Annotated in this window: 51 protein-coding genes and 1 tRNA gene (2 of these 52 cut by a window edge); 21 read left to right on the top strand and 31 right to left on the bottom strand. The window is 71.6% G+C overall.

All coding sequences use genetic code 11. The annotated features are described in order from the left end of the window. Positions 1-282, top strand: the 3' portion of a protein-coding gene (locus QQX10_RS06680) for an iron chaperone (protein ID WP_301119251.1). 84 nt of this gene lie to the left of the window's left edge; the window shows 282 of its 366 coding nt (coding positions 85-366); its start codon lies beyond the left edge, outside the window; its stop codon occupies positions 280-282. 9 nt (positions 283-291) lie between these two features. Beyond that, positions 292-759 (top strand): nucleoside deaminase, encoded by a 468-nt coding sequence (locus QQX10_RS06675; protein ID WP_301119249.1) that lies wholly within the window; start codon positions 292-294, stop codon positions 757-759. 15 nt (positions 760-774) lie between these two features. Here the strand turns inward: QQX10_RS06675 and QQX10_RS06670 are convergent, their stop codons facing one another. Beyond that, complete coding sequence (locus tag QQX10_RS06670; protein ID WP_301119247.1) at positions 775-1,758, bottom strand: NAD-dependent epimerase/dehydratase family protein; 984 nt, start codon at positions 1,756-1,758, stop codon at positions 775-777. 40 nt (positions 1,759-1,798) lie between these two features. Beyond that, entirely contained in the window at positions 1,799-3,415 is a 1,617-nt protein-coding gene (locus QQX10_RS06665; protein WP_301119246.1) for an ATP-binding cassette domain-containing protein, read from the bottom strand. Positions 3,416-3,629: 214 nt separating this feature from the next. Here QQX10_RS06665 and QQX10_RS06660 point away from each other — a divergent pair, with 214 nt between their 5' ends. Beyond that, positions 3,630-4,970, top strand: coding sequence for an MFS transporter (locus QQX10_RS06660; RefSeq protein ID WP_301119244.1), 1,341 nt, complete (start codon positions 3,630-3,632; stop codon positions 4,968-4,970). Positions 4,971-5,050: 80 nt separating this feature from the next. Here QQX10_RS06660 and QQX10_RS06655 read toward each other — a convergent pair whose 3' ends face one another. The 3 genes from QQX10_RS06655 to QQX10_RS06645 are packed head-to-tail and all read right to left on the bottom strand — an operon-like array spanning position 5,051 to position 7,535. Beyond that, positions 5,051-6,202 carry an acetyl-CoA C-acyltransferase gene (locus tag QQX10_RS06655; protein WP_301119242.1) on the bottom strand — a complete coding sequence of 384 codons (1,152 nt, stop codon included), beginning with the start codon at positions 6,200-6,202 and terminating at the stop codon, positions 5,051-5,053. After that, positions 6,199-6,840 (bottom strand): CoA transferase subunit B, encoded by a 642-nt coding sequence (locus QQX10_RS06650; protein ID WP_301119240.1) that lies wholly within the window; start codon positions 6,838-6,840, stop codon positions 6,199-6,201. Before QQX10_RS06650 ends, QQX10_RS06655 begins: the two co-directional genes overlap by 4 nt. Before the next feature lie 2 nt (positions 6,841-6,842). Next, a complete protein-coding gene (locus tag QQX10_RS06645) occupies positions 6,843-7,535 on the bottom strand; it encodes a CoA transferase subunit A (protein ID WP_301119238.1) in 693 nt (230 codons plus the stop codon). Between the two features lie 135 nt (positions 7,536-7,670). Between QQX10_RS06645 and QQX10_RS06640 the strand changes: the two genes are divergently transcribed. The 3 genes from QQX10_RS06640 to QQX10_RS06630 all read left to right on the top strand — a co-directional run bounded on the left by QQX10_RS06640 (position 7,671) and on the right by QQX10_RS06630 (position 11,408). Then, positions 7,671-8,432 (top strand): IclR family transcriptional regulator, encoded by a 762-nt coding sequence (locus QQX10_RS06640; protein ID WP_301119236.1) that lies wholly within the window; start codon positions 7,671-7,673, stop codon positions 8,430-8,432. Positions 8,433-8,558: 126 nt separating this feature from the next. Further along, a complete protein-coding gene (locus QQX10_RS06635) occupies positions 8,559-10,256 on the top strand; it encodes a GMC oxidoreductase (protein WP_301119234.1) in 1,698 nt (565 codons plus the stop codon). A 48-nt stretch (positions 10,257-10,304) separates the two neighbouring features. Then, positions 10,305-11,408: a Gfo/Idh/MocA family protein gene (locus QQX10_RS06630; protein ID WP_301144533.1), complete on the top strand. Its 1,104-nt coding sequence runs from the start codon at positions 10,305-10,307 to the stop codon at positions 11,406-11,408. Between the two features lie 88 nt (positions 11,409-11,496). On the opposite strand, the gene QQX10_RS06625 is transcribed toward QQX10_RS06630, so the two are convergent. The 4 genes from QQX10_RS06625 to QQX10_RS06610 form a co-directional block, all read right to left on the bottom strand. After that, a complete protein-coding gene (locus tag QQX10_RS06625) occupies positions 11,497-12,792 on the bottom strand; it encodes a C-glycoside deglycosidase beta subunit domain-containing protein (protein ID WP_367281260.1) in 1,296 nt (431 codons plus the stop codon). 155 nt (positions 12,793-12,947) lie between these two features. Continuing rightward, complete coding sequence (locus tag QQX10_RS06620; protein ID WP_301119230.1) at positions 12,948-14,081, bottom strand: ROK family protein; 1,134 nt, start codon at positions 14,079-14,081, stop codon at positions 12,948-12,950. Positions 14,082-14,211: 130 nt separating this feature from the next. Next, complete coding sequence (locus QQX10_RS06615; RefSeq protein WP_301119228.1) at positions 14,212-15,294, bottom strand: Gfo/Idh/MocA family oxidoreductase; 1,083 nt, start codon at positions 15,292-15,294, stop codon at positions 14,212-14,214. A gap of 139 nt (positions 15,295-15,433) precedes the next feature. Further along, positions 15,434-16,534 (bottom strand): Gfo/Idh/MocA family protein, encoded by a 1,101-nt coding sequence (locus QQX10_RS06610; RefSeq protein WP_301119226.1) that lies wholly within the window; start codon positions 16,532-16,534, stop codon positions 15,434-15,436. 243 nt (positions 16,535-16,777) lie between these two features. On the opposite strand from QQX10_RS06610, the gene QQX10_RS06605 reads away from it, so the two are divergent. The 3 genes from QQX10_RS06605 to QQX10_RS06595 are packed head-to-tail and all read left to right on the top strand — an operon-like array spanning position 16,778 to position 20,478. Further along, entirely contained in the window at positions 16,778-17,959 is a 1,182-nt protein-coding gene (locus QQX10_RS06605) for an ROK family transcriptional regulator (RefSeq protein ID WP_301119224.1), read from the top strand. Position 17,960: 1 nt separating this feature from the next. Further along, positions 17,961-18,938 carry an ROK family protein gene (locus QQX10_RS06600; RefSeq protein WP_301119222.1) on the top strand — a complete coding sequence of 326 codons (978 nt, stop codon included), beginning with the start codon at positions 17,961-17,963 and terminating at the stop codon, positions 18,936-18,938. Positions 18,939-18,987: 49 nt separating this feature from the next. Then, positions 18,988-20,478 (top strand): MFS transporter, encoded by a 1,491-nt coding sequence (locus QQX10_RS06595; RefSeq protein WP_301119220.1) that lies wholly within the window; start codon positions 18,988-18,990, stop codon positions 20,476-20,478. Positions 20,479-20,558: 80 nt separating this feature from the next. Here the strand turns inward: QQX10_RS06595 and QQX10_RS06590 are convergent, their stop codons facing one another. From QQX10_RS06590 to QQX10_RS06535, 12 genes are all read right to left on the bottom strand, one after another. Then, positions 20,559-21,578: a sugar phosphate isomerase/epimerase family protein gene (locus tag QQX10_RS06590; protein WP_301119218.1), complete on the bottom strand. Its 1,020-nt coding sequence runs from the start codon at positions 21,576-21,578 to the stop codon at positions 20,559-20,561. Beyond that, positions 21,575-23,038: a C-glycoside deglycosidase beta subunit domain-containing protein gene (locus tag QQX10_RS06585; RefSeq protein ID WP_301119216.1), complete on the bottom strand. Its 1,464-nt coding sequence runs from the start codon at positions 23,036-23,038 to the stop codon at positions 21,575-21,577. Before QQX10_RS06585 ends, QQX10_RS06590 begins: the two co-directional genes overlap by 4 nt. Before the next feature lie 125 nt (positions 23,039-23,163). Beyond that, a complete protein-coding gene (locus QQX10_RS06580; RefSeq protein WP_301119214.1) occupies positions 23,164-23,658 on the bottom strand; it encodes a nuclear transport factor 2 family protein in 495 nt (164 codons plus the stop codon). A 38-nt stretch (positions 23,659-23,696) separates the two neighbouring features. After that, a complete protein-coding gene (locus QQX10_RS06575) occupies positions 23,697-24,533 on the bottom strand; it encodes a carbohydrate ABC transporter permease (protein ID WP_301119212.1) in 837 nt (278 codons plus the stop codon). A gap of 20 nt (positions 24,534-24,553) precedes the next feature. Beyond that, entirely contained in the window at positions 24,554-25,501 is a 948-nt protein-coding gene (locus tag QQX10_RS06570; RefSeq protein WP_301119210.1) for a carbohydrate ABC transporter permease, read from the bottom strand. A gap of 39 nt (positions 25,502-25,540) precedes the next feature. After that, on the bottom strand, positions 25,541-26,830 hold the full coding sequence (locus tag QQX10_RS06565; protein WP_301119208.1) for an extracellular solute-binding protein: 1,290 nt from the start codon (positions 26,828-26,830) through the stop codon (positions 25,541-25,543). A gap of 231 nt (positions 26,831-27,061) precedes the next feature. Next, positions 27,062-28,378 carry an ABC transporter substrate-binding protein gene (locus QQX10_RS06560; RefSeq protein WP_301119206.1) on the bottom strand — a complete coding sequence of 439 codons (1,317 nt, stop codon included), beginning with the start codon at positions 28,376-28,378 and terminating at the stop codon, positions 27,062-27,064. A gap of 150 nt (positions 28,379-28,528) precedes the next feature. Next, the gene (locus QQX10_RS06555) at positions 28,529-28,981 is read right to left on the bottom strand and encodes a VOC family protein (RefSeq protein ID WP_301119204.1); all 453 of its coding nucleotides are present in this window, start codon (positions 28,979-28,981) and stop codon (positions 28,529-28,531) included. A 116-nt stretch (positions 28,982-29,097) separates the two neighbouring features. Further along, positions 29,098-29,340 carry a DUF4287 domain-containing protein gene (locus QQX10_RS06550; protein WP_301119202.1) on the bottom strand — a complete coding sequence of 81 codons (243 nt, stop codon included), beginning with the start codon at positions 29,338-29,340 and terminating at the stop codon, positions 29,098-29,100. 116 nt (positions 29,341-29,456) lie between these two features. Then, a complete protein-coding gene (locus QQX10_RS06545; RefSeq protein WP_301119200.1) occupies positions 29,457-29,696 on the bottom strand; it encodes a DUF6458 family protein in 240 nt (79 codons plus the stop codon). A 203-nt stretch (positions 29,697-29,899) separates the two neighbouring features. Beyond that, positions 29,900-30,775: a hypothetical protein gene (locus tag QQX10_RS06540; protein ID WP_301119198.1), complete on the bottom strand. Its 876-nt coding sequence runs from the start codon at positions 30,773-30,775 to the stop codon at positions 29,900-29,902. Next, positions 30,751-31,569: a hypothetical protein gene (locus QQX10_RS06535; protein ID WP_301119191.1), complete on the bottom strand. Its 819-nt coding sequence runs from the start codon at positions 31,567-31,569 to the stop codon at positions 30,751-30,753. Before QQX10_RS06535 ends, QQX10_RS06540 begins: the two co-directional genes overlap by 25 nt. Positions 31,570-31,611: 42 nt before the next feature. Between QQX10_RS06535 and QQX10_RS06530 the strand changes: the two genes are divergently transcribed. The 4 genes from QQX10_RS06530 (at position 31,612) to QQX10_RS06515 (ending at position 35,970) form a co-directional block, all read left to right on the top strand. Then, complete coding sequence (locus tag QQX10_RS06530) at positions 31,612-32,169, top strand: LURP-one-related/scramblase family protein (protein WP_301119189.1); 558 nt, start codon at positions 31,612-31,614, stop codon at positions 32,167-32,169. A gap of 1 nt (position 32,170) precedes the next feature. Beyond that, on the top strand, positions 32,171-34,723 hold the full coding sequence (locus QQX10_RS06525) for a phage holin family protein (RefSeq protein ID WP_301119187.1): 2,553 nt from the start codon (positions 32,171-32,173) through the stop codon (positions 34,721-34,723). Positions 34,724-34,756: 33 nt separating this feature from the next. After that, positions 34,757-34,830 (top strand) — tRNA-Gly (locus tag QQX10_RS06520). 207 nt (positions 34,831-35,037) lie between these two features. Further along, positions 35,038-35,970 (top strand): DUF4349 domain-containing protein, encoded by a 933-nt coding sequence (locus tag QQX10_RS06515; RefSeq protein ID WP_301119185.1) that lies wholly within the window; start codon positions 35,038-35,040, stop codon positions 35,968-35,970. On the opposite strand, the gene QQX10_RS06510 is transcribed toward QQX10_RS06515, so the two are convergent. The 4 genes from QQX10_RS06510 to QQX10_RS06495 form a co-directional block, all read right to left on the bottom strand. Then, the gene (locus QQX10_RS06510) at positions 35,967-36,515 is read right to left on the bottom strand and encodes a DUF5317 family protein (RefSeq protein ID WP_301119183.1); all 549 of its coding nucleotides are present in this window, start codon (positions 36,513-36,515) and stop codon (positions 35,967-35,969) included. The genes QQX10_RS06515 and QQX10_RS06510 overlap by 4 nt on opposite strands. Positions 36,516-36,517: 2 nt before the next feature. Next, the gene (locus QQX10_RS06505) at positions 36,518-38,569 is read right to left on the bottom strand and encodes a putative bifunctional diguanylate cyclase/phosphodiesterase (RefSeq protein WP_301119181.1); all 2,052 of its coding nucleotides are present in this window, start codon (positions 38,567-38,569) and stop codon (positions 36,518-36,520) included. A 291-nt stretch (positions 38,570-38,860) separates the two neighbouring features. Then, positions 38,861-40,036 (bottom strand): MFS transporter, encoded by a 1,176-nt coding sequence (locus QQX10_RS06500; protein WP_301119179.1) that lies wholly within the window; start codon positions 40,034-40,036, stop codon positions 38,861-38,863. Positions 40,037-40,040: 4 nt separating this feature from the next. Further along, the gene (locus tag QQX10_RS06495; RefSeq protein ID WP_301119177.1) at positions 40,041-40,604 is read right to left on the bottom strand and encodes a hypothetical protein; all 564 of its coding nucleotides are present in this window, start codon (positions 40,602-40,604) and stop codon (positions 40,041-40,043) included. 598 nt (positions 40,605-41,202) lie between these two features. Between QQX10_RS06495 and QQX10_RS06490 the strand changes: the two genes are divergently transcribed. Together QQX10_RS06490 and QQX10_RS06485 are read left to right on the top strand one after the other, a co-directional pair. After that, a complete protein-coding gene (locus QQX10_RS06490; protein ID WP_301119175.1) occupies positions 41,203-42,585 on the top strand; it encodes a UTP--glucose-1-phosphate uridylyltransferase in 1,383 nt (460 codons plus the stop codon). A gap of 54 nt (positions 42,586-42,639) precedes the next feature. Beyond that, a complete protein-coding gene (locus QQX10_RS06485) occupies positions 42,640-43,485 on the top strand; it encodes a hypothetical protein (protein WP_301119173.1) in 846 nt (281 codons plus the stop codon). Between the two features lie 12 nt (positions 43,486-43,497). Here the strand turns inward: QQX10_RS06485 and QQX10_RS06480 are convergent, their stop codons facing one another. Then, positions 43,498-45,348, bottom strand: coding sequence for a bifunctional copper resistance protein CopD/cytochrome c oxidase assembly protein (locus tag QQX10_RS06480; RefSeq protein ID WP_301119171.1), 1,851 nt, complete (start codon positions 45,346-45,348; stop codon positions 43,498-43,500). A gap of 70 nt (positions 45,349-45,418) precedes the next feature. Between QQX10_RS06480 and QQX10_RS06475 the strand changes: the two genes are divergently transcribed. Then, positions 45,419-47,140 carry an MDR family MFS transporter gene (locus QQX10_RS06475; RefSeq protein ID WP_301119169.1) on the top strand — a complete coding sequence of 574 codons (1,722 nt, stop codon included), beginning with the start codon at positions 45,419-45,421 and terminating at the stop codon, positions 47,138-47,140. 210 nt (positions 47,141-47,350) lie between these two features. On the opposite strand, the gene QQX10_RS06470 is transcribed toward QQX10_RS06475, so the two are convergent. Further along, positions 47,351-48,376, bottom strand: coding sequence for a DUF2332 domain-containing protein (locus QQX10_RS06470; protein WP_301119166.1), 1,026 nt, complete (start codon positions 48,374-48,376; stop codon positions 47,351-47,353). Further along, positions 48,373-48,840 (bottom strand): hypothetical protein, encoded by a 468-nt coding sequence (locus QQX10_RS06465; RefSeq protein ID WP_301119164.1) that lies wholly within the window; start codon positions 48,838-48,840, stop codon positions 48,373-48,375. The genes QQX10_RS06470 and QQX10_RS06465 overlap by 4 nt, the downstream gene beginning before the upstream one ends. A 182-nt stretch (positions 48,841-49,022) precedes the next feature. On the opposite strand from QQX10_RS06465, the gene QQX10_RS06460 reads away from it, so the two are divergent. Genes QQX10_RS06460 through cysC form a run of 5 tightly spaced genes read left to right on the top strand, consistent with a single transcriptional unit; the run spans position 49,023 to position 53,992 of the window. Next, complete coding sequence (locus QQX10_RS06460) at positions 49,023-49,778, top strand: inositol monophosphatase family protein (protein ID WP_301119162.1); 756 nt, start codon at positions 49,023-49,025, stop codon at positions 49,776-49,778. Further along, positions 49,775-50,680, top strand: a complete 906-nt coding sequence (gene cysD, locus QQX10_RS06455; protein ID WP_301119160.1) for a sulfate adenylyltransferase subunit CysD — start codon at positions 49,775-49,777, stop codon at positions 50,678-50,680. Before QQX10_RS06460 ends, cysD begins: the two co-directional genes overlap by 4 nt. Beyond that, positions 50,680-51,927 (top strand): sulfate adenylyltransferase subunit CysN, encoded by a 1,248-nt coding sequence (gene cysN, locus QQX10_RS06450; protein ID WP_301119158.1) that lies wholly within the window; start codon positions 50,680-50,682, stop codon positions 51,925-51,927. Before cysD ends, cysN begins: the two co-directional genes overlap by 1 nt. 12 nt (positions 51,928-51,939) lie before the next feature. Then, positions 51,940-52,881, top strand: coding sequence for a sulfite exporter TauE/SafE family protein (locus tag QQX10_RS06445; RefSeq protein WP_301119156.1), 942 nt, complete (start codon positions 51,940-51,942; stop codon positions 52,879-52,881). Position 52,882: 1 nt separating this feature from the next. Then, a complete protein-coding gene (cysC, locus tag QQX10_RS06440; protein WP_301119154.1) occupies positions 52,883-53,992 on the top strand; it encodes an adenylyl-sulfate kinase in 1,110 nt (369 codons plus the stop codon). A 4-nt stretch (positions 53,993-53,996) separates the two neighbouring features. Here cysC and QQX10_RS06435 read toward each other — a convergent pair whose 3' ends face one another. The 3 genes in view from QQX10_RS06435 to pdhA are tightly spaced (at most 11 nt apart) and all read right to left on the bottom strand, a layout consistent with a single transcriptional unit that may run on beyond the window. Then, positions 53,997-55,379 carry a dihydrolipoamide acetyltransferase family protein gene (locus tag QQX10_RS06435; protein ID WP_301119152.1) on the bottom strand — a complete coding sequence of 461 codons (1,383 nt, stop codon included), beginning with the start codon at positions 55,377-55,379 and terminating at the stop codon, positions 53,997-53,999. Positions 55,380-55,390: 11 nt separating this feature from the next. After that, positions 55,391-56,404, bottom strand: coding sequence for an alpha-ketoacid dehydrogenase subunit beta (locus tag QQX10_RS06430; protein ID WP_301119150.1), 1,014 nt, complete (start codon positions 56,402-56,404; stop codon positions 55,391-55,393). Then, a protein-coding gene (gene pdhA, locus QQX10_RS06425; protein WP_301119148.1) for a pyruvate dehydrogenase (acetyl-transferring) E1 component subunit alpha crosses the window boundary here: on the bottom strand, positions 56,401-57,122 show its 3' portion. The gene runs 406 nt beyond the window's last position; only the last 722 of its 1,128 coding nucleotides appear in the window; its start codon lies off the right edge, out of view — the gene reads right to left on this strand; the stop codon is at positions 56,401-56,403. The genes QQX10_RS06430 and pdhA overlap by 4 nt, the downstream gene beginning before the upstream one ends.

Below are 57,122 nucleotides of genomic sequence, written 5' to 3'. Positions count from 1 at the left end.
GCCGAGCTCCTCCCCGACGCCGAGCAGGGGCTCAGCTACGCGGCGCCCGCGTTCCGGATGGGAGGGACACCGGTCGCGGGCTTCTCCGCCGCGGCCCGTCACGTCTCCTACCTCCCGCACTCGGGCACCGTGCTGACGGATCTTGCGGCCTCCGATCCGACCGCGCTCGAGGGCGTCGGCTGGTCGAAGGGCGCGGTTCGCCTGCCCGCCGACCGGCCGCCTCCGCGCGCGCTCATCACCACGCTGGTGGAGGCGCGCCTGGCGGAGCTCGGCCGGACCTAGGCTGACCGCATGGATCACCTCACCGCCCTGCGCCGCGCGATCGACGTCGCGCACGCGGCCCGCGCCCACGGCAACCACCCCTTCGGCGCGGTGCTGCTCGACGGCGACGGCCGCATCGTCCTCGAGGCGGAGAACACCGTGGTGACGCACCGCGACGCCACCGGCCACGCGGAGACCAACCTGGTGCGGCTCGCCTCCAACCAGCTCGACGCGGACGAGCTGGCGGCCGCGACGCTGGTGACCAGCACCGAGCCGTGCGCCATGTGCACGGGCGCGATCTACTGGGCGGGCATCGGCGCGGTCGTCTACGGCCTGCCGGAGTCGGAGCTCTACGCGATGACGGGGGCGCACCCGGAGAACCCGACGCTGCTGCTGCCCTGCCGCGACGTGCTCGCGGCGGGATCCCGCGCCGTCGACGTCACCGGGCCGCTGCTCGCGGACGAGGCCCGCGCGCCGCACGAAGGCTTCTGGGGCTGACCCCCGGCCCGACCGTCAGGCGAGCTCCTCGAGGAGCGCGAGCTCCTCGTCACGGGTAAGGCCGCCGGCGACCTCGCGGTCGACCCCGAGCGCGATCTCCTCCTCCATCACGTCCGCGACCGTCGCAGCGAGAGGGCGCCGGCGGGCACCGGTCGCGAGGAACCGCGCGTCCGAGTGGTAGCCGGTCCGTGCGGGTCCCCCGTGGTCGGCGACCCACAGCGGCAGGGAACGCGGCCCCTTCCAGGACCTCACGTCCAGGTCGCCGAGCCGGTCGTGCTCGACCCGGATGCGGGCCCCGGTCGAGACCGCCGCGTCGCGCGCGGCGGAGACCAGGTCCTCGAACGGCACCTGCGGACCCACCGCGTTGACCGCGCCCGTCACACCGGCCTCGATCGCGCCGATCAGCCAGGCGACCAGGTCGCGCACGTCGACCACCTGGAGCGGGTGCGAGGGTCCGGCGGGCTCGATCATCGCGTGGTCCCCGGCCTGCACGGCCCGGCGCGGCCAGTAGGCGAGGCGCTCGGTCGGATCTCCCGGTCCGGCGATCACCCCCGCACGCACCAGGAGCGCATCCGGATGCGTCGCGACGGTGTCGAGCTCGCAGCGCACCTTCGCCGCGTCGTACAGGGATCCGTCGACCTCGGCATCGCGCGGGACGGGCGGCCGGAGCAACGAGTCCTCCGCGACCACCACGCGCGTGGGGGCGTAGGCGGCGACGGACGAGATGTACGTCCAGTGGCCGGCGCTGATCGCTTCGGCCGCCTCGCGCACGTGCCGCGGCTGCCAGCTGACCTCGACCACGGCGTCCCAGCGGGTGCCGGCGACCTCGGCGTAGGCGTCCGGGGCGTCCCGATCGGCGCGCACCAGCGTCGCGCCCGGCGCGACGTCGCCGGATTCGCCCCGGGCGAGGCAGGTCACCTCCCACCCGCGCGCGAGCGCCTCGCGGGCGGTCTCGCGGCCGAGCCACGCGGTGCCGCCGAGGATCAGGAGCCGAGGCATATGCCCAGGCTAGCCCTAGCGCCGCGCCGCGGTGAGGGGTTCACCGCAACGGCTCGTCGACCACGTCTCCCGGCCCCGCCGTGATCGACCACCGGCGCGTGGGGGCGAGCGAGGAGACGAACGCCGCGTCGTGGCTCACCACCAGCAGCGCTCCTCCGAAGCCCTCGAGCGCCTCGACCAGCTGCGCCTGGGAGTCGAGGTCGAGGCTGTTGGTGGGCTCGTCGAGGATGAGCAGTTGCGGCGCGGGACGGGCGAGCAGCACGCATGCGAGCGCGGCCCGGAAGCGCTCGCCCCCGGACAGCGTCCCGACGGGACCCGACGCGGCCGCGCCCCGCAGCCGGAAGCGGCCGAGGCGGTCGCGGATCTCCTGCTCGTCGGCGTCCGGAGCCGCGCGCCGCACGGTGTCGAGCACGGTGGCGGCATCGTCGAGGTGGTCGAGGCGCTGCGGCAGCACGCCGACCGGCACCGGAATCTCGACCAGGCCGTCACGCGCGGCGAGCCCGCCCAGCAGCGTCCGCACCAGGGTGCTCTTGCCCGACCCGTTGGGACCCGCGAGATGGATCCGCTCGGGGCCGCGCACGATCGCGTCGAGCACCGCGCCGGTGCGCGTCGCCAGGCGGCTCGCCTCCAGCACCAGGCGACGCTGCGGCACGGCCGTGCCAGGCAGGTCGATCCGGATGGTGCGGTCGCGCGGCAGCGCCGCCCGCGCGTCGGCCAGGCGTCCGCGCGCATCCGCGAGGCGCTCCTGATGGATGCCGCGCACGCGCGCGTCGGTACGTTCGGCCTGCTGCTTCTTCGCGTCCGCCACCAGGCCGACGACCCGGCGCTCCGCCCGGGCCTTCTCTCCCGCGCGGCGCTTGCGTCCGGCCCCCTCGACGTGGGCGGCGAGCGCCCGCCGCTGCCTCGCCACGTCGGCGGTCGCCGCGGTCACCGCGCGGTCGGCAGCGGCCCGCTCGGCATCGCGGGCGGCCTCGAACGCGGCGAGCCCGCCGCCGTACCAGCGGAGCTCGGCCGTGCGGTCGTCGCGCTCGCGCAGCTCGGCGATCGTGTCGACGCCCGCGAGCAGCGTCCTGTCGTGGCTCGCCACCAGCGTCGCTCCGGTACGCGCCCGCAGCTGGTGCGCGAGCGCGGCCCGGGAGCCCGCGTCGACATTGTTGGTCGGCTCGTCGAGGATCAGCACCTCGGGGCGCGCGAGCAGCGCGGCGCCGACGGCGAGCAGCACCGCCTCGCCGCCGCTCGCGCGCTCGACCGGGCGGTCGAGGTCGAGCCCGAGGCCCAGCCCCGCGAGGGTCGCGTGCGCGCTCTCCTCGACGGTCCAGTCGTCGGCGAGGACGTCATAGTGGGCCGGGTCGGCGGAGCCCGCCTCGATCGCGCGCAGCGCGGCGAGCCGGTCGGCGACTCCGAGCGCCAGGGCGACGGTCGTGCCGCGTGCGAGCGTGACGTCCTGCGGGACGTAGGCGAGCGACGGCGGCCGTCCGACGCGGCCCGCGGTCGGCACGAGGTCGCCGAGCGCGAGCCGGATCACCGTGGTCTTGCCGATCCCGTTGCGGCCGACGAGCGCGGTGAGGCCGTCGGGCAGCGACCAGGTCAGGTCGTCGAGGAACGCGCGGCCGTCGGGCCAGGCGAAGGAGACATGGGAGAAGGTGAGCGCGGGCATGGGGAGCTCCGAGGGTCTGGAAGGTGCGATGACCATGGCCAGACTCGTGGTCTGGCATCCCTAGCGCTCCACCGGTCCTCCTCGGCGCCGACGGTCGCGGCGCACCCGCACGAAGGTACGCCGCGCAGCGTCCCCCCGCAAGAGGAGGGACGATGCGGGAGTAGCCTGGGCGGGGCGGAATACTTCGCCGTACGTCAAGTGTTCCAGGGGGCGCATGAGCCAGACCTTCGCCTCCCTGCGGATCTTCAACTACCGCCTGTGGTTCGCCGGCGCCCTGGTGTCCAACGTCGGCACCTGGATGCAGCGCGTCGCCCAGGACTGGCTGGTGCTCACCGTGCTGACGCCGGAGTCGGGCGTAGCCGTGGGCATCACCACCGCGCTGCAGTTCCTGCCGTTCCTGCTGCTGAGCGCGTGGGCGGGCCTGCTCGCCGACCGGTTCGACCACCGCACGCTGCTCATGTTCACCCAGATCGGCCAGGCGGTGCTGGGCCTCGCTCTCGCGGCGCTGACGTTGCTCGGGCATGTCGAGCTGTGGCACGTGTACGTGCTCGCCTTCGCGCTCGGGGTGGTCTCGGCGATCGACGGCCCCGCGCGCCAGACCTTCGTGTCCGACCTGGTGCCGACCTCGAACCTGCAGAACGCGGTGGCGCTGAACTCGACCTCCTTCAACGCTGCGCGGCTGATCGGTCCCGGCGTCGCGGGCCTGCTGATCGCGGCGGTCGGCACCGGCTGGGTGTTCCTGATCAACGCGCTCACCTACGCGGCCACCATCGCCGCGCTCTCCCTGATGCGCGCCTCGGAGCTGCATCCTCAGGAACGGGCGTCCCGGCGCCGCGGTCAGGTGCGGGAGGGCGTGCGCTACATGCGACGGCGGCCCGACCTCATGATCATCACGATCGTGGTCGGCGTGGTCGCCGCGCTGGGGCTCAACTTCCAGCTCACCAGCGCGATGATGGCCGCGACGGAGTTCGGGCGCGGCGCCGGCGAGTACGGCCTGCTCGGCTCGGTGATCGCGATCGGATCGCTCGCGGGAGCGCTGGCGGCGGCGCGCCGACGGCAGGCGCGGCTGCGCCTGGTGGTGGGGGCCGCCTTCGCGTTCGGCGTGGCCGCGGGCCTCAACGCGCTCGCCCCGACGTACTGGGTGTACCTGGTGACCTGCGTGCCGGTCGGCTTCACCGCCCTCACCATGATCACGTCGGCGAACGCCGCGGTGCAGACCTCGACCACGCCGCGCATGCGTGGCCGCGTGATGGCGCTGTACATGATGGTGTTCCTGGGCACCACGCCGATCGGATCACCGATCGTCGGATGGATCGGCGAGGCCTGGGGCCCGCGCTGGTCGATCGCCGTGGGGGCCATCGCTGCGCTGCTGGTCTCCGTCGCCGCCGCCGCGTGGGTGGTGCGCGACCAGCGGCTCACGCTGACGTACCAGCTCTCGCGACCGTTCGTGCGGGTGCGCTATCCGACGCCGGAGGAGGCGGAGCGGGAGGCCCGCGACGCCGCCGCCGAGGACGTGCTGGCCCAGCAGATCGAGGACCGCACGGCCCAGAGCTAGGCGACCTGGCGACGGGTGCCGCGCCCAGCTACGGCACCGGTCCGCGCCTCATGAGGCGAAGCGGCCCCGCACCCGCGTGCTCAGACCGCCTCGAACAGCACCGCCGATCCCTGACCCCCTCCGCCGCACAGCGCAGCTACCCCGAGCGCGCCCGGGCCGAGCGACGCCAGCGTTCGTGCCGCGTGACCCACGAGCCGCGCCCCGGAGGCGCCGATCGGATGGCCGAGCGCGATCGCGCCGCCGTGCGGGTTGACGATGCTCGCATCGACCCCGAGGCGACGCATCGACGCGAGCGCCACGGACGCGAACGCCTCGTTGATCTCGACGGTCGCGAGGTCGCCCACCGCGCGGCCGGCCCTCGCGAGCGCCGCCTCGGTGGCCGCCGCGGGCTGCTCGTGCAAGGACACGTCGGGGCCGGCGACCAGGGCGGTCGCGACGATGCGCGCGATGGCGCGCGGCGCGACCGACTCGTCGGCCAGCACCACGGCGGCCGCCCCGTCCGAGATCTGCGACGCGTTGCCCGCAGTGATGGTGCCGCTCGCCCCGAAGGCGGGGCGCAGCCGCGCCAGCGACTCGAGCGAGGTCCCGGGTCGCACGCCGTCGTCCTCCGCGACCGGGTCCTGCCCCTCCTTGACGGTGACCGGCGCGATCTCGCCGGCCAGCAGTTCGCGGGAGGCGACGGCCCGGGCGTGCGACTCGACCGCCCACGCGTCCTGCTCCTCGCGGGTGAAGCCGTGCCGGGCGCCGTGCTCCTCGGTGGACTCGCCCATCGAGCGCTTCTCGAACGCATCGGAGAGACCGTCGTGAGCGAGCGTGTCGAGCAGCGCGATCTGGCCGTAGCGGGTGCCCATGCGGGCGGCGTAGGCGTGCGGGGCGAGGGTCATCGACTCCTGCCCGAGCGCGACCACCACCTGAGCCTCGCCCGCGGCGATCAGCCGCGCGCCGGCGGCGACCGCCTCCGTGCCCGACAGGCACACCACGTTGAGGGTCGAGGCCGGGACGGTGAGAGGGATCCCGGCCCCGACGGCGGACTGCCGGGCAGGGTTCTGACCCGCGCCGCCCTGCAGGACCTGGCCCGCGACCACCTGGTCGACCACCTCGGCGGCGATCCCCGCATCGTCCAACGCCGCCGCGACGGCGTGCGCGCCGAGCGCGGTGGCGGGCATCCGGGAGAACGCGCCGCAGTACTTCACGAAGGGGGTGCGGGCGTATCCCGCGATGACGACGCTCATGCCGCCTCCAGCTCGAAGGTGACGGGCGCGCCCGTGGAGGCGCGCACCTGATCCTCGGTGACGTCCGGCGCGAGGCGTCGGACCACGAGCCCGCCCGGCTCCACGTCGAGCACCGCGAGGTCGGTGACGATCCGGTGGACCACGCCACGGCCGGTCAGGGGCAGGGTGCACTCGGCGACGATCTTGGGGCTGCCGTCCTTGGCGACGTGCTCGGTCACCACCACGACGCGCCGAGTGCCGGCCACCAGGTCCATCGCGCCGCCCATCCCCTTGACCAGCTTGCCGGGGATGGTCCAGTTGGCCAGGTCGCCGTTCGCGCCCACCTGCAGCGCGCCCAGGATCGCGGCGTCGATGTGACCGCCGCGGATCATCGCGAAGCTGGTGGCGGAGTCGAAGAACGCGCCGAAGGGCAGCACGGTGACGGTCTGCTTGCCGGCGTTGATCAGGTCGGCGTCCTCGGTGCCCTCGATGGGGAACGCCCCCATGCCGAGCATGCCGTTCTCGCTCTGCAGGGTCACGGACACCCCGGCGGGAAGGTGATTCGCCACGAGCGTCGGGATGCCGATGCCCAGGTTGACGTGCTGGCCGTCGCGCAGCTCCAGGGCCGCCTGCGCGGCCATCTCCTCACGGGTCCACATGGTCAGGCGCTCCTCACGGTCCGCTGCTCGATGTCCTTGACGCGCGGCGCCGACGTCACGAGCCGCTGCACGAACACCCCGGGGGTCTCGATCGTGTCGGGGTCGAGCGGGGCGTTGTCGACCACCTCGGCCTCCGCCACCGTGACGCGGCCGCACATCGCGGCCAGCGGGTTGAAGTTGCGCGCGGTGAAGCGGTAGCGCAGGTTGCCCGCGATGTCGGCGCGGTGCGCCTTGACCAGCGCGACGTCGGCGACGATCCCGCGCTCGAGGACGTGCTCGACGCCGTCGAAGTCCATGGTCGGCTTGCCCTCGGCGACGGGGGTGCCCACGCCGGTGCGGGTGTAGAACCCGGCGATGCCCGCGCCACCGGCGCGCATCCGCTCGGCCAGGGTGCCCTGGGGCGCGAACTCGACGTCGAGCTCGCCCGCGAGGAACTGCTGCGCGAACAGCTTGTTCTCACCCACGTACGAGGCGACAACCTTGCGCACCTGGCCGGCCTCGAGCAGGATCCCGAGGCCCTTGCCGTCCACGCCCATGTTGTTGCTCACGATCGTGAGGTCCTTGACGCCGGTGTCGCGCAGCGCCTCGATCAGGTCGGTCGGGTTGCCGCTGAGGCCGAACCCGCCAACCGCGATCACCTGCCCGTCGCGGACCACCTCCGCCAGCGCCTCTGCGGCGCTCGGATACAGCTTCATCCGTTCAGACCTCCTTGTCTGCCCACATGATGGATACGCCGACGCTAGTGTCGGGGGAAATCCGGGTCAATCCGCCCCGGGATCTTGCTCACCTTGCGGGCGAGCGTTCAGAATGTGGACGATGCGGAGGTCGGCATGAGCACGGATGGCGCCCAGGTGGTGGGCAGGATCGGCGCGCTGCTGCGCGCGCTGAGCGCCGAGGAGGGGCCGCACACCACGTCCCGCCTCGCGGCGGCGACGTCGCTCACGCGCCCGACCGCGCATCGTCTGCTCGCGGCGCTCGCCGACGAGGGCTTCGTCGACCGCGACGCGGGCCGGGGCACCTGGATGCTCGGCCCCGAGCTGTACGTCATGGGCGCGCTCGCCGCCGACCGGTACGACATCACCGAGCTCGCCCGCGACGCCGTGCGCGAGGTGGCCCGCGCCACCGGCGAGAGCGCGTTCCTCTCCGCCCGGCGCGGCGACGAGTCGGTGTGCCTGCTGCGCGAGGAGGGCGCGTTCCCGCTGCGCTCGCACGTCCTGCACGAGGGCATCCGCTTCCCGCTGGGCGTCGCGTCCGCGGGGCTCGCGATCCTCGCGATGCTGCCCGAGCCGGAGCGCGAGTCCTACCTCCGGCGCGTGGATCTCGCCCCGGCGTGGGGGGCGTCGCACTCGGCGGAGGCGCTGCGGGAGCGCCTCGCGGCGGCGCGCAGCGTCGGCTACGTGGTCAACCCCGGGCTGATCGTCGAGGGCAGCTGGGGAATGGCGGCCGCGATCTTCGACGCGCAGGGGCGTGCCGCCTGGGCGCTGTCCGCCACGGGGGTGGAGGCGCGCTTCGCCGGCGAGCGCCAGGAGGAGATCGGCCGGGTGCTTCTCGAGCAGGCGCACGTGGTCACGCAGCGGCTCCGGGCCTCGTGACGCCGGCCGGTGCCGGGCCTCTCGTCCTGACACCGCCCGCACTTATGGTGATACAGTCTTAAGTCACATGCATGATGCCCATAAGTCCGGGCGTCCATGCGTCTCGACGAGGAAGCGAGCACCAGCATGGTCAACCTCGACCGCCGCTACGACGCGATCGTGATCGGCTCCGGTCCGGGCGGCAGCTCCGCGGTGAGGGAGCTCACCGAGCGCGGGCTGGAGGTCCTGCTCATCGACGCCGGTCGCGAAGTGCGCGAGGAGGACTTCGTCCCGCCGTCGCGCAAGAAGGGCGGCGTGGGACTCGACCTGCTCCCCCGCGCGAACGCCATGGCGCACGGCAGGATCACGCAGGCGCGGCGCCCGTACTACAGCGAGGGCACCAACCGATTCCTGGTCAACGACCTCGAGGACCCGTACACGACGCCCCTGACCCGCCCCTACCTGTGGATCCGCGGCAAGCTCCTCGGCGGCCGGATGCACTCCTACGGGCGGGTGCTGCAGCGCATGTCGGACGTCGACTTCAAGGCCGCGAGCGCGGACGGCGAGGGCCAGGACTGGCCGATCGAGTACGACGACCTCAAGGCCTGGTACGACAAGGTCGAGCGGTCCGTGGGCGTCTACGGCGACGCCGACGGCCTGGTCCACCCGCCGGACGGCGAGTACGTGGGACCGGGCTACCTCACGACTGTCGAGCGTGACTTCAAGGATCGGATCGAGGGCCGCTGGCCCGAGCGCAAGGTGATCTCCTGGCGCTGCCAGGCCCCCTTCCCCGACCGGGTCCCGCCGGGGATCGCCGCGGCGAGGGCAACCGGCCGCCTCACCATCCTGACCGAGTCCGAGGTGACCCGGATCACCACCGACGACGCGACCGGCCTCGCCACCGGCGTCGAGTTCGTGAACCGGGCGTCGAAGCGCGAGGGTCGGGCGTTCGCCGACGCCGTGGTGGTCACAGCCTCGACCATCGAGTCGATCCGGCTCCTGCTGAACTCGGGATCGAGCCGCCACCCGAACGGCCTGGGCAACTCGTCCGGCCTGCTGGGCCGGTACTTCATGGACCAGACCATCTCCATCGGGTTCTTCGACTCCCCGCAGCACCGGGGCGTCTGGGAGCGTCCCGACAACATGCCGGCCGACCCGTTCTACGGCGTCGGCGGCGGGATCCTGATCCCTCGGTACGAGAACATCCCTGGTCACCACGATCCCTCGTTCCTCCGCGGGATCTCCTTCCAGGGCCTGGGCGGACGCATCCCGGTGCCGGACGGGGAGCCCGCCGTGATGGGGCTCGGCGGCGCCGGCGAGATGCTCGCGCGCTACGACAACCACGTGCGCCTGAGCCGTGTCAAGGACCGGTGGGGGATGCCGGTCCCGCACATCGACATCAGCATGGGCGAGAACGACCGCCTGCTGCTCAAGCGGTCGATGACCGCGCTCAAGGAGATGGGCGACGAGGCGGGCTACCGCGTCAACTTCATCGGCTCGGCCGCCGGCCTCGAGACCAAGAAGATCTGGCCGGGCTTCAACCCGGTGCAGAGAGAGATCTTCCGCCAGGGGATCAAGATGTCGGTGGTGCTCGGCGCCGCGATCCACGAGACCGGAGGCGCCCGGATGGGCTCCGACCCGTCGATGTCTGTGGTCAACGGCGTCAACCAGCTATGGGACGCCCCCAACGTGTTCGTGCCGGACGCGGCCTCCTTCGTGAGCGGCTCCAACGTGGGCCCCGCGCTCACGATCATGGCGCTGTCGGCACGCGCCTCGGGCTTCATCGCCGAGCAGCACGCCGCGGGCGGGCTCACCTCCCCGACCGAGGACGTCCAGTACCGCTAGGCGCGGCACGACGCCAACCCCGAGAGTCACGGAACGGAGCACCCCCCCATGCCCGGATTCGCAGGCGGAGGACCAGTCCTTCGGACCGGCATCATCGGCGCCGCGCAGATGGGCGACGTGCACGCGCGCGCCGTGCGACGTGCGGGCGGGGTGGTGCAGGCCATCGCCGGCTCGACCGCCGCATCGTCCCTCGAGGCCGCACGCCGGCACTTCGCGGTGCGACCCGCGCGCGACGGATGGGACGTCGCGACGGCGGACGACGTCGACGTGGTGCACATCTGCACCCCCAACAGCACGCACGCCGAGTTCGCGATCGCGGCGCTCGAGGCCGGCAAGCACGTCGTGTGCGAGAAGCCGCTCGCGGTCACGGTGCACGAGGCGGAGTCGATGGCGACGGCCGCGGCACACGCGCGGACCGTCGCCTCCGTGCCGTTCGTGTACCGGTTCTTCGCGAGCGCCCGCCACGCGCGCGTGCTGGCACGGTCGGGCGAGCTGGGACGGGTACACCTCATCCACGGCTCGTACCTGCAGGACTGGCTGAGCCACCCTGCCAGCGACAACTGGCGCACCGACGCGACCAGGGGAGGCCCCTCGCGCACCTTCGCGGACATCGGCGTGCACTGGTGCGACCTCGCGGAGTTCGTCGCCGGACAGCGGATCACCCGCCTGCACGCCCGCACCGCCATCGCCCACGCCGAGCGGTCGGGGCGACCCGTGACCACGGAGGACACGGCGGTGCTGATGTTCGAGACCGATGCCGGGGCCACGGGCTCCGTGGTGCTGAGCCAGGTGAGCCCCGGACGCAAGAACCGCCTCTGGCTCTCGGTCGACGGGATCGACGGGGCTGCCGCCTTCGACCAGGAGAACCCGGACTCGCTCTGGGTCGGCGCTCGTGACGCGAACCGGATCCTCATGCGGGGGAGCGCCGACCCTGCGGATGTCGCCGCGTACTCGAAGCTTCCCCCCGGCCACCCGCAGGGCTACCAGGACGCCTTCGACGCCTTCATCGAGGATCACTACCGCGCGATCGTCGGGCATGAGGTCGACGGTCTGCCGACGTTCGCCGACGGGTTGCGGGCCGCGCGGCTGACCGAGGCGGTGCTGGAGTCCGCCGCGTCGGAGGCCTGGGTCGACGTCCCCGCCTCCGGGTGAGCCCGTCACCACGAGCCTGACCGCCGCGGCGGCAGCCGCCGTGCACCGCAGCGCCCGGGCCCCATGAGGGGACCCGGGCGCCCGGACGTCAGAGCTGCTGCTCGAGCTTGTGGAACATGGCGTGCTGGCGACGCACCTGCTCGATCCCGCGATAAGGGATGCGCGGACCCTCGTACTCCGAGGACAGGTAGCCCTCGTAGCCTCCGTCGCGGAGCACCTGCAGCACCGGCTCCCAGGGGATGTGGACGTCGACCAGGTCGTCGTCCACCTCGTAGAACTTGGCCTGGATGAAGACCACGTGCTCGAGCACCTCGGCGAGGTCGGAGGCCGGCACGTGCAGCGGACGGAGCGGCACCGGCACGTCGTCCTCGTTCTCCGGCTCCTTGCCGTCCATGCCCTGGAAGGCGGTCCTGGTCATGAAGATGCCGGTGTCGATCAGCAGGCCGAAGTTCCTGGTGCCCGTCCGCTCGATGAACGCCAGGTAGTCGTCGACCACCTTGTGCTTGATGGGCGTCGGGCTGTGGATCTCGGGGCAGATCACGATCCCCTTCTCCTGGGCGAGCTCGAGGTTCCGCTCGACAGCCTCGTCCCAGATGGGGTGCGGCACCAGGTCGAGCGACACCACGCCGATCTTCGGGCGGACGAAGCTGAAGCCCAGCCGAGCGGCGAGACGGATGTCCCGCTCGAGCGCCGCCGCGCCCTCGTCCACCGTGAGGTCGCGGTCGAGCCACATGCGGCTATCGATCCAGCTGCCGAAGTTCGTCGGCTTCAGGCCGTAGCGCTCGAGGCCGGCGAACCAGCGATCGATCCACTCCGTGGTGGGGTCGGGGTAGCCGGCGACGTTCCCCTCGCCCAGGATCTCGAAGCCGGTCGCCCCCAGGTCCGCGACGTGCGCCATCGCGTCCTCGAGGGTCATCACGGTGTTCATGTCGCCCGTGTAGCTGTAGGTGGACACGCCGTACTTGAAGCGCGGCTCGGACACGGCGCCGATCAGGATCGCCTCGCGCTCGAAGTGGAACACGTTCGGCTGGAACTCGATCGGGATGTAGGGCGCGCGCAGCCGCACGTCGACGGCGACGCGGTGCACCCCGCGCTCGAGGCCGCCCGCCAGGGGCACCTTCACGGTCATCGTCCGGTCGAGGTCCCACCGGCCCGAGGTGGTCCGGCGCAGCTCCGCGAGCGTCAGCTCGCGGCCCTCGAGGACGTAGACGTTGCCCTCGTGCGGGAACAGGTGACCGTCCACGGTGACGTCCACGCCGTCGACCAGGCTCGCCGACAGGCCGCGATAGTTCGGGTTGCGCAGGTCCAGCTGGAAGCCCACGGCAGCGCCGTCGACCAGGGTGTTCGCGAATCCACGCGACTGGATGGGGTTGATGTCGAGCACGATCTCTCGCTTTCGGATGGCTGGCCCCGACGCCACCGCCGAGGCTGAGCGGACGACCCCACGTCGGGTCGCCACGGCACGCCTCCAGTTTATGTCGACAACAACCATAAGTCAAGAAGATCGCGACTTATGTGGGGCGTCGCCGCACCCCGGATCTACGCGGCGAGGATCGCGTCCAGGGCCATCCTCGCCGCGCCGCGAACACCTCCGCGCTCGGGATCCTGCATGGTCACCACGGACAGCTGACGGGTCGCCAGCGGCTGGGCGCGCTGATAGATCGCCTCCCTGATCCCCGCGAGCAGCGTCTCCCCTGAGCGCGCCATCTCGCCACCCACGACGATGCGGCCCGGGTTGAGGATCGCGACGCATGCCGACAGGACCTCGCCGATGAGCCGGCCGGCCTCGCGGGACAGGCGGGTCGCCTCCGGGTCGCCGGAGCGCACGAGCTCGACCACGTCGTCCGAGGTCGCCGCGGCGGACCCGAGGTCGGCGAGAGACTGCGCGATCCCGCGTCCCGAGGCGTACGCCTCGAGGCATCCGCTCTGGCCGCAGCGACAGACCCGGGACGACTCGGCGGCCACCTGGATGTGCCCGATGTCGCCCGCGGCGCCCTGCGCTCCGCGGCTCAGCCGCCCGGCGCACACGAGACCGGCGCCGATGCCCGTCGCGACCTTGACCACGAGCAGATCCGTCTCGTCGGGGTACCGTTCCGTCCACTCGCCGAGCGCGAGGATGTTGACGTCGTTGTCGACCAGCACGGGCACGTCGAAGCGTCCGGCGACATAGGCCGGCACGTCGAAGTCGTCCCACCCGGGCATGATCGGGGGGCTCACCGGCCGACCGGTCGAGTGCTCCACCGGGCCCGGCAGGCCCAGGCCCGCTCCGCGCACATCCGCGGCCGTGAGCCCCAGCCCCACGAGCTGGTCGTCCCAGGCGTCCGCGACCCGGTCGAGGACGGCCACCGGCCCGTCGCCGATCGCGAGCTCCTCGCGGCGGTGCGCGAGGATCTCACCCGCGAGATCCGTCACCCCGAGGTACGCGTGCGTCGCGCCCAGGTCGGCCGCCAGCACCACGCCCGCCTTCGCGTTGAACGCATAGGAGAGCGACGGCCTGCCACCGGTCGAGACCGCCTCGTCGAGGATGGTGACGAGCCCGCGCTCGAGGAGCGCGTCGAGCCTGATGCCGATCGTCGAGCGCGCCTGGCCGGTCAGCTGGGCGAGCTCGGTCTTGGTCCGCGGACGGCCCTCACGCAGCAGCGCGAGAACGTCGTGGTTGTCGGTCGTCGCCAAGCCGGCCCTCCATACGCCTCGGGAGGCGCGTCAGGCGCCTTCGCGTCCCCATCGTACGGTGCATCACGCGAGTTATGTGCGCGTGCCAGGCGTCTTGTGTCGGTCACCTGACCATTAACAGTGCGGATCGCTATATCGCGGGCGGCTCGAACGCGACCGCGGCGCCGGTCCGGTGCGACTCGGCCACCGCCTCGAGCAGCCGCATGCAGCGGAGTACCTGGGCATGCGTCACGATCAGCGCCTCGCGCCCGTCGACCGCGGCGAGCACGTTGCGGTAGAAGTCCGAGACGTCGGTCTCGACGCGCGGCAGCTCGAGGAACTCGACCGACTCGTCGTTGGTGACCAGCGCCGCGAAGTCGACGGCCCGCGGCGCCATGGTCTTGGTCATCCCCGCACCGGCGACGATCGGCGCGGCATCGGCCTCCGACCGAGTGTTCCGGTGCAGCACCTTGCCATGCATCTCCCAGTCGTCGATGGTCGCCGTGCCCGTGGCGCTGGCGGCCACCCACTTCGGCAGCGGGATGTAGGACGTGGTGGAGACGTCGACCACGACCTCGACGCCGTTCCCGAAGGTCATCAGGAGCGTGAAGCCGTCGTCGACGGTGTGTCCGAGCACGTGGCTGAGACGGGCGTAGACCGCGACCACCGGCGCGTCGATCATGACCAGCAGGCGGTCGACCAGGTGGACACCCCAGTCGAGCAGCATCCCGCCGCCGTTCTCGGGGAGCGCCCTCCAGTCGGAGGGGATGCCGCGCGAGCCGTGGACGCGGCTCTCGATCCGGGTGATCGGCCCGATGGTGCCGTCGTCGTAGAGCCGCTTGATCGACAGGTAGTCCTCGTCCCAGCGGCGGTTCTGGTGAACCGCGAAGACGAGCCCGCGAGACTCGGCGAGCGCGATGACCTCCTCGAGCTCCGCGCTGTCGAGCATGGCCGGCTTCTCGCAGATCACATGCCGGCCGGCGCCGAGCGCCGCGAGCGCGATCGGCCGATGCGAGTCGTTCGGGGTGCAGACGAAGACCATGTCGACGTCGGGGTCGGCGAGCGCATCCTCGAGGTCGGCGTAGACGTGCAGGCCGTCCTCGCGGGCGTAGCCCTGACGGACCGGGTCGATGTCGACGGCCCCCGCCACGCGCACGCCGCCGAGCGCGCGCAGCTTCGCGGTGTGCGAGATCCCCATGGTCCCGTAGCCGACGATGACGATGCTGTGCTCCATGGATCCGTCCTCCTCGACGGCCGCGATGGCGGGCCCGATCCCGCACGGGACCGGGCCGACCCGCCCCCATCAGGACGGGCGGGCGACCCTCGCCCGCGTCCTCCCTCGAGGGAGGCGGGGGCGAGGGTCGCGACGAGCGTCAGAAGGTGACGGGCTCGCCGGACTCGGCGGACCGGTAGATCGCGTCGAGGATCTCGGTCACCACGCACGCCTGCTCGGGCAGGACGTACGGATCGGTGTCGTTCAGGATCGCGTCGACCCAGCGGCGGCACTCCTCGGAGCCCATGATCACGAAGCCCGAGTGGTGGCCCGCCTCCGCTCCGAAGAAGGGCGGCGCGACGTCGGGCTGCATGCGGGTGAGCTCGTTGCCGACAGGGCCGTTGACGGTCACCTGGTGGTCGCTGCCGACCTGGTTGGTCTCGACGCCGGCCTCGGTGCCCACGAGCTCGACGCACGACTCGCGCCCCTCCTTGACGTTCAGCGCCCACGCCGCCTCGAGGAAGATGGTCGCGCCGTTCTTCATCTTGATGAACCCGAACGCAGAGTCCTCGACCTCGAACTTCTCGGGGTCCCACGGGCCGGCGAGGTTGCCCTGCGGCTTGTCGTAGAGCTTGTGGTACTTCTGGCCGGTCACGGACTCGACCTCGTAGTTGCCCATGTACCAGAGGGTGAGGTCGAGAGCGTGGGTGCCCAGGTCGATCAGCGGGCCGCCGCCCTGCTTGCTCTTGTCCATGAAGCAGCCCCAGATGGGGACGCCGCGGCGGCGCACGGCGTGGGCCTTTGCGTGGTAGATCTCGCCCACGCGGCCGTCGTCGATCACGTCACGGATGAACTGGTTGTGGGTCGCGAAGCGGTACTGGTAGCCGACCGTGAGCTTCTTGCCGACGCGCTTCGCGGTGTCACGCATCAGGCGCGCCTCCTCGCCCGTCACGGCCATCGGCTTCTCGACCATGACGTGCTTGCCGGCCTCGAGCGCCGCGACCGTGAGCTCGCAGTGCGAGGTGTTCCACGTGCAGATGTGGATGACGTCGAGCGACGGGTCCTCGACCACCTTCTTCCAGTCGGTGGTGACGTAGTGGCCGTCGTCGCCGTACTCGTCTGCGGCCTTCTGCGCCCGCGCCTCCTCGAGGTCGCAGAACGCGACCAGCTCGATGCGGTCCTTCTGACTCTTGAGACCGGGAAGGTGCTTCTGGGTCCCGATGAACCCGAGGCCGATGATGCCGACCCTGAGCTTCGCCATGGCTGTTCTCCTTTGAATCGCTGTGATGCGCTGCCCATCCCACGCGGGTGTGGGTACGGCTCGATCATATGTCGTTGTTCGGCATAAGTCAAGTAACACAACGCCGTTAGTAGGTCGGGGTCTCGTCAGATGGCGCGAGAAACGCCCGAAGCGTCCGCGACTTGTGCGCATCGCCCGCTTGACTTATGATGATGCTCGTCAGAAGTCGATAGTGCGATGCCGCATTCCCCAGGAGGAGCCCCCATGCCGGACACGACCACCTCGAGCGACCTGCTCGCGGTGCTTCGCGACGGCCGGTCACGCACCAAGACGGAGCTCGCCGAGGCGACCGACCGCTCGCGCTCGACGGTGACCGCGCACCTCGCCAAGCTGGTCGAGGGAGGCATCGTCACCCAGCTGGAGCGGACCGCGGCGACCAAGGGACGTCCGTCGATGCTGTACGCGCTCGCCGCCGACGCCGGCGTGATCGTCGCCGTCGAGCTGGGGGCCCGACACGCGCTCGTCGCGCTCACCGATCTGGCCGGCGGCGTCACCGCGCACCACCGGATCGTGGTCGACGTCGTGGACGGGCCCGAGCCCGTGCTCGCAGCGATCCTCACCGAGGCGCGCGACCTCCTGGCCGCCGCCGGGCGCCCGGAGTCCGACGTGGCGGGATTCGGCATCGGCATCCCGGCGCCGGTCGAGCTCGCGACCGGCCTCCCGGTCAGCCCGCCGTTGATGCCGGGCTGGGACCGCTTCGACATCCGCGCATACGTCCGGCTGGTCTTCGACGTGCCCGTGATGGTGGACAACGACGTCAACGTGATGGCCGTGGGCGAGGGCATCACCCACTGGGTCGCCGAGCGGGAGATGCTCATGATCAAGGTCGCCACCGGCATCGGCGCGGGCGTGGTGGTCAACCAGCGGCTCGTGCACGGCGCCGACGGCGCCGCAGGAGAGATCGGTCACATCAGAGTGTCCGCGGCCGGCGACCGCGTCTGCCGCTGCGGCCAGACCGGCTGCCTCGAGTCCTTCGCCAGCGGGATCGGCATCGCGCGCACGCTCGCCGAGCAGGGCGTCGACACGGACGACGGCCGTGACGTCGTCGCGCTCGTGCGCGCGGGCTCGATCGAGGCGACGCGCGCGGTGCGCGAGGCCGGGCGCGCGATCGGCGAGGCGCTGGCCACCTGCATCAGCCTCATCAACCCCTCGGTCATCGTGATCGGCGGCTCGATCGCGTCCGTCGGCGAACCGCTGCTCGCCGGGATCCGCGAGGTGGTCTATCAGCGGTCACAGCCGCTGGCCTCGAAGCAGCTGCGCGTCGTCGCCGCCACCGACCTCGAGCTCGCGGGCGTCACCGGCGTGTCCCGGCTCGTGCAGAGCCAGGTGTTCCATCTCGCCGGGCTGGGCGCACGGCCCACCCCGGCCACGCAGCGAAGGAGCTGACATGCAGATCGGCCAGGACGAGCATCGGGCAGCGCTCGGCGTCGACATCGGGGGCACCAAGATCGCCGCCGGGGTCGTCGACGCCGGCGGCCGGATCGTGCGGCGCGCGGAGGTCCCTACACCTCGCGGCGCCGATGCGATCGACCGCGCGACCGCGGACCTGTGCCTGTCGCTCGCCGCGACGCACCCGGTCGAGGCGGTCGGCATCGCCGTCGCCGGCCTCGTCTCCTCGGACCGCGAGACCGTGATGTTCGCGCCCAACATCCACTATCGGAACCACCCCATCGCCGCACGCGTGCGGGCGCTGCTGGACGATGCGATGCCCGTGGTCGTCGAGAACGACGCGAACGCCGCGGGCTGGGCGGAGTTCGCCCACGGGGGCCACGGCGCGAGCGACATGCTGATGCTGACGATCGGCACGGGCGTCGGCGGAGCGATCGTCGCCGACGGACGCCTGCTGCGCGGAGGCTGCGGCGCGGGCGCCGAGGTGGGTCACCTGCAGATCGTGGCCGAGGGCGAGGAGTGCGGCTGCGGCCAGCGCGGATGCTTCGAGGCGTACGCCTCGGGCACCGCTCTCGAGCGCCACGGCGTCCGCGCCGTGGAGGACCGCGCCCCCGGCGCGGAGCGGCTCACGGAGCTCGCCCATGCCGACGGTGGCCTCCGCGGCCGGCACATCGCCCAGGCGGCGGCCGAGGGGGATGCCTTCGCGTTGGGCCTTCTCGACGATCTGGGCGAGTGGATCGGCCGTGGCGCGGCGAGCCTCGTCGCCGTCGTCGACCCGGATGTGATCGTCATCGGCGGCGGCGTGGCGTCCACCGGAGCGCCGCTGTTCGCCGGCATCGAGCGCGGTCTGCGCCGGCACCTGACGGGCGCGGACCACCGCCCGTTCCCCCGCATCGTCCCGGCGACGTTCGGGAACGAGGCCGGGATCCTCGGTGCCGCCGACCTCGCTCGTGCGGCGGTCCTCACGCCCGCCTGACGGGTCCCGCCCCTCGACCGTGGGGCGCACCGCTCCCCGAGGAGTTCCCATGCCCCGCGCGACCGCGCACCGCTCGCTCATCACCGCCCTCTTCATCGTCTCCCTGCTCGGGGCGATGAACGTGACCATCGTCAGCGCCTCGCTCGCCACGATCGTCGGCGACCTCGGCGGTCTCGAGCACATCGCCTGGGCCGTCACCGCGTACACCCTCGCGGGCACGGTGATGATCCCCGTCGTCGGCCAGCTCGGCGACCTGCTCGGACGCCGTCCGGTGCTGCTGGGGTCGATCGTCGTGTACACGATCGGCTCGCTCCTGTGCGGTCTCGCGGACTCGATGCTCACCCTCACGCTCACCCGCGCGCTGGCGGGGGCCGGAGGAGCCGCGATCGGGCTGCTTCCCCAGACGATCATCGCTGACGTGTTCCCGCCCCGGGACCGAGCGAAGTGGGCGAGCCTTCTCGCGTCGGTGTTCGGGATCGCCACGGTCGCGGGGCCCGCGATCGGCGGGATCGTCACCGACACGCTCGGGTGGCGCTGGATCTTCTTCCTCAACCTGCCGTTCGCGCTGGTGGCCCTCGCGCTCGCGTGGCGCAGCGTCCCCCAGATCCGCGAGGAGCGGGTGACCCGCCTCGACTACCCGGGAGCCGCGCTGGTCGGGGTCGCCGTCACCGGCCTCACCCTCCTGGCGACCCTAGGCGGACGGGCGTGGGCGTGGACGTCACCCCCCGCGCTGCTCACGGCCGCAGTCTCCGTCGCCGCGGCCGTCGGGCTCGTGCTGGTGGAGCGCCGCGCCGCCCAGCCGATCGTGCCGTTCCAGATGTTCCGTGCGTTCGGGGTGCGGCCCGCCATGGTGCTCGCGGTCACCACCGGCGCCGGCATGCTGAGCCTGGTCTCGTACCTGCCCGCCTACGCGCAGATGCACTACAACACGTCGACCGTCGTGGCGGGCATGGTGCCCGTCGGCATCACCGTCGGGCTCATCATCGCGTCGAACACGACCGGCCATCTGGTGAGCCGCACGGGCCGCTACTGGGCCTACCCCGTCGTGGGCACCATCATCGGCGCGACCGCCCTGCTGCTCGCGGGGCTCACGTTGCCCAGACTCCCGCTGTGGCTGCTCGCCGGCCTCTTCGTGCTGGTCGGGCTCGGGACCGGCACCTTCCTGCAGCTGTCGGTGGTGCTCATCCAGAGCAGCGCGCCGCGCCGCTTCCTCGGGGTCGCGACCTCGACCACCAACCTCTTCCGGCAGATGGGGATCACGCTCGGGACCGCGATGGCCGGCGGGTTCCTCGGCGCGGAGCTCGCGCGCCGCCTCGCCGACACCTCGCTGCCCGACGGAGTCTCCGCATCGTCCCTCACGCCGGCCGTGCTCGCGGAGGCGACCACCGAGGTGCGGGCGGAGATCGCGGCGGCCTACTCCGGCGCCATGGCGCCGATCCTGCTGGCCGCGGGCGGACTGTACGCCTGCGCGATCGTCGCGGCGGTGGTGCTGCCGCGTCATCTGCTGGACGTCGAGCCGGCGAGGGCCGACGCCGACTGACCCGCACGCATCGTCCGCGGCGCGGCACGACGAAGCGGCGCCGGGGGCCCAGGCCCGCCGGCGCCGCCGAGGAGGAGCGTCTACTGGTTCGAGAACGCGGAGTCGAACGATGCGCTGGGCAGGTTCCACAGCAGGCCGCGGATGTAGCCGACGGCCTCCTTGGCACCGTGGAGGCGATCCATCCCGGCGTCCTCCCACTCGATGGAGATCGGGCCGGTGTAGCCGATCGCCGAGAGCGCGCGGAACGAGTCCTCCCATGGCACGTCGCCGTGCCCGGTCGAGACGAAGTCCCAGCCGCGGCGGGGGTCGCCCCACGGCAGGTGGGAGCCCATGACCCCGGCACGGCCGTTGTGCGGCCGCATGCGGGTGTCCTTGCAGTCGACGTGGTAGATCCGGTCCTTGAAGTCCCAGATGAAGCCCACGGGGTCGATGTTCTGCCACATCATGTGGGACGGGTCCCAGTTGAAGCCGAACGCCTCCCGGTGGCCGATGGCCTCGAGCGTGCGCACCGAGGACCAGTAGTCGTAGGCGATCTCGCCGGGGTGCACCTCGTGCGCGTACCGCACCCCCTCGGCGTCGAAGACGTCGAGGATCGGGTTCCAGCGGGCGGCGAAGTCCTCGAATCCTGCCTCGATGACCTCGGCGGGCACCGGCGGGAACATCGCGACGTAGGGCCAGATGCTGGACCCCGTGAACCCGACCACCGTGTCGACGCCGAGCTTGCGAGCGACGCGAGCCGCGCGCTTCATGTCCTCCGCCGCGCGCTGACGCACGCCCTCGGGATCGCCATCGCCCCACGTGTAGGGACGCAGGATCGCCTGGTGGCGGAAGTCGATCGGGTCGTCGCACACCGCCTGGCCCGTGAGGTGGTTCGAGATCGCGTGGACCGTCAGTCCGTGCGCGTCGAGGATGTCGAGGCGGGACTGCAGGTACGCGTGGTCCTCGTCCGCGCGCTTGAGGTCCAGATGGTCCCCCGACGCGGCGATCTCGAGGCCGTCGTAGCCCCACTCCGCGGCCAGCCGCGCGACCTCCTCGAACGGGAGGTCGGCCCACTGTCCGGTGAACAGCGTGACGGGGAGGCGGGACTCCAGGGCGCTCATCTTGCCACCTCCTGCAGGAGCGATCGGGCGATCAGGTCGTGCTGCTGGCGCACCAGGGCGATCGGGTCGACCTCGCCGAGGTCCGCGAAGGCGTGGCCCTCGTACTCGGAGGACCAGAAGCCCTGGTACCCACCCTGCATGAAGATGCGTGCGAGCGCCGGGTAGTCGATCGACGGCTCGTCGCCGTGCGCGTCGATGTCGTAGAACTTCGCGTGCACGTGGAGGATCTGCGGCATGATGTCGAGCCATTCCTCGACCGGCACCGTGCCCTGCATGTTGAACGCGAGGCGGTTGAACGGGGCGAGCGACATGGGATCGATCCCGCGGCCGGTGAGGTACGCGGCGAACTCCTCCTGGCGCTCGAACATCGACGCGTCGGTCGCCCAGATCTGCTGGAGGCGGTCGAGCGCCGCGGTGTCGAGCCCCATCCGGCCGAGCGCCGTGAGCAGCACCGGAGCCATCGCGCGCATGGTCGACGAGAAGTCGGCGACGAAGCCGAGCAGCGGTGAGTCGAGCTCGGCGTAGGTCTCTCGCACCTCGAGGATCTTGGGCGAGTTGGGGCCCTCGGGTGCGTGGATCTCATACGCCATCTTGAGCTCGAGGTCCTCGGCCAGCGGCAACAGCCGGCGCAGCAGCTCGGGCTTCGCGCTCTGGATGCGCACGAGCGGGAAGCCCAGGCGCTTCGCGCCCTCGAAGAGTGTCTTCGAGAACTCGAACTCCTCGTCGGGCGTCATGTCGCGGTCGCGGCGTCGTCCAAGGTCGAGGTTCGCGCCGAACGAGCTGGCCTCGAAGCCGTGCTTGTCGAAGATGCGCTCCCAGTTCGTCGCGAACTCCTCGGTCACGACCGGATAGTCGCGCAGGCTCTGCGACGCGACGATCTCGATGCCGGGCCCGATCCCCGCCTCCGCGACGCGGTCGAGCAGCGTCTCCAGCGTGTACTGGCCCGCCGCCAGCTCCGCGGTGGCCGAGTACAGCGTGGTGCCGAGCTTGAAGGGCAGGTCGGAGCGGTCGACGGGCGCGGGAACCTCGTCGACGCGCAGGGCCGGCGGCGGCGCTCCGAGGTCCACCACCTCAAGGGTGCGCGTCATGCTGACGCGGTTGGGGACGTACAGGCCGGGCTTGATCTGCATGTAGACGATGGTGAGATCGGCGGTGACCTCGACCTCGTGGGTCGTGCCGAGCGCGAGCGGCTCCTCCAGGGTCGCGACGAGCAGCGGCCGCTCCTCGAGGAACCACAGGGTCTCGAAGCGCTCGCGGAGGCCCTCGACGGGGTAGGCCGTGCCGTCGAGCTCCAGGCGCAGGCGGTCGGACGGCACCGGGACGCCGTCGATCGTCAGCTCGAGAGAGTTCACCGCGGACAGCCAGAGGCTCCGGTACCAGGGAAGTTGAAGCGAGACCGCCACGCCGTCCGGGTGGACGCGAAGGCTGGAGTCGTTGATGAGGCTGTCTGACGTGGCCACGATTCTCCTCGTTGAGTACGTTGGTGGGAACAATGTCGATTGTAGCCGTACTTACGTCACTTGTCAACATAAGGGGGGTGCCGCGAGGCGGGCACCTCGCGCCCGGGCCCGCCCGGCGCAGGGGGTCAGGCGTGCGGAAGCCTCTCTCCGCCATGCCAGACCTCATGGATGCGGACGGTGACGAACCGCCACCCGTCGGGGGTCCGACGCAGCGTGCAGTCGTACCACCCAGCCCCGTCGGCATGGCGATACGTGTCCCCGTCGAGGCGATGCACACCCATCAGGTAGGAGCGGGAGCGCGCGGTGTCGCCGGCGATCTCGATCGCATGGTTCGCCGAGAGGTGCCAGGTGCCGCGGTACTGGTCGAGGCCCGCGTCCCCCACAGTGTTCGCACGCATCGCCTCGTGCCCCTCGACGCGCAGCCTGTCACCGAGCATGAACACGCCGTCCGGCACGTACAGCGCGAGGTTGACCTCCCAGTCGCGCTCGTCGAGCGATCGGGCGAACTCGATCAGCAGGTCGGAGATCTGCGCCCGGTCGACGAGCCAGCGCAGCTGGTCGGCCGGCTCCGTGGGCGCGACCGAGCGGATCGGGGGGATGCGGGGGGCGGTCTCGGTCACCTGATGTGTCCCATCGCTCGGGTGTGCGGTCGCGTGCGTCAGGACTTGATGCCACCGGCGAAGCCCTGGATGAACTTCTTCTGCGCGAACAGGTAGAAGGTCAGGATCGGGATCATGGAGATGATCACGACCGCGAAGATCAGGTCCCAACGCGACGTCAGCGAGCCCACGAAGCCGTACATGAAGACCGGCAGGGTGGCGGCGTCGGTCCCCTGCAGGAAGATCAGCGCGTTGAAGAAGTCATTCCAGATGACCAGGCCGGTCATGATCGCGACGGTGCCGGTGGCGGGCGCCAGCAGCGGGAAGATCACGCGCGTGAACACCTTGAACTTGCTCGCGCCGTCGATGGTCGCGGCCTCCTCGTACTCGCGGGGGATGGCGCGCACGAAGCCCGCGTAGAGGAAGATCGACAACGGCATGATCATGCCGATGTAGAGCACGATCATGCCCCACTGGCTGCCGATCAGGCCGAGCGAGCGTGCCGACGTGTAGATCGGGATGAGCCCGAGCTGCGGGGGCACCACGATGCCCGCGATGACCAGCGCGTAGACCACGTTGCTGACCTTGGACAGCTTGCGCGCGAGGACATAGGCGGTGATCGAGCCGATCGCCACGAGGCCGGCGACGGCACCCACCGTGATGATCAGGCTGTTCATCAGCCCCTGCCACACCCCGCTGGATCCGGCCTCGCCCATGACCTCCCGGAACGCGTCGAAGGTCGGGGTCTCGGGCCAGGAGATCGCGGGAGTGGTGAGGAGCGCCTGTCGCGGCTTGAGCGCCGTGGCGATCAGGATGTAGAAGGGCGAGAGCATCACGAGCGCGGCGAGCACGACGCCGATCTCGCGGACGAGGGTGAGCTTGGTGTAGCGGAACATCGTCGTTCCTCCTTGTTCTGCTAGTGCTTGCGTCGCGTGATGTACAGCTGGAATCCCGCCGCGACGACCACGAAGAAGGTCAGCGTGAGGGAGAGCGCCGCGCCGTAGCCGAACCGGCCGAACGCGAAGGTCTCGCGGTACACGACGGTCGCGAGGGTGTCGGTCGCCCCGAAGGGCCCGCCGCCCGTCATCGCCATCACCTGGTCGAAGACGCGCAGGCCGTTGACGAGCGTGAGCGTGGTGGCGATGGCCACGGCCGGCTGGATGCCCGGCATCACCACGTGGCGGAACCGCTGCCACATACTGGCGCCGTCCACGGCGGCCGCCTCCTCCTGCTCCTGCGGGACCGTCGCCAGGCCCGCGAGATAGATCACCATGGTGAGCCCGACGTTCTGCCAAATCAGGACGGTCATGATCGCGACGATCGCCCACGTCGGATCCGCGAGCCACGTCCGCTGCCAGGACTCGAGCCCCACGGCCTCGAGCAGCGCGTTGAGCGCGCCCTCCTGGGCGAAGATGAACCGGAAGACGTACGAGACGGCGAGCGAGCTCAGCACCACCGGCGCGAAGAGCAGGACGCGGAGCAGGTAGCGGGACTTGAGCGTGCGGTTCAGCGCGAGCGCGAACAGCAGGCCGATCACGTTGGCGACCACGACGAACACGATCGCGATCACGAGCGTGTTCCTGACCGCGCCCGCCATCTGCGGGTCGTTGAAGATCGCGACGAAGTTGTCGATGCCGACCCAGGTGGCCGGGCCGAGCCCGTTCCAGTCGGTGAAGGAGTAGTACCCGCCGAACGCGGTCGCGAGGTAGTGGATGCAGAACACCATCGCCAGCGCGGGCAGGGCCCACCACCAGGAGCCGTAGTCGCCGGCGTGGAACCGGCGCTGCGCCCGGCTCTCGGCCGGTCGCGGCTGGTGCGGCGCGGCGGGCGGTGCGGACTCAGCTGTCGGCTTCTTGATCGTCATGACGCTCATCCTTCGATCTCCCGGCGTGAGGGGGTCGGACTACTTGTCCCAGGCCGCGTCCATCGCGGCCAGTACGTCCTCGACCGTGGTCTGGCCGGTGAGCAGGCCCTGGATGCCGGCCCCCAGGGCGTTGTAGACCTCGCCGGACGACCACGACTGGTTGGGCAGCGGCAGGTAGTCGGCCTCGGCGATGAAGTCCGCGATCGGCGCGTACGCGGCGGGCAGGTCGGCCGGGTCGAGGTCGCCGACGGGCAGGTTCCCGGACGTCTCGCCGTACGCCGCGAGGTTCTCCGGCTGCGCCATCCAGTCGAGGAACGCGAGCGCCGCGGCCTTGTTCTTCGATCCCGAGGTGAGGGCGAGCGCGTTGTTGACGCTGGCGTACACGGTGGTGGACTCGGCGGTCGCGCCGGGCAGCGCGTGGAGCGAGAACTCGGACCCGGTCTCGGTCGCGAGCTGCTCGGCGGCCCCCGAGGGGATGAACGCCGCGTACGACGTGCCCTGGCCCAGCCCCACCGTGATGGTGCCGAAGTCACCGCCCTCCGCGCCGTCCTGGAAGCAGCCGGCCTCCTGGAGCTCGATGACGGCCTCCAGGGTGTCGTGCCACGCCGCGGTGTCGGCGAACGTCACCTCGCCGGCGGCGCGACGCATGTTCCAGTCGGGGTCCTCGGCGTAGACGCGGGCGCCGGCGAGCGAAATGCCCAGCAGACCGGTGTTCGGGACCGCCGTACCCGCGATGACGTAGACGCTGGCGTCGTCGGCCTGGACATCCGCGCAGGAGGCCAGCAGCGCGCCGAAGTCGTCCGGCAGCGCGTAGCCGGCGGCGGCCATCGCCGTGTCGTTGGCGACCGAGGCGATCACGGTGAGGTCGAGGCCCTGGGCGTAGATCTCGCCGTCGGAGCCGAACAGCGCGGCGCTGCTGGCCGGGACGGTCGACTCTGCGGAGGTCCCCGAGAGCGACTCCAGGAAGCCCGCCTCGGCGAAGGGCAGGAGCGACTGGGGGTTGCCCGCGCCCGGGGTCACGTAGATGAGGTCGGCGGCGTTGCCCGCCTGGAGCTGCGTGCGCGTCGAGTTCGCGTAGCCGTCGCCCGGGAGCTCGACCACCTCGACGGTGCGGTCGGGGAACTCCGCCATGTAGCGCTCGGCGAACTCGACGTGCGGGTTGACGCCCGCCTCGGTCGCCGGCACGGAGATGCTGATGCTCGACCCGTCGACCGTGCCGCCGTCCTCGGGCGTATCCCCGACCGCGGATGAGCAGGCGGCCAGGGCGAGCGCCCCGGCTCCGGCGAGCGCCGCGGCGCGGAACGGACGGGCGAAGGTGAGGGTCATCATGTCAAGCCTTTCGAGACATCGTTGTCGTGGCCGGTGGTCGGGCCACCTCGGCTAAGCCCAAGCCTGACAGCAGTTGCGGCGATTGTCAACATAACTGACGATGTATTGCGACTTAAGCCATGGCGAACGCCGTCTAAAAGCATCAGCGTAGGGGTCGGCGGTCGCCCCGGACGCGCCGATGCCCCGGTGCGCTCGCGCGCACCGGGGCATCGAGATCGGAGAGGGAGGCCGCTACTTGTCCCAGGCCGCATCCATCGCGGCGAGGACGTCCTCCGGCGTGGTCTGGCCCGTGAACAGGCCCTGCACGCCCATGCCGAGGGCGTTGTAGACCTCGCCGTTGGTCCACGCCTGGTTGGGCAGCACGGCGTAGTTCTGGTCCACGATGTACTGCGCGACAGGCTGGTAGGCCTCGGGCAGGTCGTCGGCGGTGATCGGACCGAGCGGGAGGTTGCCCGAGTCGTTCGCGTAGGTCACCAGGTTCTCGGACTGGGCCAGCCAGTCGAGGAAGGCTTGGGCGGCCTCGGCGTTCTCCGCGTCCGCGGTGAGCGCGAGCGCATTGTTGATCGAGGCGTAGATCAGGGTGGTGTCCTCGGTGAGGCCGGGCATGGCGTCGACCGTGAACGTGCCTCCGGTCTCGGTCGCGAGCTGGAACGCGGCGCCCGAGGGGATGAACGCGGCGTAAGAGGTGCCCTGGCCCAGTCCCACGGTGATGGTGCCGAAGTCGCCGCCCTCGACGCCCTCCTGGAAGCAGCCCGAGTCGTTCATCTCGATGAGCGCGTTGAGGGTGTCGAGCCAGCCCTCGGACTCCGCGAAGGTGACCTCGCCGGCGGCGCGCTTGTCGTTCCAGTCAGGCTCGGGCGCGTAGACCCGGCTCGCGGCGACGGCCATCGAGGTCAGACCGGTGTTGGGCACCGCGGTGCCCGCCACGACGAACAGCGACTTGCCGTCGGCGGCGATGTCGCCGCACAGGCCCAGCATCTCGTCGTAGGTGGCGGGCATCTCGACGCCATCCTCGGCCATCACGCCTGCGTTGACCACCGCGGAGACCACGGTCAGGTCGAGGCCCTGGCCGTAGAGGACGCCGTCGACCTCGAAGAGCGACCGGCTCGAGTCGGGAATCGTGTCCTCGGCGCCGGTGCCGTCCAGAGGTGCGAGGAAGCCGGACGCCGCGAAGGGCTGCAGCGCCTGCGGGTTGCCGCCGCCCGGGGTCACGTAGATGATGTCGCTCGCGTTCCCGGCCTGGAGCTGCGTGCGGACGGACTGCGCATAGGAGTCACCCGGCAGCTCCTGGAGCTCGATGGTGCGGTCCGGGAACTCGGCCATGTAGGCGTCGCTGATCAGGACGTACGGGCTGTCGCCCGACTCGGTGACCGGAACGGTCATGGTGACGGTGGAGCCGGCGAGGTCCACCCCCTCGGAGGCCGCGGGCGCCGAGCTCTCCGAAGCGGCCGGGTCGGAGGTCCCCGAGCTGCAGGCCGCCAGCGTGACGGTGGCCGCGAGCGCGAACGCCGCGACACCCGTGCGGGCGAAGGAGTTGCGAGTTGACATGTCGAACCTTCCTAGACGTCGTTGTCCTGTCGCGCGCCGTCGACGGCGTCGCTGACTCCGAGCGTAGAGGATTACGTTGACTTTCGCCATAACGAATTGATTACATCGACATTTCTCCGGCTGATGGGGCGGGAAAGCGGCTTCTATACGTCAGGAGTGGCCCAGCTCCTCCTCGAGCGGGGCGATGACCATCCACTGGATCTGGAACCGATCGGTGAACGCCGAGTAGAGGTCCCCCCAGAACATCGGGGTGGGCGGCATCTCGACCTCGCCCCCGTCGGACAGGGCGGTGAACAGGTCGCGCGCCTCCTCCTCGGTGTCGACCATGAGGTTGATGTAGGTGGTGTTGCCGGGCCGCAGCACGTGCCCCATCGAGGGCATGGTGTCCGACCCCATGATCTGGTGGCCGGCGACCGTCTCGAGCGCGACGTGCATGATCCGCTCCGCCTCTCCCGGGGCGAGCGGCGGCATACCGGGCGAGGGCGGCACGTCACCCATGCGCATGGGCTCGCCGAGGAACTCCCCGCCGAAGATCCCCTTGTAGAACTCGAACGCCTCGAGGCAGTTCCCGTCAAAGTTGAGATACGTCGCGACCGAGGCCATGTCCCCTCCCCAGGGTGCGCCGCGCATCGTCCGGCGCGGTCAGCGCCAGGCTACGTCCGGGCGGGACGATGCGCGCGGGCAGCCAGGCGGGGGACGGCCGAAGCGCGACGGGAGGGTCAAGCGATCTTCTTGCGCAGCCACGCGACCAGGGCGTTCGCATGCCCGTGCCCCATGCCGTGCTCCTCCTTGAGCCACGCGACCACCTCCATGTGGCGGTCGGTCTCGACCCGCGGCTGCGCCAGGTCGATCCACTCCTGCATCGGGCGCCCGTAGGTCTTCTCGATCGACGGGAAGTAGGACACGGGACCCGCCAGCTTCTGCCCCGGCGCCAGCTCCGGGGCGAGGATGCGCTCGCTCATGCCGGAATGGTACGTCCGGACCAGGGACGATGCGCGGGATGGAGACGCGACGACGGCCGCCCCCGACGCTGGGGACGGCCGCCCGTCTGCTGCGGTGCGCGCATGGGCGCGCCGGGTCAGTGCTCGACGCGGCGGTTGTCGACGCGGTGCTCGTCGACGTGCTCGTCGCGGATCTCGCGGTGAGTGGTGTTGCTGCGCTGCGCGTTGACCACCAGCGAGATGATGATCGCGATCACACCGGCGGCGAGCGCGATGTAGCCGACCATCGTGAGGTCGACGGCGTCGATCGAGTCGCGGACGGCGAACGCGAGGATCGCGCCGATGACGATCAGGAAGATCCCGGATCCAAGAGCCATGATGTGTTCCTCCCCTGCTTCCCGCGGACCGCGTCCGTCGCCCCGGACCACCCGGGGGACGGGCGCCTCGAGGGCGCCGGTCCGACGTGGGTGCAACGTCGGCCGGGACCATGCGGGGGTCGCCCTGGCCCGTTTCGCCCTGCTTTTGTCCGCCATCTACCAGGTACTATAGATTTTCAGACGATCGGGAATAGGGTCGCGGCTCAACCCTCGCCACGGGCCTCCTCGCCGCAGGCGTCGACGAGCGCCTGCAGGGCGTCTCGCAGGTCGCCCTCGGCGTACAGCTCGACGTAGGCCTCGTCGGCCTCGCCCGCCTCCAGCCAGGTCTTGAACAGGAAGGTCTTCTTCGACTCGGCGAAGGCGTGGGGCTCGCAGCGCGCGACGCGGATGGAGACCGGCACCTCGAGGCGGCCCTGGTCCGCGGCGAGCGTCGCGGGAAGAGCTCCCTGCTCGGTGTCGACGGCGAAGATCACCGAGCCGGCTATGGCTGTCACCGTGACCGGCACGTCGCGCTGCGCGCGCTCGAGCACCAGCGTGGTCGCGAGCGTGCCGCCCACCGCCTCTCCCGGAGCACCGAGCGCGGGCGCCGCGACGGCGATCGCCTCGTGGGCCGTGCACTCAGCGGCGTTGATCGCCGCCAGCACGTCGGTCGGGACGGCGACCTCCTGCGCGACGCCCGTCCCCTCGACGGCGACGGACAGGGCGACCCGCGCATCGTCCGCCGCGCCGACCCCGGCGGGGCACACGGGTTCCCCGAGCGCGACCCTGATCCGCGCCTCGTGCCCCTCCCACACGCGCACCTCGCGCTCGGTCGCCGGGACGTCCGCGAAGTACCCGCTCTGCAGCGTCGCCGCGGTCACGCGGACCTCGCCCTCGCTCGTCGAGGAGACGCGGACCTCCACCATCCGGTCCGCCTGGAGCGTGCGCGGATACGTGAGCGTCGCCGACGCCTCGAGGGGCGCCGGGGGTTCGAGGGGCGCCGGGGCGGCCGTGTCGCAGCCGGCCCCGGCGAGCGCGATCGCACATCCGGCCGCCGCGAGCCGGCGCCGCGCGCTCACCCGCTCGGCGCCTGATCGCACGAGGCGACGATGTCCTCGAGCGTCGCGAGCAGCTCCCCCTCGGGGCGGATGGTCACCGGCACCGGATCCTCGCCGGGACGGCTCAGCTCGAGGCCGAATGCGAACGCCGTGGTGGTGCTTCCGAAGGGCAGCCCGTCGCAGCGGATCGACGTGATCGTGACGGGCACCTCGAGGCGCTGACCCGTGGCCTCCAGGGTCGCCGGCAGCGCGCCCTCATCCACCGTGACGGAGAACTGCTCGGAGCCTCTGACGGACTCGAGCGTCACGGCCTCCGTGCCGCTGACGCGCACCAAGAGCACGGAGGTGCTCACCGCCGGCGCATCCGACGCGGACACCGAGCCGAAGCTCGGCGTGATCGCGCCGGTGATGGCGGTCTGCCCGCACTCCTCGCCGTTGCGCTGCTCGAACACGTCGCCCTCGACCGCCACCGACTGCAGCACCTCGACACCGTCGACCTCGACCACCAGCTGGAGCGTGGTGGCACCCAGGCCCGCGGGACAGGTGGCGGCGCCCACGGGCACGTTGATCGTGTCCGATGCGCCCGCGGCCACATCGAGCCCGACCTCGACGCCGTCGGTCGTGGTGAAGTACGGCGTCAGGAAGGCCGCGCCGGTGATCCGGATGTCACGGTCGGCCGCGGTGACCGGCACCTCGATCCACCGGCCGCCCGCCTCGGGATCCTCGCCCAGGACGGCGGTCGGCTCCACCACCGGGAACACCGGCGTGGCGGCGCAGCCCGCGATCACCGAGAACCCGAGCACTACCAGGGCGAGCAGTGGAAGACGATGCCGCATGACCTCATTGTGGCGCGGCATCGCCGGTTCTAGGGTGAACGCATGACCGCTCACTACCTGATCAGGCAGCGCATCACGCTCGGCGTCAACCGCTACGAGCTGTGGACCTCCGACGCGAGCTGGGCTCCGGTCACCGAGCTGGCCTTCGCGCAGCAGAAGCGCATGAAGCTCAAGGAGGAGGTGCCGTTCTTCGCCGACGACTCGAAGCAGGCGGTGCGGTTCAGCCTCAAGGCGCGCAACGTCATGGACGTCGCCTCGGTGGTGGACGTCGTCGACGTGGACGGCAGCGTGATCGGGTCCTTCAGCAAGGACTTCAAGAAGTCGCTGCTCATCTCCACCTGGTACGTCGACCAGCCCGGGCTGCCGCGCGCGATCGGCCAGGAGGTCAGCCAGCTGTACGCGATCGTCCGCCGCATCGGCTTCGAGTTCGTGCCCTACGACTTCCTGTTCACCGCGGAGGACACCGGGCAGCCCGTGATGAGCATCGTCCGCAAGTGGGGCGTGCGCGATGCCTACCGGATCACCGTCGAGGACGAGCGCTACGACGCCCGCCTGCTGCTCGCGATGGCCACCGGCCTCGACTTCCTGCAGAACCGCTGAGATGAGCCGCACCGACGCCCCGGCCGCCCCTGAACGGATCGCTCGGCCCGGGCCCGTGGTGGCGCTGGTGGCGCTGACCTGGCTGAGCGCGTTCGCCGCGATCGCTGCGTCGGCGCTGGCCATCGTGGCGCTGGCCGCGATCACCGACCCCGCCGACGCGACGGGTGACGACCGCGCCACGCTGATGGCGGCGGCGATCGTGACCGGCGCGGCGGCAGCGGCCCTCGTGGCTCTGGCGATCGCGCTCTGGCGCGGCTCGAACACCGCGCGGGTGCTGCTCACCGCCGTTCTCGCGTTCCGGATCGTCCAAGACCTGTACGTCGCGTCCTCAGGCGGGAACTGGGCGGCTGCCGCGCCGTCGATCGTCGGGGCGGCGCTCAACCTCGCCCTCGCGTGGAGCCCGAGGGCGAACGCATGGTTCCAGCCTGAGCGCGAGCGCCAGCTCGCCGACGCGCTCGGCCTCGAGCGCCGCACCGTCCGCTGGCGCCTCAAGCGCGCCACGGAGCTCGCGGTGCAGGCGCTCGTGGTGTGGGCCACCATCGGCCTGACCCCCGGCATCTCGGCGGATGGCTGGGCGGCGGCGCTCGGCGCTGCGGTGTCCGTCGCGATCGTGACCTGGCTGCTGCGGCCGCTGTGGCTGAAGGTGGCGAGCCGCTTCGGCTGGGCCGGCGCGCTGGTCGCCGCCTTGCTCGGCAACGCCGTCACCGTTGGCGTGGCGCTGTGGATCGCGCCCGGCGTGGACGTCTCCAGCCCCGGGTGGGCGCTGATCGCCTCGTGGATCTTCGCGGCGCTGATGACCCTGGTGACCTGGCTCTTCACTGCGAGCTCCTACGACTACCTGCTCGTGCATGCCGCGCGCATGAGCCTCGACGACGCGGCCCAGCCCGCGGACGACGCCGAGGGGGTCCTGTTCATCCAGCTCGACGGCGTCTCCGCGCCGCTGCTCGAGCAGGAGATCCGCGCCGGCAACCTGCCGACCATCACCCGGTGGCTGCGGTCGGGGACCCATGCCCGCACCGAGTGGACCGCGGGCATCCCGTCGACCACACCGGCCTCCCAGTCCGGCATCCTGCAGGGCTCCGCCGAGGGGATCCCCTGCTTCCGCTGGTGGGACCGTGAGCTCGGTCGCTTCATGGCCGCCAACCAGCCGAACGACGCCGCCGACATCGAGGCGCGGACGTCGAGCGGTTTCGGCCTGCTCGCCGACGACGGGGTCTCGATCTCGAACCTGTTCTCCGGCGACGCGGCCCGGTCCTACCTCACCGTGAGCGGCCTGCGCAGCGGCGATCGCCAGGTGGGCGCCTCGCGGTCGTACGCCCACTTCTTCACGCACCCCGCGGGCCTCGCGCGCGCCGTTCCCCGCACGATCGGCGAGATGCTCAAGGAGGTGTGGCAGGCGCGACGCCAGGAGTGGCGCGGAGTCGAGCCGCGCGTGCACCGCGGCGCCGACTACGTGGCGCTGCGCGGCGTCACCAACGTGCTGCTGCGCGACCTCAACGTCGCGCTCGTGATCGAGGCGATGATGGATGGCGCCAAGTCCATCTACGTGGACTTCGTCGACTACGACGAGATCGCCCACCACGCCGGCGTCACCCGCCCCGAGTCGCTCGCGTCCCTCTACGGCCTCGACACCGTCCTGCGGACCTTCGAGCAGTTCATCGCGCGCGGCATCGCGCCCCGCGACTACCGCATCGTCCTGGTCTCGGACCACGGGCAGAGCCAGGGCGCGACCTTCCTGCAGCGCTACGGCATCTCGCTGGAGGACTTCGTGCGGGAGCGCACCGGGGGGCGTGCGGTGACGGCGCCGCGGGACGAGGCGGAGGACGGCGGGCCCGCGCGTCTCCTGGTACGCCAACTCGCGGAGCAGGACTCGGTCACCGGCCGCGTGGCCCGCCGGGCGATGCGGCGCCGGGACGATGCGGGGGGCGAGCAGGACTCGCGCGTCGCCTCCGGTGACGGCCCGGGACTGGCCGTGGTCGGCTCGGGCAACCTGGGCGGCATCTGGTTCACGGACTCCCCGACGCGGCTCACCCTCGCGGACCTCGAGGAGCAGCACCCGGGCCTGATCGAGTCGCTCGCGACGCACCCCGGCGTGGCCTTCGTGGTGGTGCAGGCGGGGACGGGCCCCGTCGCGATCGGGCCCCGCGGCCTCCACCGCCTTGCCACCGGCGAGGTGGAGGGCGAGGATCCCCTCGAGGGCTTCGGCCCGCACGCGCGCCGCGACTTCCTCCACGTGTCGCACTTCCCCTCCGCCCCGGACATCTACCTCAACTCCGCGTACGACGCCTCGCTCGACGAGGTGATGGCGTTCGAGGAGCTCGTGGGCTGCCACGGCGGCCTGGGCGGATGGCAGACGCGGGCGCTGCTGGTCCACCCCGCGGACTGGTCCGTCGACGCCGACCTGGTCGCCGAAGACGGTCACCTGCACACGGCGGAGAACCTCCACCGGCAGCTCGTGAGATGGCTCGAGGGCCTCGGGCATCGGGCCGGGATGCCGTCCGATGCGGAGCGCCACGGGGCGGCGGCTGTCGAGGAGCCGGCGGAATCCCCCTAGAATGGGTCACGCACCGCCGCTCAGGCGGGGCGCGCGGGTGTAGTTCAATGGTAGAACTTCAGCTTCCCAAGCTGATAGCGCGGGTTCGATTCCCGTCACCCGCTCCACCAGCCGAAGGCCCCTCCGCGGAGGGGCCTTTCACCTTCTCGGGCCGCCCGCGACCCAAGCCGTGCGAGATGGAGGATCCGCGCACGGGAACGGCCGCTCGTGTGCACCGATCCTCCATCAGGGCACAAGGCATCCCATTCCACGCGTAGGACCGGCGGCGGCCCAACGGTCCGCGCCGCGCCGAGCGTCATCCTTGTATGAGCACCGTGAGCACGCACGCACATCCGCCGCGACCGCTGCTGCGCTGGGCGGCGATCCTCTGCGCCGTGCTCGCGGTCGTGTGGGCGCTCACCGGCTGCACGTCGGGCTCGTCGGACTCCTCGGAGGGCGGGGCCGTCGGCGGCGACGCCGCATACGACCAGGGCGCGCCCGCAGAGGCCGAGGACTCCGCGGACGGCAGCACGGCGTCCAGCGCCGACACGGCGGGCGAGGACCGTGCGTTGATCGTGACCGGCTCCATGTACGTCACGGTCGAGGACCCCATCGCGGCCGCGGATCGCGCCGCCGCCATGGTCGAGTCCGCGGGGGGTCGGATCGACGCGCGCAGCGAGCGGGCGGCGACCGAGTACGACGGCGGATCCGCGTGGCTCACGCTGCGGATCCCCCAGGAGCGGCTCGACGCCGTGGTCGACGACCTGCGCGGCCTGGGGACGGTCGACGAGTACTCCACCACCTCCGCCGACGTCACCCGCGAGGTCCAGGACCTCGAGGCGCGGATCTCGACGCTGCGCGCGTCGACCGAACGGATCGCGGCGCTGCTCGGCGAGGCCGAGAAGATCGCGGACATCATCACTCTCGAGAACGAGCTCGCGAGCCGTCAGGCCGAGCTCGAGAGCCTCGAGGCCTGGCAGCGCGGGCTCGACGACCAGGTGGCGATGTCCACGATCGAGCTGTCCCTCACCACCGAGCCGGTGGTCGTGGTCGACGATGCTCCGCGGTCGTTCTGGGCCGGGGTGGTCTCCGGCTGGGACGCCCTGGTGGGCTTCCTCACGGGGGCGCTGGTGATCACCGGCGTCGTCCTGCCCTGGCTCGCCGCCGCCGGCGTGATCGTCATCGCGGCCTGGCTGGTGCTCCGCTCGCGGCGCGCCCGGAGGCGGGACGTGGCCCCCGCATCGTCCGAACCGCCGTCCGCCCCCTAGTCTCGGGCGGCCTCGGGCGACGTGGCCGACCGTCCGAGCCGGCGGGTCCCGGCCCACGCCGCGATCACCACGCCCGCGACGATCAGCACGTCGCCGACCGAGAACGTGTTCGCGAGCGGGAGCGGCGCCGGCCAGGCGAACACGTCGCCGAGCCACGGCAGCACCGGGTCCGCGACCACCGCGGAGTTGGCGAACTCGTGCTCCCGGTCGAGACCGGCGGCCTCGATCGCCGCGGCCGAGGCGGGCAGCACCCCGCCGTTGAGCGCGATCGTCGCGCCGTTGAGCAGGGCGCCTGCCCCCACGACGAGGACGCCGGGCGCGGCCCTGTTGAGCCACGCGAACACGAGCGCGGCGACGTAGGTGCCGACGTGGAGGATCTCCGCCCACGGCTCGGGCAGCGCGACGTCGATCACCACGATCTGCGTGAGCAGCGCCGCCCACACCAGGATCGGCCAGCGCCAGCTGCGCAGCAGCAGGCCTGCGGGCCAGCGCCCCGCCACGAGCGGGGACGCGACAGCGATCAGGCACAGCGCGAGGATCAGCACCGTCAGGCGCCCTCGCCCGGGACGGCGGCTCCCTCGAGGCGCGCGGTGAGGACCTCGGCGAGCTCGGGACGGCCCAGGTGGTAGCCCTGACCGATGCCGCAACCGAGCGCGCTCAGCGCCTCCGCCGTCGCCTGGTCCTCGATGCCCTCGGCGACCACACGCAGACCGAGAGCGGTCGCGAGCGCCACCGTCGAGCGGGCGATCGCGTGGTCGTGCGAGTCCCGCACCACGTTGCTCACGAAGGACCGGTCGATCTTGAGCTCGTCGACGCGCAGGCGCTTGAGATGCGTGAGCGAGGAGTTGCCGGTGCCGTAGTCGTCGATCGAGATCTCGACGCCCTGGCCCCGCAGCGCGCGCACGACCACCTCGGCGCGGAAGGGATCGGTGAGGATCCCCGTCTCGGTCACCTCGAGCACCAGCGCACCCGGCGGGAAGTCGTGACGCGCGAGGGCCGCCGCGACCTGGTCCGGGAGATCCAGGTCGGACAGGTGGCGGGCGGAGAGGTTCACGGCGATGCGGATGCGGTGGCCCTCCGCATGCCAGGCGGCGGCCTGCGCGAGCGACGTGTCGAGCACGAAGGCGGTCAGCGGCACGATCAGGCCGGAGCTCTCGGCGAGGGCGATGAAGTCGTCGGTCGGCACCAGCCCCCGCGTCGGGTGGGTCCACCGCACCAGCGCCTCCGCGGCGACCACCTTGCCCGAGGCGAGCTCGACCTGCGGCTGGTACACCACGTGGAGCTCCTGGGCCTCGAAGGCCGCGCGGAGATCGGCGAGCAGGCGGAGGCGGTCGACCGTGCGGCGGTCGAGCTCCGGCGCGTACGTGCTCACCCGGTCGCGCTCGACCTTGGCGTGGTACAGCGCGATCTCCGCGTGCTTCATCAGCTCCTCGCGGGTGTCGCCGTGCTCGGGCGCCGTCGCGACGCCGACGCTGGCGCGCATGAGGAGGTCGAGCTCGTCGGTGTGGAGCGGTTCGTCGAGCGCCGCGAGGAGGTCGCGCGCGACACGCTGCGCGGCGTCCACGCCACCCTCGACCACCACCGCGTACTCGTCGCCGCCGATGCGGTAGACGGGAGAGTCTCCCGGAACCCCCGCCTCGAGCCGCTCGGCGACGCTCACCAGGATGTGGTCGCCCACTCCGTGGCCAAGGGTGTCGTTGACGTCCTTGAAGTGGTCGAGGTCGAGCATGACCAGGGAGGTCTCGGGCCGGGTCTTGTCGTGTCGAGCCAGCACCCGGTCGAGCGTCCGTTGCAGCTGGGTGCGGTTGCGCAGGTTCGTCAACGGGTCGTGCGCCGCGTCGTGGGCGTATCGGGCGGCGACGGTCGCCGACAGGTGGGCCGCGACCACGGGCGCGACCAGCAGGATCAGTGCCAGGACGCCGTCGTCGGCGACGACGGCCGCGATGCCGCCGATGCTCACCAGGACGGCGTGGATCAGCAGCGTGAAGCCCTTCTCCTCGCTGAGCACGGTGAGGAAGCGCTCGCGGAACGCGAGCGAGATGACGCCCGCGACCAGCACCCAGTTCACGGCGACCATCACCGCGCCGGCGACCAGAAGCGCCAGGATGTCGCTGCCATGGACCGCCGCGGGTCCGCCGAAGAACGGCACGCCGGTCAGCGCGGCGAACACGGCGCGCGCGGCCATCACGGAGAGCGCGTACTGGGCGGTGTTGAAGAGCGACTTCTTGAGCGGCCGCTTGCTGAGCGCGTCGTCGGTGAGGCTCGCGATCGCCTGGACCACCACGGCGATTCCTCCGCCCGCGACCGCGAGCAGCGCGAGCACGAAGGGCGCCGAGGTCGACAAGGTGCGCACCTCGGAGGTGTCACGGACCAGGCGGACGGGCCGCACCTCGCCGATGATCGCCCCGACGGCGAGCACGAGCGCGGGCCACAGCACCACCTGGCTGAATACGTCGCTCCACGGTGTGAGCACCGTGACCGCGACGATTCCTACGAGCCCCAGCGCCGTGACCGCTGCGACGTAGGCATCAAGAGCAGAGGACGGGCCCGGGCGTGAGTCCCGGGCGCCGTCCTCGCCCACGGCGGGGGTCAGTTCCACTTATACCCGGCGCCGACCACCACAGCGACGGCGACGAGGGTGCCGGCGCTGGCCGACACCTTGACGATCGCGCTGTTCTTCATTGCAGTCCACTTGCTCACTTCGGTCTCCTTCGGTGCGTTGGTGGTGACGACGAATCCGCACCGCCCCGCTTCCCGAGTGCTGAAGGTTCCCGGGACCTGGGGTGGCCGGCGACGCCGCCACCATCTGTATCGGCCGCCACGGCGGCGACCATGACCCATAGTGTCGTCTCGTCGGGTCGCTGAAAAGGGATTCCTCGGGCTTCGTCCGTTATGTGGCTTTTGGCCCCGGATCCCGTCCCGTGCCGGCCGCGATCCCGACCCCGATCTGCAGCAGCGCGGCCGTCAGCAGCATGACCAGCACCGGCGTCCAGCCTCCCGTGAGCTCGCCGAGCACGCCGGCCGCGACGGGCCCGACGGCCGCGAGCGCATACCCGAGGGACTGCGCCATGCCGGATAGCTGGGTCGCCTCGGCGGCGGTACGACCGCGCACGCTCATCAGCGTCAGCGACACGACCAGCGATGCGCCCGACCCGATCCCGGTGATGGCGACCCACACGAGGATCAGGTCCGGAGCGAGCAGCATCCCCGCGAGTCCGGTCACCAGGGTGAGGGCGCCTGCGACCGCCGCCGCCCGCTGCGAGTCGGGGCGCATCAGCGACGGGACCGCGAGCCCGCCGACGATGCCGACGATCTGGAAGACGAACAGGTGGACGCCCGCGGTGTGCTCCGAGTAGCCGGCCGCGACCTCGATGGTCGGGAGCCAGGTCACCAGCACGTAGAACGTCGTGGCCTGGAGCCCCATGTACAGCGTGACCAGCCACGCGGTCGGCGAGCGCCACACGGTGGCGTGCGCGAGATCCGGCTCGGGCACCGCCGCGGCGACGTGGCGCCGACGCGAGCGCACCCACCAGACGACGGTCACCGCGGCCGCGAGCAGCGCCCACGCGCCCAGCGCGAGGCGCCACCCTCCGACGTCCGCGAGGGGGACCGCCACGGCCGCGCCGACCGCCGCGGAGCCCGCGATGAACGCCGAGTAGAGGCCCGTCGCCCAGGACACCCGTCCGGGGAAGTCCCCCTTGACCACCACCGGGACCAGGACGTTGCTGATCGCGATGGCGGCCCCCAGGACGAGCGTGCCGATCCACAGCCCCGCCTGTCCCGTCCACGAGCGGAGGATGATCCCGGCGGTCAGCCCGACGAGCGCCCACAGCAGCGTGCGCTCGACGCCACCGCGCGCGGACAGCCGGTGGACCAGCGGCGAGACGACCGCGAAGGCGATCAGCGGCAGCGCCCCAAGGAGTCCGAGCCCTGCCTCTCCGAGACCCAGGTCGTCACCGATCCGCCCGAGCACGGGCCCGACCGCGGTGATCGCGGGCCGCAGGGTGAGCGCGACCAGGAAGATCGCGAGGGCGGCGACGGGCGGCCGCCGCGCGGTCCCGTTCACGGCCTCAGCCGGCCGGGCAGGAGTCGATCAGGCCCTCGGTCGCCGAGAAGGCCACCGCGGAGGAGGTGCCGCCGTCGTACGTGAGGGTGAGGCACCACGCGTAGGGCTCCGGGTCCAGGACGGTGACGCCGCGAGCCTCGAGCTGGTCGAGCTCCGACGGGATCGCGAGGCCGTCGACCTCGTAGCCCGTGTCGGTGAGGGACACGGGCGTCGTCGCGCCCGCGTGAGCCGCCGACCAGTCCACGAGGGCGTTGCCGACCTTCACGACGTCGACCTTCGCGTGGGCGTCCTGCGCGACCTGCGGCGCCTCCGACAGGGCGTAGGCGACGCCGATCGCGGTGCCGGCGACGATGCCGACGGCACCGAGGATGGTGCCGGCGAGCGGCCAGCTGCGACGGGACGCCTTGCCCGAGCGGTAGCGGGCGAGCCCGATGAGCCCGAGGATGAGAGCGAGCGGTGCGAGCGCGAGGGCCCCCGTCACGAACGCGGCGATCCCGACGCCGTTGCCGCCGCTCTCGCGCGGCGCCTCCGCGGCGTGCTCCGCTGGGCTCTCGGCGGTCTGCGTCATGGGTCCTCCCAGGGGTTCGGGCCCAGTCTGGCACGGCGTGTCGGGCGCATGGCGAAGGCCCCCCGGAATTCGGGTCCGGGGGGCCTTGCCGAGTGCACTTGAGTCCGCGAAGTCCACACGTCGCGGCGACGCCCCAAGGCCGACCTCCCGGGCCCGTCAGCCCCTGTGCCGTCACCCACAGGTCTCGCCTGCCCACGGGGGTGGGGCAGGCGGATGCGGACCGCCGTTGTCCGGGAAGTCCGATCCGGGAGCTCCGTCGGCGACGTCCCTGGCGCCGGTGGAGAGGTCCCCCATCGGTGCTCAGGCCCGTCACGGGGAACGCTCTCACGCCCCCCGCCGAACCGGTGCGACCCGTCTCGAATGACACGTTTCTACTCGGGTGCCGGGCGCGCCGCAAGGCGTGGAAGGGGGTCGATTCTCATCCACCGGATCCCCACATCGTTATCCACGGTGTCCCCGCACGACCAACGGTGTTTTCACACACCTGTGGACAGAATCTGTGGAGAAGTCGGCGGTCGCGCGGATGCCCAGGCGACGTTCGCTCGTTGTTCATCGGGGTCCTGGACCCGTGCCCGGTCCCACGCCCTAGGCTGGACCTATGACCGCACCTGGACTTCTCGCTGCGCAGGCCAAGATGAGGGACGCCGGGGTCGACCAGACCGCGATCGACGTCTTCTCGCATTATTTCGGAGAGCTGGAGGCCGGCGCGACCGGCCTGATCCTCGAGGACACGATCGAGCCGCTGACGGACCCGCCTCTGCTCGCGGACGTCGCGATCGACGAGGCGGCCGCGAACGAGGCGTTCGCGAGGACGGCGATCATCCGCCTCAACGGCGGGCTGGGCACGTCGATGGGCATGGACCGCGCCAAGTCGCTGCTGCCGGTGCGCGACGGCAGGAGCTTCCTGGATCTGATCGTCGAGCAGGTCCGGCACGCCCGTCAGGCCACCGGGGCCCCGCTGCCGCTGATCCTCATGAACTCGTTCCGCACCCAGGAGGACTCGCTCAACGCGCTGAGCTTCCACCCCGACGTCGCCGTCGACGGCCTGCCCGTCGATTTCCTGCAGAACCAGGAGCCCAAGCTGCTCGTCGACGGCCTGATGCCCGTCGACTGGCCCGCGGACCCCACCCTCGAGTGGTGCCCCCCGGGTCATGGCGACATCTACACCGCGCTGCTGGGCTCCGGGATCCTCAAGGCGCTGCTGGACGCGGGCTTCAAGTACGCCGCGACCGGCAACTCGGACAACCTCGGCTCGGTCCCCTCGCCCACGATCGCGGGCTGGTTCGCCGCCTCGGGCGCTCCCTACGCCGCCGAGCTGTGCCCGCGCACCGCGGCCGACCGCAAGGGCGGCCACCTCGCGGTCCGCAAGTCCGACGGCCGCCTGATCCTGCGCGACACCGCGCAGACCGCGCCCGAGGAGATGCACTACTTCACCGACGAGTTCCACCACCCGTACTTCCACACGAACAACCTGTGGTTCGACCTCGAGAAGCTCTACGCCGCCCTGACCGAGCGCGGAGCCGTGCTGGGGCTGCCCCTGATCCGCAACGTCAAGAACGTCGATCCGACCGACGGTTCGAGCCCCGAGGTGTTCCAGATCGAGACCGCGATGGGCGCGGCGATCGAGGTCTTCGAGGGCGCCACGTCGATCGTGGTCGGCCGCGACCGCTTCCTACCGGTGAAGACCACCAACGACCTGCTGCTGCTCCGGTCCGACGCATACGACCTGGGTGAGGACGGCGGACTGCGGCTCGCCGTCGACAAGGCCCCGCTGGTCGACCTCGACTCGCGCTTCTACAAGACCATGGCCAAGTTCGAGGCCCGCTTCCCGCACGGCGCCCCCTCGCTGCGCGGCGCGACCTCGCTCACCGTGAAGGGCGACTGGACCTTCGGCGCCGGCGTGGTCTGCCGCGGCGACGTGACGCTCGAGGACACGGGCTCGGCCGAGGTGATCCCCGACGGCACGGTGCTGGAGGGCTGACGTCGGCATGAGGTCGTGGCCCGGCGGCTCCGCGATCGGCCGCCGGGGCCAGCGGTGAGCGCGGGCCCACGGTCGCTGCTCGATCTGCGGCGGGTGAACCGCCGCGAACCGACGTGGCTGGTGTCGCTCGTGCAGCCGCAGCTCAACGGTGGCCGGCTCGATCCCCGGGACCTCGCCCAGCTCGACGAGCGGCCCGAGGCGACGGCGCTCCGGGTCAGCGGGCTCGACCAACGCACGTTCGAGCTCATGGTCGCGGAGCACGGATCGCGGTTCAGCGCGCTCGACCTGTGGAAGTGCCCGCGCATCGCGGACCTGAGCCCGCTCGAGGACTTGCCCCACCTGCGGCTGGTGTCAGCATTCTGGAACCAGCGAAGCGCTCACCTGTGGGACCTTTCCCGCACCCCCGCGCTCGAGGGTCTCCATCTGACCGACTTCATCAAGCTGCGCACCCTCGACGATGTCGCCTGCGGCGCCTCCCTGAACGAGCTCGAGGTCGAAGGTGGCAACTCCAGCCCGGTCACGGTCGACACGTACGAGCCGGTAGGAGCGTTGACCGGGCTGCGCTCGCTGAGCCTCGGCGCGACGCGCCCTCGCGACGGCCGGGTCGAACCCCTGGGAGCGCTCGTGGGGCTCGAGCGCCTCACCCTCCCCTCCAACATCTTCACCTGGCGGCAGCTCGCCTGGCTGAGTGCTCGCCTGCCGTCCGCCGTCGAGGCCGCGAGCCTGCGCCCCTACCGCCGCCTTGGCCACGCGCTAGGCGGTCACGACACGCTCCTGATGGGCAAGCGGCAGCCCTTCGTGAGCTGGGACGCCGACCAGCGACGCATCCAGGCGCATACGGCTCGGTTCGAGGCCGCGGTCGCCGAGTTCCGTGCGGACCCGCTCCTCGGCCCGGGCTGAGCCCGGCGCCGCTCAGCGCTCCTGGGCGACGTCCTGCTCGGCGGTGCGCGCCAGCATCTCGTTGTAGGCGCGCAGCTCCGCGTCGTGGTCACGGTCGGCCTGCCGGTCCTTCCGGCGGGTCTCCTTCGCGTCCGCGCGACGCCACGCGGTGACGATCCCGATCGCGAGCAGCAGCACCGGCAGCTCGCCGATCCCCCAGGCGATCTGACCGCCGTACTGCTGGTCGGTGATGGCGTCGGGCCCCCAATCACGGCCCATGAGACCGAACCACGTGGGCGCCAGCAGCACGGTCGACATCATGAGCGAGACGCCGAAGAAGGCGTGGAACGCCATGGTCGAGAAGAGCAGGACGATGCGCAGGGGGTAGCGCGGGCGGGTCGGCCCCGGGTCGATCCCCACGAGCGCGTTGACGAAGAGATACCCGACCACCGTGAAGTGCAGGATCATCCACAGGTGGCCGGCGTGGTTGCGCAGCGCGAACTCGAACAGCGGCGAGTAGTAGAAGGCCACCAGGAAGGCCGCGAAGCTCACGGCGGCCACGATCGGGTTGGCCCAGAACCGCATCCATCGCGACTCCACCACGGCCCGGATCCACTCGCGCGGGCCCACCGAGCCGTCGCGGCGCGGCTCGATCGCCCGCAGCGCGAGCGTGATGGGCGCGGCGAACGTCAGCGGCACGGGCGCCACCATCACCAGCAGCATGTGCTCGACCATGTGCGAGCTGAAGGCGACCATCCCGTAGATCGAGGGAGCGCCCTGGGTGATCCACAGCATCAGGACGATGCCGGCGAGCCAGTTGGCGGTCCGGTACCAAGGCCACGCGTCCCCCCGGCGGCGGAGCACGGCGACTCCGCGGAGGTACAGGACCGCGAGCGCGACCAGCACGAAGGCGCTGATGATCTCGAGTCGCCACTGCACGATCCAGTTGAGCGCGCTGGGGGCCGGAGGAAGCTCGTAGCCGGTGAGGAAGTAGGCGGGGCTCGGCTCCTCGACGGGCTCGATGGGGATCGGCGGCGCGGTCGATGCCAGCACCGCCGCCACGGTCACCACCGCGACGAGCGCGCCGACGTCGATCATCATGACCCGCCAGAAGCGCTCCCTCACCTGACGCTCCGACAGCCGCGGCAGGGACACCCGGCGGTGGAGCACCGCGAGCGCGACCGCGACCGACATCAGCCCGATCTTGAGCAGCAGGAGCCTGCCGTAGGTCGTGGTGACCAGCTCCGCCGGAGAGCTCAGCCGGATCCATCCGTTGGCGGCGCCCGAGACGATCAGCACCGCCGCCGCCCACACCGCGAGGCGCGAGGCGCGACGCACCGCGGCCTTCGCATCGTCGCCCAGCGGCCCCCGCAGCAGGAGCATGGCGCCGATCACGCCCAGCCAGATCGCGGAGCCCGCCAGGTGGAGGAACATCGCCGAGGTCGCGAGGTGGTGGTCCGCGGCTCCCGCGGCGTGCCCGGTCTGCGCGAGCCAGCCGAGCGCCCACAGGACGGGCACGAGCGACCAGGCTGCGACCGTCGGGGTGCGCACGAGCGTGCACAGGACGGACGCGACCAGCCCGGCAGCGAGCACCTGGAGATAGGCGGCCAGCAGATCGACCGACTGCGAGTAGCTCCACCACTCCTCGATGAACCGTGAGGCGTCGGGCAGCTCGCCGCGGATCGACGCGTAGGTCGCCATCGAGTGTCCGAGCGCGGAGAGCACCCAGACGATCGAGCCGACGCGCGCGATCATGGCGGCCCGGTCGACCGCGGCGTGGCCGCGCGGCAGCACCCCGGCGATGATCAGCAGCGCTCCCGCGGTCATCGCGATCGAGACGTCCCGCAGCCCCGCGGCGACGGTCACGAGCAGCTCGGCGGACATGGCTCCCAGCGTAGGGCGCGCGTAGGCTGACGCTGTTCGCCCCCCGGTGCCTCACCCGCGAGAGGTCCCCATGCCCGCACCCTCCCCGTTGCTCAGCCGCCGCCAGATCAACCTCATCGTCGGCGGCCTGGTGGTCGGCATGTTCCTCGCGGCGCTCGACCAGATGATCGTCGCGACCGCGATCCGGACCATCGGTGACGACCTGAACGGGCTCACGCTGCAGGCCTGGGTCACCACGGCGTACCTGATCGCGTCGACCATCTCCACACCGCTGTACGGCAAGCTCTCCGACATCTACGGGCGCAAGCCGCTGTACGTGATCTCGCTGAGCCTGTTCGTGCTCGGCTCGCTCCTCTGCGGCACCGCGGGCGACATGTACCAGCTCGCGGGCTATCGGGCGCTTCAGGGCCTGGGGGCGGGCGGCCTGATGGCGCTGGCCCTCATCATCGTCGGTGACATCCTCAGCCCGCGCGAGCGCACCAAGTACCAGGCCGCGTTCTTCGGGGTGTGGGGCATCGCATCGGTGCTGGGCCCCGTGCTCGGCGGCTTCTTCGCCGGTGCCGACGCGATCCTGGGTGTCGCCGGCTGGCGATGGATCTTCCTGCTGAACGTGCCGCTGGGGCTCATCGCGCTCGCCGTGATCCTGCGCGTGCTCCACGTGCCGCACTCGCCGCATCATCCGCGCATCGACTACTGGGGCGTCGCCGCGCTGATCACCGCGATCGTGCCCATGCTGCTCGTGGTGGAGCAGGGGCGCTCCTGGGGGTGGACCTCGCCGAGCGTGCTGGCGCTGGCGGCGTTGTCGGTCGTGGGCATCGCGGGATTCGTCGTGGCCGAGCGGGCGGCGCAGGACGATGCGCTCCTGCCCCTGAGGATGTTCCGCAACCGCACGGTCGCAGTGTCGACGGGGCTCAACTTCGTCATGGGCTTCGCCATGTTCGGGGGGATGGCGGGCCTGCCGCTGTACCTCCAGATCGCCAAGGGCATGGAGCCCACGCAGGCGGGGCTGGCGATGCTGCCGATGATGACCGGCATCATGGCGATGGCGGGCTCGGCCGCGCCCATCATCCACCGGACGGGCCGGTACAAGCCGTTCCCCGTGGTCGGCGGGACCCTGCTGGTGGTCGCTGGGCTGGTGTTGTCGCGGCTCGAGGCGGAGAGCTCGATGTGGTTCTTCAGCCTCGGCGCGTTCCTGTTCGGACTCGGGCTCGGCGGCATCATGCAACCCGTGATGCTCGCCGTGCAGAACGCGGTCGAGCCCCGCGACATGGGCGCCGGCTCGGCGTCGGTCATGTTCTTCCGGCAGATCGGCGGCTCCCTCGGGACCGCGATCTTCCTGTCGATCCTCTTCTCCTCGGTCACGGGGGACATCGCGGAGGAGTTCGAGGTCGCGGCTCAGACGCCCGAGTTCCAGGAGGTGGTCGCGGACCCGGCCACGCTGGAGAACCCCGTGAACGCGCAGGTGCTCGCGGTGGTGCAGAGCGGGTCGCTGGACGCCGCCGACGGGCTGTCGCTCGATGACACGTCGTTCCTGTCGGAGCTCGACCCGGTGCTCGCGGCGCCCTTCCGTGCGGGCTTCGCGGACGCGATCGCGAACGTGCTGCTGATGACCTCGCTCTTCTCGATCCTGGGGCTCGCGCTGGCGATCGCGCTCCCCCAGCTGCCCCTGCGGGAGAAGTCCGGGCTCGAGACCATGCGCGACGGCGACCACGCCATCGGCGGAGGGGCGGCAGCGGACGATGCGGACCGGACGGAGGGCGCGGACCTGCCCGAGGGCGACCGCAGCCCCTGACCGGCGTCCCGCGCGGCGGCCCGGGGACCATCGGCGCCGACGCTCCCGTATTCATGCACGAGCAGACATGGGTGGGTGCACACGCGTCGGTCGGTCCATGCGCGCGGGTGCGTCGGCGCAGGCCCGTGCGTTCCCGCATGAATTCGGGAGCGTCACCGATGGTGCCCTCCACCACCGCGGAGGCCCTCGGGCGACACCGCCGGGCGCGGATCAGGGAGCGTCGTACCAGGCGCCGTGAGCGTGCGCGAGGGCGACCGTCTCCGCGGTCGTGTACCGGGGACCCACCCGCACCTCGGTGATGCCGTCTCCCCGGGGCTCCATCCCGATCCGCACCACCGGACGGGTCCGCGCGGCCTCCTCGACCGCATCGTCGATAGCCTCGCGCACCCCCGCGGGCGCCTGATAGAGCGCCACGGTGTGCCATACGACCGTCGGACCCGGCGGCAGGCCGGCGAGCGTCGGGCCCAGCACCTCGGCCGCGTCGCCGGCGATCATCCTGACCTCCGTCTCGCCGCGCAGGGCGACGGCCGCGCGCAACCGGTCGAGGCGCGCGGTCTGCTCGGGCCATACGAGCGCCTCGAGCCACGCGACGTTCTCGGGGTGGTCGAGGGCCACCGGCGCGAGGTCGACCCCGGTGCGCGACGCGATCACGGGAACGCTCGCCGGCACCGGCGGGCCGCCGCGACGATGACCGGGAAGCGTGAACGGACCCTCGCCGAGCCGGGCGGCGCCGTAGTCGTACGCGACCCGGTCCATCAGCAGGTTCAGCCCGGCCGCCGCGCCGACGTCGACGGCGTGCACCGCACCCCACCCACGGCTCGCGACCTCGGCGGCGACCACGGGCAGGAGCGCGGCGCATCGGCCGACCTCGTTGGTCTGGGTCGTCCTGGAGCGCGCGATCGCCAGGATCTCCCCGTGGCGGGCGAGGGCGAACCGCCGGAACACCCCGTACGGGTCCCCGTCGTGCACGGCACGGCCACCCCCGAGGCGCGGGTACCAGGCCGCGAGCGCATCGTCGGGAGCGAGCAGCAGCTGCACCGCGGCGAAGAGGACGTTGAGCGGCGGCGTCGAGCGGATCTGCGCCACCACCGCGAGCAGCTCCGGATCGTCGGCGATGCGCGTCGCGTAGAGGAGGTAGAGAGGGGAGTCCGCCGCGGCCGGCGCCCACGCGCGCACCGCCTCCGCGACGGCGCCGAGCTCGGCGGCGTCACCCGCGTGCCACAGACGGTCGGTCAAGCAGTGCCGCCGACGAGCGCGCCGACCAGCGCGATCACGTACGCGTAGAGCGCGACCACTCCGACGATTCCGAGGATCGACAGGACCAGGCCCGTGACGGCGAGACCGCGGTTGGTGGCGAGGCCCCGGCGCACCGAGGTCAGCGCCATCGCGGACAGCACGATCCCACCGATCCCGAGGCCGATCACCCCGAGCAGCGGGACGAATCCCAGTCCCACCCACGCGGCCGCGGCCCCCGCGGCCGCGAGACCGCCCAGGATCACGCCGATCAGCGCGCGGCTGTTGTGCGTGGAGGAGGCGAGGGGAGCAGCCGCGGCCGGCCACGTGCCGGCGGCCGGGGCGGCGTCGGGCACGCCCCGCGCGGACTCCGGACGGGCGGGCGGCATCCCCACCCACTCGTCCGGGAGCGAGAGGGGACCGCCCTCGGCTGAGGGCGTCCGCGGGTCGTCGGGCGTCGTCGGCATGGCGCACTCCTTCGGCCGGTTGCCCTCACCCTATCGATCGGAGCGGGCGGCCCCGGGGATGCCCGCGCGGCAGGCGCCGGGACGCCTCGGTGCGGCGACCGGTGCGCGCGACGGCCAGGCGGACCGTTACCGTTGTCCCGACGATCCGTGACGACGATGGGATGCGACCGATGGAACAGGCCATGCGCGACGACTCCGCGCTGGGGGTGATGCTGGCGCGCGCTGCGGGCGAGGAGCTGCTGCGGGTGCGCGAGGTGTCGGGCCTGGAAGGTCGCGCCTTGGGCGACGCCGGGGATGCGGCCGCGCAGGCGCTGCTGGCGGGCCTGCTGGCGGAGCACCGCCCGGGCGACGCGGTGCTGAGCGAGGAGGCGAAGGACTCGGCGGCACGCCTGGCGGCGGATCGCGTGTGGATCATCGATCCGCTCGACGGCACGCGGGAGTACTCGGAGGGCCGCGCGGACTGGGCGGTGCACGTGGCGTTGTGGGAGGCGGGCGAGCTGGTGTTCGGCGCGGTCGCGATCCCCGGGGAGGACCTGGTGCTCGACTCGTCGTCGGTCGCCGCGGTGCCGGCGGGCGCTCCCGATGCTCCCGTGCGGCTGGCGGTGTCGCGGTCGCGTCCACCGGCGGTGACGGAGCCGGTGCGTGCCGCGTTGAACGCCGAGCTGGTGCCGATGGGCTCGGCCGGCGTGAAGATCGCGGCGGTGGTGCGCGGTCAGGTCGAGGCGTACGTCCATGCGGGCGGCCAGTATCAGTGGGACTCCGCGGCGCCGGTCGCGCTCGCGCGAGCGGCTGGTCTTCACACGTCGCGCATCGACGGCTCGCCCCTTGTCTACAATGGCGCAGATCCCTATCTTCCGGATCTGGTGGTGTGCCGTCCGGATCTGGCCGGACCGATCCTCGCGGCGGTGGCCGGCGAGCGCGACGGAGGAACCGCATGACGTCCCAGAACACTCTCAGCCAGCTCGATGCGCTCGAGGCCGAGGCGATCCACATCGTGCGCGAGGTCGTGGCGCAGATGGAGCGGCCGGCGCTGCTGTTCTCCGGCGGCAAGGACTCGATCGTGCTGCTGCACATCGCGCTGAAGGCGTTCGCGCCGGCGCGGCTGCCGATGCCGGTGGTGCACATCGACACGGGTCACAACTTCCCCGAGGTGCTCGACTACCGCGACCGGATCGTGGAGCAGTACGACCTGCAGCTGGTGGTCGGGTCGGTGCAGGCCGCGATCGACAAGGGAACGGTCCGCGAGGAGCCCAACGGGTCGCGCAACCGGATCCAGACGCCGGTGCTGCTGGAGACCATCGAGTCGAACAGGTTCGACGCGTGCATGGGCGGAGCCCGCCGCGACGAGGAGAAGGCCCGCGCGAAGGAGCGCGTGTTCTCCTTCCGCGACGAGTTCGGCCAGTGGGATCCGCGCAACCAGCGTCCCGAGCTGTGGTCGCTGTACAACGGCCGCGTCCACCAGGGCGAGTCGATCCGGGTGTTCCCGCTGTCGAACTGGACCGAGCTGGACATCTGGGACTACGTCGCGTCGCGCGAGATCGAGGTCCCCTCGATCTATCTCGCGCACGAGCGCGACGTGTTCCACCGCGGCGGGATGTGGATGGCCGCGAACGAGTTCTGCCAGCCGCGCGAGGACGAGATGATCGAGCGGCGCACGGTGCGCTACCGCACCGTCGGCGATGCGACGCTGACCGCCGCCGTGCTGTCCGACGCGGACACGGTGGACAAGATCATCGCGGAGACCGCGGCGACGCGGCTCACGGAGCGGGGTGCCACCCGCGGCGACGACCGGGTGTCGGAGGCCGCGATGGAGGACCGCAAGAAGGAAGGGTACTTCTGATGGATCTGCTGCGATTCGCCACGGCCGGCTCGGTCGACGACGGCAAGTCCACCCTGATCGGGCGCCTGCTGTACGACAGCAAGTCGATCTTCGAGGACCAGCTGGAGTCCGTCGAGGCCGCGTCGAAGGCCCGTGGCACGGAGTACACGGACCTCGCGCTGCTCACCGACGGCCTGCGCGCCGAGCGTGAGCAGGGCATCACCATCGACGTGGCGTACCGCTACTTCGCGACCCCGAGGCGCAAGTTCATCATCGCGGACACCCCCGGGCACCAGCAGTACACCCGCAACATGGTCACGGGCGCCTCCACGGCGGACCTGGCGATCATCCTGGTCGACGCCCGCAAGGGCATGACGGAGCAGTCGCGCCGCCACGCCACCATCGCGTCGCTGCTGCGGGTCCCCCACCTGGTCCTCGCGGTGAACAAGATGGACCTGGTCGGCTGGGACGAGGCCGTCTTCAACGACATCTACGAGGAGTTCTCGCAGTTCGCGTCGAAGCTCGATGTGCCCGACCTGACGGCGATCCCGCTGTCGGCCCTGCTGGGTGACAACGTCGTGGACCGGTCGGTGAACATGCCGTGGTACGACGGCGCGTCGCTGATGCACCACCTCGAGCACGTCCACATCGCGTCGGACCGCAACCTGCAGGACGTGCGCTTCCCGGTCCAGTACGTGATCCGGCCGATGCGCAACGACGTCCACGACTACCGCGGCTTCGCGGGACAGGTCGCCTCGGGCATCCTCAAGGTCGGCGACGAGGTGATGGCGCTGCCGTCCGGCATGACGTCGAAGATCGCCGCGATCGACGGCCCCTCGGGCCCCCTCGAGACGGCCCAGCCGCCGCAGTCGGTCACGGTGCGCCTGGAGGACGAGATCGACGTCTCGCGTGGGGACATCCTGTGCCGGGTGGGCAACCACCCCGAGCCGACCCAGGACGTCGACGCCACCATCTGCTGGATGGACGCCGAGCCGCTCGTGGTCGGCAAGAAGTACGGCATCCTCCACACCACGCGGATGGCCCGCGCGATGGTCAAGGACATCGCGTACGAGCTTGACGTCAACACCCTGCACCGCGACCCCGACGCCACCCAGCTGGGCCTGAACTCCCTGGGCCGCATCAAGCTGCGCGTCACGTCGCCGCTGCTGGTCGACGACTACGCCGACAACCGCGCCACCGGCTCGTTCATCCTGATCGACGAGTCCGCGAACCGCACGGTCGGCGCGGGCGTCATCCGTCACAGCTAGGAGCCCTCCCGCATGGACCCGGCACTGCTGGCCGTCGCGTTCGGCATCGGCATCGTGGTCGGGCTCACCGGCATGGGCGGTGGCGCCCTCATGACCCCGGTGCTCGTGCTGTTCTTCAACATCCCACCGCTGACGGCGGTGTCCTCCGACGTGGTCGCCTCCGCCGCCATGAAGCCGGCGGGCTCCTGGGTGCACTGGCGCAACGGCACCGTCAACTGGACGCTCGTGAAGCTGCTGGTCGGAGGCTCGGTACCGGCCGCGTTCCTGGGCGTGCTGATCGCCCACTGGATCGGCCCCGGGCCCGAGGTGCAGGCCTTCATCAAGCACGCCCTGGGCTACGTGCTCATGGTCTCCTCCGCCGGCCTGCTCGCCCGCGCCTACCTTCGTCTGCGCGAGCGCGCCCAGTCCCGCGACGGCAAGGGCTCCCCCCTGCCCAAGGAACGCCCCGAGGTCATCGCCCGCCCCATCCCGACCATCATCGTCGGCGTCGTCGGCGGCCTCATGGTCGGCCTGACGTCCGTCGGGTCGGGCTCCCTCATCATCGTCGCCCTGATGGCGCTGTACCCGACCCTCAAGGCCTCCCAGCTCGTCGGCACCGACCTGGTCCAGGCCGTTCCGCTCGTGTTCGCGGCGGCCATCGCGCACCTCATCTTCGGCGACGTCGACTGGTCCGTCACCTGGCCCATCATCATCGGCTCCATCCCGGGCGCCTACATCGGCGCGCACATCTCCTCGCGGGTCTCCGGCGGCATCGTCCGCCGCGCCCTCGCGATCGTGCTCATGATCGCCGGGCTCAAGCTCATCGGCGTGTCCAACGAGTGGACCCTGGTCGCCCTGGCCGTCGCGCTCGTCGGCGGCACCCTCGCGTGGGGCCTGATCCGCCGGTCCCTGGGGTTCTCGTTCTTCATCCACCAGGACAAGCGCCGCAAGACCCGGCCCACCAAGGGAGACTGACGTGCAGCTCAGGCTGACCCGCACCCAGCTCAACGAGCTCGAGCTCATCCTCGCCGGCGCCTACGGCACCCGGCCCCGCTACCACCTGCCCACGGTCGCCGGGCACGTCGCCACCCTCCTCATCCGCGACGTCACCGCGGGCCGCCAGATCGAGCTGCTCGACACCGAGACCACTCCCATCGCGGTGATCGAGGTCGACGAGTCCACCACCACCGACCGAGGCACCTGGGTCGCCGGCACCGTCACCGCCCTGCGCGAACCCGCGACCCCGCCGTTCGCGCCCCTGCGCCCCGGACCGGGTCGCCCCCTGCTCGACCACGCCGTCCTCGCCGTCGGCCACGACCACGTCCCCGGCGACGAGCCCGTCATCCACCTCGACGCCGGCGACCCCGAGGCGCTGTCACGCGCGGTCCACACCGCCCAGCGCGACCGACGCACCGTCCGCGTCCTGCCCGAACCCGCCGCCGAGCACCTCGACGGCGACGCCCGCATCGAGCTCCTCAGCCACCTCGCCGAGGTCACCACTGCCGGCCACGTCACCGTGTCCCGACGTCAGCGCGCGCCCCGAGGCAACGGCCTCGTCGTCCTCTTCACCGGCCTGTCCGGCTCCGGCAAGTCCACCATCGCCCGCCAGCTCACAGGCCGCCTGCGCGCGGAGACCCACCAGCGCGTCACCCTCCTCGACGGCGACGAGGTCCGCGCCATGCTCTCCTCAGGACTGGGCTTCTCCCGCGCCGACCGCGAGCTCAACGTCCGCCGCATCGGCTGGGTCGCCTCCCAGCTCGCCGCCCACGGCGGCATCGCGATCTGCGCCCCCATCGCCCCGTACCGGTCCATGCGCGACGAGGTCCGCACCATGGCCGAGCGCGCCGGCAGGTTCGTCCTGGTCCACGTCGCCACACCCCTCGAGGTGTGCGAGGCACGCGACCGCAAGGGCCTCTACGCCAAGGCCCGCGCCGGCGAGATCGCCGAGTTCACCGGCATCTCCGACCCCTACGAGGACCCCACCGACGCCGACGTCACCGTCGGCGCCCACGGCGAGTCCATCGAGGAATGCACCGAGCAGGTCCTCGCCGCCATCACCGGCGGCGTCGGCAGCTACATCATCTGAGGGCTCAGCCCCAGACCAGCCCCTGCGCCGGGTCGTTCATCACCCGCGCGATGTCCGCCAGCACACGCGCACCGAGCTCGCCGTCGACCAGACGGTGGTCGAAGCTCAACGCGAGCTGCGTGACCCAGCGGATCTTGATCTCGCCGTCGTGCACCCACGGCTGCTCGCGGATCGCTCCGAACGCCAGGATCGCCGACTCGCCCGGGTTGAGGATCGGCGTGCCGTTGTCGATGCCGAGCGTCCCGACGTTGGTGATGGTGATGGTGCCCCCGGTGAGGGATGCCGGCGAGGTGCGGTTGGCGCGCGCGAGCGCGGTCAGCTCGCCGAGCTCGATCGCCAGCTCCTTCATGGGCAGGCGGTGAGCGTCCTTGATGTTCGGCACCAGCAGGCCGCGCGGCGTCGAGGCCGCGATGCCCAGGTTGACGAAGTGCTTGTAGACGATCTCCTGCGCCTCGTCGTCCCAGCTCGCGTTGATCTCCGGGTGGCGGCGCACCGCCAGCAGGAGGGCCTTCGCTGCGATCAGCAGGGGCGTCACGCGGACGTCGGCGAACTCGCGGTCCGCCTTGAGGCGCTTGACCAGCTCCATCGACTCGGTCACGTCGACGGTGTGGAACACCGTGACGTGGGGAGCGGTGAAGGCGGACCTGACCATCGCCTCGGCGGTGCGCTTGCGCACCGACCTCACCGGCACGCGGGTGGAGCGCCCACCGTCGCTGGTGTAGCCCGACTCGAGCCACGGCTGGTCGTCGTTCACGTCGTAGGTGGTGAGCGTGCGGGTCGACTTCGCCTTCGCGGCCTGCTCGACGTCCTCGCGCGTGACCAGGCCGCCGGGGCCCGACGGGGTGACGGTGGTGAGCTCGACGCCGAGCTCCTTCGCGAGCTTGCGCACCGGCGGCTTCGCGAGCACCGGGTACTCGCTCGCCTCCCCGGCACCGCCGATCGCCTCGAGCGAGCCCTCCTTGCGGGGGCGACGATGCACGGCCCCGGCCTTGACCCCGTAGCCGACGAGCACGGCCGGGGCCGGCTCGTCCGCCGCGGCGGGGGCGGGCGCGGGCGCGGCGGGGGCGGGCGCCTCCGGCGCGGGAGTGGCGGCAGGCGCCGCCGCATCGTCCGCCGGCACCTGCGGGGGCGCCTCGCCGCCGGGGTCGACGTCGAACTCCACGATCGGGGCGCCCACCTCGACCGTCTCGCCCTCCGTCACGAGCAGGCGCGTCACCACGCCGTCGACCGGGCAGGGCAGCTCGACCAGCGACTTCGCGGTCTCGATCTCGACCAGCGGCTGGTTGACCTCGACGGTGTCGCCGACGGCGACGCGCCACGTGACCACGTCGGCCTCGGTGAGGCCCTCGCCCGCGTCGGGCATGTGGAAGATCTCGAAGGTGGGCATTCCCAGGCCTCTCAGTGCGTCATGACGCGGTCGACGGCATCGAGCACGCGGTCCAGGTTCGGCAGGTAGTCGTGCTCGAACTTGCTTCCAGGGTAGGGCGTGTGGAAGCCGCCGACCCGGAGGACGGGGGCGTGCAGGTGGAAGAACGCCTGCTCCATCACGCGCGCCGCGAGCTCCGCTCCGGCGCCGAAGGCGGTGGGGGCCTCATGCACGACCACCACGCGACCCGTGCGCTTGGCGGAGCGCACCACGGTGTCCGAGTCGAGCGGGGAGATCGACCGCAGATCGACCACCTCGACGCTGGTGCCCTCCGCGGCCGCAGCGTCCGCGACCTGCAGTGCGAGACGCACCGACGGCCCGTACGCCACGACCGTCACGTCCTTGCCCTCGCGGGCGATCCGGCCCCGGCTCATCTCGGCGGTCGCCGCGGAGGCGCCTCCGTCGGCGTCCAGCTGGGAGGCGACGCGCGACTCGTCGACCTCGCCCTTGTCCCAGTAGCGAGCCTTGGGCTCGAGGAACAGCACCGGGTCGGGCGACGCGATCGCCTGCTGGATCATGTCGTAGGCATCCTGAGGGGTCGCCGGGGAGACGATGCGCAGGCCGGCGGTGTGCGCGAAGAGCGCCTCGGGGCTCTCGGAGTGGTGCTCGACGGCTCCGATGTGTCCCGAGTACGGCACCCGGATGACCACGGGCAGCGTGATGGCGCCATGCGACCGGTAGTGCATCTTCGCCAGCTGCGTGGTGATCTGGTTGTAGGCGGGGAAGATGAACCCGTCGAACTGGATCTCCAGGACGGGTGTGTAGCCGCGCATCGCCATGCCGATCGCGGTGCCGACGATCCCCGACTCGGCGAGCGGGGTATCGACCACGCGGTCGGGGCCGAAGTCCTTCCACAGTCCGTCGGTGACGCGGAACACGCCGCCGAGCTGGCCGATGTCCTCACCCATGAGGACCACCTTCGGGTCGCGGTCCATCGCCGCGCGCAGGCCGCGGTTGATCGCGCCCGCGAGGGTCATGGTGCTCATGCGTGGACCCCCTGGTCCGCGAAGGACGCCTCGTAGCGGGCGAACCAGGCACGCTCCGCCTCGACGGTCGCGTGGGGCTCGGCATAGACGTGGTCGAAGATGCTCGCGGCGGGCGGCCGCTCCCACCCCTTCACCGCCTCGCGCGTGCGCCGCCCCAGCTCCTTGGCCTCGACGCCGGCGGCGTCCACCGCATCGTCCGTCAGCGCGCCCTGGGCGCGGAGGTAGGTCTCGAGGCGTGCGATCGGGTCGCGCTCGGCCCAGTAGGACTCGTCGGCCTGGCTGCGGTACTTCGACGGGTCGTCCGAGGTGGTGTGGGCTCCCATCCGGTACGTGAACGCCTCGATGAGCACCGGGCCCTGGCCCGAGCGCGCGTGCTCGAGCGCCCAGCGCGCGACCGCGTACGACGCGACCACGTCGTTGCCGTCGTAGCGCACGGCGGGGATGCCGAAGCCGGAGCCGCGCTGCGCCAGCGGCACGCGCGACTGGCGGGTGGTGGGCTCGGAGATGGCGAACTGGTTGTTCTGCACCATGAAGACGATCGGGGCGTTGTTCACGGCCGCGAAGGTGAGAGCCTCGTTGACGTCGCCCTGGCTGGTCGCACCGTCGCCGAAGCAGCAGAGGACCGCGCCGTCCGAGTCCGCGCCGGTGCCGACCAGCCCGTCACGGTCCATGGCGAGCGCGTAGCCGGTGGCGTGCAGGGAGTGCGCACCGATCACGA

The sequence above is a fragment of the Demequina lignilytica genome (assembly GCF_030418305.1).
GTDB lineage: Bacteria > Actinomycetota > Actinomycetes > Actinomycetales > Demequinaceae > Demequina > Demequina lignilytica.
Note: the sequence above shows the minus strand (reverse complement) of the source record. Positions and strands in the feature narration are given on the sequence as shown.

Coding starts and splice junctions, on each gene's coding strand:
- QQX10_RS06655 (WP_301119242.1), bottom strand. CDS start 6,202: ATGAGCGTCGTCATCGCGGGATACGCCCGCACCCCCTTCGTGAAGTAC.
- QQX10_RS06560 (WP_301119206.1), bottom strand. CDS start 28,378: ATGTCAACTCGCAACTCCTTCGCCCGCACGGGTGTCGCGGCGTTCGCG.
- cysD (WP_301119160.1), top strand. CDS start 49,775: ATGACGTCCCAGAACACTCTCAGCCAGCTCGATGCGCTCGAGGCCGAG.
- QQX10_RS06645 (WP_301119238.1), bottom strand. CDS start 7,535: ATGAAGCTGTATCCGAGCGCCGCAGAGGCGCTGGCGGAGGTGGTCCGC.
- QQX10_RS06465 (WP_301119164.1), bottom strand. CDS start 48,840: ATGCCGACGACGCCCGACGACCCGCGGACGCCCTCAGCCGAGGGCGGT.
- QQX10_RS06665 (WP_301119246.1), bottom strand. CDS start 3,415: ATGCCCGCGCTCACCTTCTCCCATGTCTCCTTCGCCTGGCCCGACGGC.
- QQX10_RS06590 (WP_301119218.1), bottom strand. CDS start 21,578: ATGAGCGCCCTGGAGTCCCGCCTCCCCGTCACGCTGTTCACCGGACAG.
- QQX10_RS06460 (WP_301119162.1), top strand. CDS start 49,023: ATGCGCGACGACTCCGCGCTGGGGGTGATGCTGGCGCGCGCTGCGGGC.
- QQX10_RS06490 (WP_301119175.1), top strand. CDS start 41,203: ATGACCGCACCTGGACTTCTCGCTGCGCAGGCCAAGATGAGGGACGCC.
- QQX10_RS06435 (WP_301119152.1), bottom strand. CDS start 55,379: ATGCCCACCTTCGAGATCTTCCACATGCCCGACGCGGGCGAGGGCCTC.
- QQX10_RS06480 (WP_301119171.1), bottom strand. CDS start 45,348: ATGTCCGCCGAGCTGCTCGTGACCGTCGCCGCGGGGCTGCGGGACGTC.
- QQX10_RS06535 (WP_301119191.1), bottom strand. CDS start 31,569: ATGCGGCATCGTCTTCCACTGCTCGCCCTGGTAGTGCTCGGGTTCTCG.
- QQX10_RS06615 (WP_301119228.1), bottom strand. CDS start 15,294: ATGGAGCACAGCATCGTCATCGTCGGCTACGGGACCATGGGGATCTCG.
- QQX10_RS06475 (WP_301119169.1), top strand. CDS start 45,419: ATGCCCGCACCCTCCCCGTTGCTCAGCCGCCGCCAGATCAACCTCATC.
- QQX10_RS06640 (WP_301119236.1), top strand. CDS start 7,671: ATGAGCACGGATGGCGCCCAGGTGGTGGGCAGGATCGGCGCGCTGCTG.
- QQX10_RS06445 (WP_301119156.1), top strand. CDS start 51,940: ATGGACCCGGCACTGCTGGCCGTCGCGTTCGGCATCGGCATCGTGGTC.
- QQX10_RS06600 (WP_301119222.1), top strand. CDS start 17,961: ATGCAGATCGGCCAGGACGAGCATCGGGCAGCGCTCGGCGTCGACATC.
- QQX10_RS06565 (WP_301119208.1), bottom strand. CDS start 26,830: ATGATGACCCTCACCTTCGCCCGTCCGTTCCGCGCCGCGGCGCTCGCC.
- QQX10_RS06630 (WP_301144533.1), top strand. CDS start 10,305: ATGCCCGGATTCGCAGGCGGAGGACCAGTCCTTCGGACCGGCATCATC.
- QQX10_RS06575 (WP_301119212.1), bottom strand. CDS start 24,533: ATGTTCCGCTACACCAAGCTCACCCTCGTCCGCGAGATCGGCGTCGTG.
- QQX10_RS06495 (WP_301119177.1), bottom strand. CDS start 40,604: ATGACGCAGACCGCCGAGAGCCCAGCGGAGCACGCCGCGGAGGCGCCG.
- QQX10_RS06570 (WP_301119210.1), bottom strand. CDS start 25,501: ATGACGATCAAGAAGCCGACAGCTGAGTCCGCACCGCCCGCCGCGCCG.
- QQX10_RS06605 (WP_301119224.1), top strand. CDS start 16,778: ATGCCGGACACGACCACCTCGAGCGACCTGCTCGCGGTGCTTCGCGAC.
- cysN (WP_301119158.1), top strand. CDS start 50,680: ATGGATCTGCTGCGATTCGCCACGGCCGGCTCGGTCGACGACGGCAAG.
- QQX10_RS06635 (WP_301119234.1), top strand. CDS start 8,559: ATGGTCAACCTCGACCGCCGCTACGACGCGATCGTGATCGGCTCCGGT.
- QQX10_RS06675 (WP_301119249.1), top strand. CDS start 292: ATGGATCACCTCACCGCCCTGCGCCGCGCGATCGACGTCGCGCACGCG.
- QQX10_RS06530 (WP_301119189.1), top strand. CDS start 31,612: ATGACCGCTCACTACCTGATCAGGCAGCGCATCACGCTCGGCGTCAAC.
- QQX10_RS06660 (WP_301119244.1), top strand. CDS start 3,630: ATGAGCCAGACCTTCGCCTCCCTGCGGATCTTCAACTACCGCCTGTGG.
- QQX10_RS06670 (WP_301119247.1), bottom strand. CDS start 1,758: ATGCCTCGGCTCCTGATCCTCGGCGGCACCGCGTGGCTCGGCCGCGAG.
- QQX10_RS06610 (WP_301119226.1), bottom strand. CDS start 16,534: ATGGCGAAGCTCAGGGTCGGCATCATCGGCCTCGGGTTCATCGGGACC.
- QQX10_RS06555 (WP_301119204.1), bottom strand. CDS start 28,981: ATGGCCTCGGTCGCGACGTATCTCAACTTTGACGGGAACTGCCTCGAG.
- QQX10_RS06430 (WP_301119150.1), bottom strand. CDS start 56,404: ATGAGCACCATGACCCTCGCGGGCGCGATCAACCGCGGCCTGCGCGCG.
- QQX10_RS06525 (WP_301119187.1), top strand. CDS start 32,171: ATGAGCCGCACCGACGCCCCGGCCGCCCCTGAACGGATCGCTCGGCCC.
- QQX10_RS06595 (WP_301119220.1), top strand. CDS start 18,988: ATGCCCCGCGCGACCGCGCACCGCTCGCTCATCACCGCCCTCTTCATC.
- QQX10_RS06550 (WP_301119202.1), bottom strand. CDS start 29,340: ATGAGCGAGCGCATCCTCGCCCCGGAGCTGGCGCCGGGGCAGAAGCTG.
- QQX10_RS06650 (WP_301119240.1), bottom strand. CDS start 6,840: ATGTGGACCCGTGAGGAGATGGCCGCGCAGGCGGCCCTGGAGCTGCGC.
- QQX10_RS06545 (WP_301119200.1), bottom strand. CDS start 29,696: ATGGCTCTTGGATCCGGGATCTTCCTGATCGTCATCGGCGCGATCCTC.